Below are 57,671 nucleotides of genomic sequence, written 5' to 3' on the forward strand. Positions count from 1 at the left end.
ACCATATTTATTAGGCTCTGTAATGAGAACGCCATTCACGTCTTCTTTATTAATCAGCACATGATTATGACCTGCAAAAATAGCGGCTAACTCTGGAATCTCATTGGCCATTTCCTTGACACCTGTTCCTGGAACACCATTTTCATTTTCCAAGCCCATATGCATAAGTCCAATCATCACATCTACTTGACCCTCTAATTCTTTGACCGCTTTTTTCGTTTCTTCTATGGGATTTTTAACAACTAATCCGTCTAAATGATTCGTACCCTTTTCATACTCTGTAATAAGCGGTGTTACCATCCCAATAACGCCAATTTTAACACCCTCACGTTCAATAATTGTGGACGCAGGTAAATAACGCTCTCCATTTTCTTTATAGACATTACCAGCAAGTCTTGCTCCATTAAATTGACTCGAAACCTTGTCCAATACATCCAAACCGAAATTAAACTCATGATTGCCATATGTCCAAGCCTCATAGCCCATTTCATTTACAGCAGCTAGCATTGGAGATTTTGGTTGATCATTGAACAACTCAGCCGAATTATCCTGTATTAAATCACCATTCTCCAATAAAATTGTATTCGGATTGTCTTTACGAATATCCTTAATAATTGTATACAATTGTGTTAAGCTTCCTGTTAAATTTGGCCCATCCGTCGCATAATCCCAAGGCATAGAGCGCCCATGAATATCTGATGTAGCAAGAAGTGTAATCTGAATATCCTGTTCCTTCTCTTGTGCATTGACAGTTGTTTGGCTAAAGAAAATACCTGTTACCAGAACCAATACCGCTATACTAAGTATGGATATACCTTTTTTCAATCTGTTCATTTCCTCAACGCCTCCCTCTTATTCTGAATGTTAAGATTTGCTTCACTAGTGTAGCACTTAAAATACCTTATCTCCAGGTAATATATAGCATAAAAGTAATAGAGTTGTTGATTTTTTAATAAATTTTTTGGTGATTATCCTTTTACTAAATACATTTTTAGTAAAATAAAAGAGGGATATTGAATAAGAGTTTAACTCCCATTCACTATCCCCTGTTTTCTTTGTTAAAGACTATTATTTTCTGCTTTCCATCGCTTCTCCTTTAAACAAATAACGCCAATTAAGCCTATTGCGGAAAAGAGAGTTGGTATGATTAAACCATAGAAATATCCATCCCCTAAACGTCCAGTTATATCCAAAACATAACCAAAAATCATCGGTAGCAATGCGGCACTTAAAAAGCCCCCTGTATTCGCAAAGCCCGAAACAATGCCAGATTCTGTTAGGGGAAAAGACTGACGAACAGCTGCAAAGGTTAAAGCACTTGCCCCATAGCCAAAGCCGATGATAAAGAAAAGTACGACAAGTAAGAAAAACGGCGGCTGTCCTTTAAAGAACAGAAAGGATAACCAGCTCAATAAAGCAGTAATATGAACGGCTATATATGGCTTTTTAATCGTAGCTAGCCAGCCTGCAACCCAGCTCATGAATGGGGCGCCAATCAATGCCCCAATCAGACCAATCATAATTAGCTGACTTGCATCTGAACGTGTCATCTCATACATATTGATTCCATATGGCACTGCCCACGAGCTGATAAAGCCAACATATCCCCCAACAACCCCAAAATGGCAAAAAAATAAAGCCCATGCCTGCCGATTTGAACAGATTCTTTGTAATAAAACAGCCGTTTTCTCTCGTTGTATCTCCTTCGTTACCGCTACCTGCTCCTCTGGTAAGATACGCTTTGGACTTTTCACAAGCACAACGTACAGCAGCACACCACATAAACATAATAGGATTCCTGCTGCAAAAAATGTTATTCGCCAGCCAAATAAAAGGATCATTGTAGCAAAAGGCACTGTTGCTAATAAAAAGCCTAAGCTTCCTGTCATACCTGCAAAGCCAATTAACCGAACAAACTCCTTTTTCTGAAACCATTGCGCCAAAATAAGCACCATATTCACCCATATCGTCGCATCGCCTATCCCAATCAGCAGCCTCGAAAAAAATAGCACAAATTCATGTGTACCAAGACTGTAAAAAACCGTCCCTAAGCCCGTAAGAGCAGCACCAACGATGAGAAAAAAATTCGGACCAAAGCGATCTGCTAAAATCCCCATTGGAATTTGCAAGCTCGTATACACCAAAAATTGTACACTCGTCAATAGCCCAATTGTCGATGCTGTCACACCGAAATCCTTCATCAACTGATCTGTAATTAACCCTGGAGCAGTTCGTTGACTTGCCATAATCAAATACGTAAACAATACAGAAGCAAACACAATCCATCTGTACTTATCATGCTGTCTATCCAATAATCATTACTCCCATTAGCTTTTATATTATTTATATGAATGGTATGCCATGATAAAAACCTGTTTTTGAACTTCTCTCTGTCAAGTAGGCAATGGAAATAATAAAAATTGTATTAAGCGACTTGAGTCCTGAATTCTAAAGGACCTAAGCCGCTTAATCGTCTCTGATAACAATAGTGATTATAAAAATGAACATAGTCAATTATTAGTTTTAACTCTTCATATGAATCGTACTTCTACAAATAATATTTTAAGGATGTATACATTATTGCATCACTTTATGTAAAAAATGCACAATGATCTTTTCGCATCTACCAATATATCGCTTTTATAAAATGCGCTACATTCATATCCTATTAAAATGGTACTTCTTGCTTTGCTGCTAATACATAATTAAATAGAGCGAGTTGTAGATCGTTTTCTTGCTCTTGCTTAAGGTGATATTCTTCTTGGCCTTCTTCATTCTTAATTACATAAATATAGGAAGTAAATTCATTTATCATGAGATAGTGAAATCCTGCATATGCACATTTTTCAGCATACTGTAGCATCGTTTTAAAGTCTACTAGTTGTTTATGACCTTTGTAATAGAGCGACTTAACAATTGTACGATCATATGCAGATAATGTCACAGCACGGCAAAGCTCTTTTTTATTTTTTACATCCACTGGTATTTTATATTTTTCACCAATGACTGCACATAGTATAAAAAATTCGCTGTTTTGCTGAAAGAGTCTGCATTTAGCTATTTGGTGATACAGAGGAAAATGCTCGCTCGATACATACACGCGCAATTGACCTAATTCATCCATGCAAAACAGCCCCTTCCTGCACTTTCATAATTCTCGTCTCCCCTGCACCTATTGATTCCAGTCGATAGTAAGTGCCAATTATTCCTGTTTCTTCAAATTGCACTTTTTCATTATGGCCAAATTCTCGATCAGTAACAAGTAACACCCATTGGCTACTTATTTTCGGTAAATACTCCAGCAAATTTTGTTGATGTTGAGATGAGATTCTTCCGAAGGGGGTATCCATGAATAATGGCATCTCCATCATGTTACTACCTGAAGCTACTTGCGCTAATGCGGTAATAAAACTTAGCGAAAGGACCTGTCTCTGCCCTTGAGAAATATTTGCTAAGAAGGGTTGCTCGTAGGCGTTTAATACCTCTAACGAGTAATCCTTTTCTACTTTTACACGCTTTATCATATCTTGACCTGCTTTATCAAGTAAATACATTAAGTTCTGTTGGGTAGCCAATTGAAGGTCTTCAATTAAATCTGCCTCAAACTGACGAATAATATGTTCCATTGATTTTGTCGCCTGCTCCAATATGCTATGTTTTTTAATAAGTACTTGATGAATGCCACTTTTTTTCTCCAGTTCTTTTCTACTACTGTTAAGCTTGATTTTTTTCATGCTTACAGTCTCCTGTGTTTGTTGATTTTCTTTCATTTGTAATTTAATAGTGGTAATTTCCTCTTGATGCTGTGTTCGTTCTGCATTTAACTGCTTGATTTCATCTGTATTAACAGTTCCGATTTTTTTGTTAAGTTGCTCTAGCTCCCATTGCAGCCTTTCCTTTTGATTCATCAAGCGCTCGATGCCATCTTTCGTCTTTATAATAAAATCTTGTCGTTCCTCTAAATACGATATGATGATTTGAATACCCTGGTATAACTGATGAATATCTTTTTTTGCTTCAAAAGATCGAAGTTGCTGCTCTAATTTTTTTAATTCTTGATGGCGACGATCTCCCTCTTCCATCTGACTACCACATATACAAAACATATTATCGATTAATTCTGCAACAAATTCCGCATTTATCCCCATAAAATTCTTATCCAATAATTCTGTTGATATCATTGTCATTTGCTGCAATAATAAATCTTCACTCATAAGTAGTGGTAGATATTTATTTACTTTTCTTGCTTCTTGAAATTCAGCATCAATATGTGTTGTCAATTCTTCTAAGCTTGTTTCGATACTTCGCCGTTCGTCAATATCCTTTTTCATTGTTTCAAACTGCTCTAACTGCTTTTCAATTTCATAAACTGCATGTTCATTTCTTTTTTGATTCGATAACAATTGATTGTACGCTAATTGTAGTTGTCCTTCCTCCGTATCCAGCTGCTCTAATTCTTTTAGCACAATTCTTAGTTCCCCTGTTGAATGTTTTTGAAGATCCTTTTTCACTTGATGCAATAATTTTTTCAAAACATCTTTTGACTTTAATATTTGATCAATTTTCAGCAAATTTTTGATCCCTGTCGCTACCTCTTCTTTTTGCTGTGGTGAAACTCTTGTTAATCTTTCAATTCGCTCTCCATCGAAAAAGAAATAATGTTTTACACGTGGATCAATGATCATCATAATTTCTAATTCAATCTCATTTTCAGTGTGCCATTCATGATGAGTTGTTTCATTCACCAATTGAACAGCATGAAGTTCCTCACGTATTTTCCCATCCAACTCTTTTATTGAAAAATATGTGCGTGTAATTTTATAATCTTGATCTTGGTGGGTAAACCATAGTGTTACACTACTGTTAATTCCCTGATTAATAAGCGCTTGCTCTTCAATCGCTTTAATATTAGCCAGCACAATATCTGATGAATGTTCATCTTGCTCCAAACGAGTATCACCAAACAAAGCGAACATCATCGCTCGGTAAATAGCTGTTTTCCCACGCCCATTTTCACCTTGAATAACTGTTACAACCTCATGCTCTTTGGAGTGTGCAAACTCAATTTGTTCTGTGTCATAAAACTGACGAAAATTCGTCATTTGCAAACATTTAACAATCACCTTTTATCCCCCTATCTGACTGAGTTTATTGTCAAGAACTCGTTCAATTTTTTTAGCATGTGCCTCTACTGATAGGGTTTTCTTTTTGTCTACTTGTTTGACTGTTTCCAATATCAGATCATTGACTAACGGATCTTCTTCCTCCAATAAAGAGGATAGCTTGGCAATTAGTAAATTATCTCCCATCTATACTTCCTCCAATAATTTTGTATGAATCATTTCATCTCCTATAATTTCAAAGCGTGCCTGACCTTTCTCTATGGCTTGCTCAATCGAGTTTAACAGCATACCTGATTTAGAGTATCTAATTTTCATTAAATACTCTCTCAATTGTTGAACCTTCACTGCCCCTTTAAAAGAATTGATTAAAATATATTCAATCAAATCTACCTCCGATTGAATATTGCCCTCCTTCAATGTAAATATTTCTTTATAGGAGCCAAAAATATGAAAGGCCTCTGCCTTTTTCAATACATCACCCAATAGTTCCTTACTCCAGCTTATATGATTATCTAATACCGGTAATTTATCCACCTTATACAATTCTGGTAATAAGATATAGGAGCGTTCTTTTTCTACTATCATTTCATTCATTAATTGAGACATCGTACAAACAATTTCATTTACACCATCCTCTGTTAATCCAACAATATCTCGATGGATGTATTCCCCATATTGACCTTTCGCATAGTAAAGAATATCGTTTGAGCGCACTAAAGCAATATCCAACATTCGAGTATTTTGCTGCACACCAAATACATCCTCTAACCACTCTTCTACCTCTTCACGTGCAACAATATCTTCCTGCTCTTTTAAATAGCTGCTGACAAACTGTTCAGCCGTTAATTCGTCGGGATGGACTCCCTCATCATTTATGTAGGGGAATTTTGAAAATTGCAATTGCTCGATTCCAATTCGCCTCAATACATAGTAAAATACTTGTCTTGTTTCAATTCCAACACTTCGTATTAATAATTTAAATTTTTCATAAGCACTATGAATTGTTATGATCTTTTGTTCGGACATTTGTGATTTCAAATAAGCTATAGGTTTTTCTAGCTGTTCTTTTGTTATATGCTCATAATTAGAAATAATCGTATAATATCCATATTTAAACTGTATAATATTTGAATTGGAACTTAAATTGTAATCGAGAGTGAATTTTCTCCAGCCTCTCCCACGAATAAATAGATCTTCTAATTCTTCATAGGAAACAGCACGGCCTTTTTCTTCGATAAATTGAATAATCCACTCTGCATTTGATTGTCTTTCATCGCCCTCTTTTAATACATTCGGGAACTTAGGCAATATAATACCTTCATTTGCATAGAGACGTAAAAGAGTATACAATGCATATTCATTAGGAACATTCTGTGCTTGAGCTTCTTTCTTGACTGACTCATATAATTTCAATATATGAATAAAGTCTTCATTTTCTAATAATTTGCTTGCTAGCTCATTCACCAATCTCAACCATGCCAGATCAACTGTGACAAATTTATGATGAATATAAACGCCTCTACCCCATAGTAATAATTTGTCTTGAATGCCCTCTCGTAAACAAACAGAGTTAAAGGAACGCTCTCCATGAAAGCTACCAGGCATTAAATCATTCGCTCGTTCGATGAGCATTCCCTCTTCTTTATAAATTTCAACTCCTTCAGGGAATTGTAAAAATACCATCTCCACTATATCGATTTTCTTCAAGCCGCTTAATACCGCTTGATCTTCTGAAAGCCAAGTGACAAATGTATTAGCTATCATCCAAACTGCTTCATACGGCAGTGATTCTTCTTCTGCATGCTCCATACAATACGCTGTTAAAGCATCATGAGATATAAGCTGTAAAGCAAAATGTTCTTTGATATCCTGTTTAAATTGCGCTAAATATTCATCAAATTGATCCTGGGTCCATGTAGTAAGAAGTAGGTGATTAAATCGCCTTTCTTCCCTTATGCCTACTTGGCCTAAAGCTTGTAAAATAACAAAATCAGTCTCCTCTGTCATTTGGTGAAACCAAACATTCATTATAAAAGTTTTTTTCGCTATTTTCTCTTGAATAAAATGACGTATCCAATCAAGTGAACTGACAACTATTTCATCACCTTTTAGCAATATTTGTCTTACTCTTTCCCTTGTGATACCAGCAGATTGCCCCAATTCTTCCAATGTTAAATGTTTCCCTGAAGCAAATGTTTGATATTTTTTTTGCATAAAAGCCTGATATCGATTAGATAAACGATTTTGTTCAGCATCTAAATACCATTTTTTGAAAAGATTAATTTCGTGATGAAACCTTTCATGATCTGGTAGTTGTTTAATTTCAAGTAATGCTCTTTGCTTATCTATATATGTTTGCAACGCGTGGAAAAATTTACTTACCTTCAATCTCCCTATTTTTTTAATTGAGAGTAATTCGCTAAAATCGTTTGGTAAATCAGCAATTCTATTTATATTTCCTTCACGCTGCAGTTGTTCTATTGTTCCTTGATATTCTGGAAAATCGGCTACTGTTAGAGGATATGAGAAAAATACTTCTTCTATTTCAAAAGATTCTTGTTCAAAACGAACTACCTTCTCTGGTCCTTCTTTTACTTCTTCCACATCATCTTGTACTATACTGTCCGCATAACGACCTAGTTGATCCCAAAATTTCCTGACTGCTTTTGGACCAACACCATCTAATTTCATATGAATACCATCAAGTGGCTCTATAAAATCAGCCAATGTTTGAATACCATTTTGAGCTAACTCCTCAATCAATTTATTACAACCATTAATACCAATACTGTTTAATAAAAGATCCTTGTACTTTTCATGAATAAATAGCTGCTCCTTAAAATATTGCAGTCTATAAACTCTTTTTTCAGTATGTTGTGATTCATCAGTGCTTTGTAATATTAGTTCCTCTGACCATTCTTTTTGTAAGCCTTGTAAAAATTGGTCCAAGTCATCTTTTAGATGAAGTCTTAATGATGACAGCATAAAGTTTTGTAAATCTTTCAATTCTTTTACACCATATTGTTTTAATTGATTGGCAGGTATACTCGTTGTTACGTTGCTGATTGAAATATGTTGTGCTTGTGGATTTATGTTTAATATTCCATCATTTTCTTCATTAATCTTTGGTTGAAATTGTTGTAATGCCCCTGTAAAACGAAAGCCCAGCCAATACAAATCTGGCATTAATAAATAAAAATCTTCTTTGGATTGTTTATAGTATTCTCTTAAAAGCTCTACTGTTATTTCATTGAATTCTGTCACTTGCATAGCAGCTGATAGCTTTCCAAAATGAGGTGATACCCATTCCCTAAATAATTGAGATTTAAGATGCACTGGCATTTTTATTTGCTCTTTTACACTCCAAAAATCATCTGGTATTATATCTAGTGTAGCCATTGGTTGAGAGATATTATCATCAGATTGAGTAAGAATCGCTTCTACCTCATCTTGTGTTTGAGCCTCATCGATCTCCTGTATTGGTGTTTGTAAATTTCCTTGTCCCTCTACCGTCGCCTCGGCACTACCAATGAACGATTTGTTTAATAGAAACCAAGCTGGTTTATTTTTTGTCACACGTCCACCTTTTTTAGAAAAACGGAAATAAATCTTGTGTTTTTTCAATTCTAATAAAAATTTGTTAATCTCCCAGCCGCCAATAACCCATAATGCACCACCTTTATCTCGTTTATCAATATAAGATAAGTTATGCTCCTCTAAATACTGAATTAACGGATACTCTGTTTTGGTCACACTTACGCCTACTGTCGTTTTTTTAGATGGCTCCATTTGTTTGGCTTTTTCTTGTTTTAAATAGGCTAACTCTCTTTGTACTTCTGCCCACATCTCATCTACTTGTTGTAATTTATTTTCGATTATTGGCTTGACCATTTCTTCTATTTTCTCTGAATTTAGTGCATCATTTCCTTTGCTTTTTTCAGGTTCTTTATAGAGTGGTGCTTCAAAATCATGATTCACAAAAATTTGCATGTACCAAACACTAATATCATAAATAAATCGATGTGCTTGTAATACATCCTGTATATGCACTTCCTTGAATTCATGAGCTGCTTTATTACCCTTTTTTCGTATCCATTCCAACTTTACATAGATTGCTTCTTCGATAGCATTGGTGCGATATAATTTATGTATTCTCTCAGAATGTTTTAATGGATAAATAGTCTCTATTCCTTCCATATCACTAATCATTTTCACTAATTGCTCTGTATATAGACGCGCCTGCATTAGGCTTGCCTGTGGCTGATCATATAGTGTGTCTTCAATTTGCTTAGCTAGTTCCAGCATTTTAGGTGTTATATTTTTGACAAAATCCAATAAAAAATTATGCCCCATTTTTAATTATCCCCCACCATCTAATGATTTCATTTTCGCATGTCTTCTTTTCCAATTACTTTATTAAATTATATCTTTTCTTTTTAGGAAAATAAAAGAAAAATTAGCAGAAGAATGGACCAAAAAGAGCTAGCTATTATTAAATGGTTATGGACTAACCTAATTTCATAAGACAACATAAAACACCTCTGAAATGGGTATGTATAAACATGTACATATTCAATCATTCTGGAGGTGTTTTTCTATGACAAGGAGTAGTTATTCTTCTGATGTAAAGTGGGCCGTTGTGAAAGAAAAATTAGCAGGTAAATTAACGACGAAAGAGATTATGGAGAAATACGGGATTAAAAATAAATCGCAAGTGGAAACATGGATGCGTTGGTACAAAAATAAGGAGCTTTATCGCTTTGATCAACCAGTAGGCAAGCAGTATACGTATGGGCATGGACCCGAAGGAAAAAGTGAACAAGAAATGAAGGATCGTAAAATGATGCATCTTGAAATGGAGAATGAGATTTTAAAAAAGTTTATGGAAATCGCAAAGGAGTTGAACGGAAAGTAATCTTACAAACCGTGGCGAAGTTACGTAAGAAATATACAGTCACACTCATTTTAGAGGTGTTAGATATCCCACGTGCAACATATTATCGTTGGACGAAAGAAGGCGTTGATGAACATTCTCCCATTGAAACGGCCATTATTACGCTTTGTGAGAAAACGAAGTATCGTTATGGACACCGTAAAATTAAGCATTTATTACACAAAGAATATGGCTATCAGTTGAACCGTAATACCGTTCAAAAATGGATGCAAAAGCACAACCTCCAATGTCGGGTGAAAAAGAAACGTCGATTTAAAGCGGATCAGGGACCCGAAATAATCGCCCCTAACTTATTAGCTCGCTCTTTTACAGCTACGGCGCCCAATGAAAAGTGGGTAACAGATATTACGTACATTCAGTATGGATCAACAACCATGTATTTAGCGACGGTTTTGGACCTATATAATAACGAGATTGTTGCATACAAACTTTATGACCATCAACAGACACCTCTTGGTAATGGATGTATTAAAGGCGGCTTTAGAAGCTAGAAATGATCCCAAAGGAGTGATTGTGCATTCGGACCAAGGGAGTGTTTATACATCTTACGCATATCAAAATTTATTGGAGGAGATGAAGTGTCGCCCTAGCATGTCACGTCGAGGAAACTGTTGGGATAATGCGGTGATTGAATCGTTCCATTCCAATATAAAAACAGAGGAATTTCAACGAGTGAAACATCATTCGTTAACAAATGAGGAAACTAGATTACGTGTAATTAAATATATGAAAGAATATAATGAGGAGCGAATACAAGAAAAATTAGGCTATTTAACTCCCCTTGAATTTGGAAAGCAAGCAGCCTAATTAGGTGTTTTATGTGTGTCTCAAATGACTAGGTCAGTTCATACCAAATCTTTTATTTGTTTTTCCAATGAAGATGTCTTCCGATGACAACATATGAACGGAGTATGAGCAAAAAAAGATATTAGGGCGGTACAAGAGATGTCAAAATCAATTAATGAGGAATGGATATCTAATGACAAGTTTTCTGTCACCGAATCTGCAATTTGAAAATAATCAATTCTACCGTCAATATCAAAGAAAAACATAGGGAGATTTTTGTCTTCCTATGTTTTCATTCAAATTATTGTTCTGTTTGTTCTTGCTTCTTTTTCAAATACTCCACACGTATTTTCTCAAGTTGCTGCTTTTTATCAAATTTGGCTGGCTTGTGTTTTTCTTGATACTTTGCCACAGCCACCTTACCTTTAGTATCCAATTGATATTTCCCCACTTTGGTTCACCTACTTTTCCTGCCTTTAAAGAAATCTATTCAACAAATATAGTATACCTTATTTTGTTGATGTAAACCTTTTTCCTATATTGGTGTACTGCTTAACCTTAATTTCAGTAAAAGTTTAGTAAATAATTCATAGCCAAATGTATTTAAAGTATCTGTATCCGCACTCATTTTAGATGCTGGTACCTTTATCCTTATTTAGCGCTACAATATTGCTCATCTTTATGTATGGAGACGGCGGGAGTCGAACCCGCGTCCAAAGACTCCAATACTTCAGCTTCTACGCGTGTAGTTTGCCTATTTACGATTCACGTAACATTATGCCGACAAACAGGCGTCCTGTACGCTAACCTGAAAATCTCTTGCCGATGACTCAGGTGGCACCATCGACCGTATCCCACTAAAGTTGGGCCCCACGTTCTCTACATGGGCGATAGAGAGGCAGAGCGCTTAAGAGCTTACGCTGCGAAAGCTAAGTTTTGTTGTTTGCCAGTTATTATATAACTGTCGTTGATGACGGAGCCGAGCCCTCCGACGCGCGACTAAAGCTTGAACCATCCCTGTCGAATCCGTAACGTCCCCTTGAACATGAACTAAAGCAGATTAGCCTCGTTCAAACAAAGAGCTAGAATTGCTTCTAGTACGGTGGGAGCTTAAAAGTACGCTTCCATGAAATCTGGCAATCAGTAATACCTATTATAAAACAAAACGGATGATAGTTCAAGTTTCCTGCCAACTTAGAAAAAATTGGCTTGAATATTACAAACTATCTACCAGTGTGTTTTTTCTATTCTTCACTTTTGCTGTTCTATCCACTACCCTGGCTTTGCTTCTCTATACTCAAAGCAAAAATTCCACTACCAAAACGGCAGCTTCCTATATCATCATTTAGTTTTTCCTATCCATCACTTTCTCCATTCTATCCACTCCCCTTGTTCTGCTTCCCTATACTCAAAGCAAAGAGCCTACTACCCAAAAACGGCAGCTTCCTATATCATCAATAGTTTTCCTATCCATCACTCTCGCTGTTCTATCCGTCACTTTATCCATTCCATCCGCCTGACCCGGCACACCACACGCCTTCATCCGCTTCCCACCAAAAGCAAAAAGCTCACCGTGATCCAGCAGTGAGCTTTCTTTCAATCTATTAAAATTGATTTTTTGCTTTGAAGGCACGTTCCATTTCGCGTTTTGCTTCTTTTTTACGCATGTCATCGCGTTTATCATAGTCTTTTTTCCCTTTACCTACGCCGATTAGGAGCTTGGCGTAGCCGTCCTTGATGTACATTTTTAATGGGACGATTGTGTAGCCGTCACGTTTTACGGCTCCGACTAGCTCGCCGATTTGCTTCTTGTGGAGCAGCAGCTTGCGCGCGCGTAGTGGATCGTGGTTGAAGCGATTGCCTTGATCGAATGGGCTAACGTGCATATTGCTAATCCATGCTTCGCCATTACGGATGCGGACAAAGGAGTCTTTCAGCTGGACCTTGCCTGCACGGATGGATTTGATTTCTGTGCCTGTTAGTACCATGCCTGCTTCAATTGTCTCTTCGATGAAGTAGTCATGGCCTGCTTTTTTGTTTTGTGCTAATACTTTACCCGTACCTTTTGCCATATCTTTCACCCTCTACTTAAAAGGTCGAAAGCACCCGTTGACGGGCTGCTTTCGCTTATGCTTATTTACGCTTTGTTTTTTTCTTTTTGCCTTTTTTTGCAATGCCCTCATAGAACTTTTGCTTTTGTTTTACGCGTTTTTTAGGACCTGGGCTTGAGTCGTCTTTGCGACGTCCACGTGGGTCGCGATCATTTTCACCGCGCTTGGAGCCACGACTACCTCTGTCTTCCTCTTGACGACTGCCTCTACGTCCGCCTCTTTCCTCATCACTGCGTGTGCTTCGGCGACTGCGGCCACCTTTGTTATCGCTGTAATTTTTACGTGCATGAATAACAGTAGGTGTTGCTTTGCGTGTTCGTCCATATGAAGTTACCATTCCCACGATTTCAAAGTCAATGGATGACTCCTCAATAATGACATTAGCCACGCGGACTTTCACTTCATCACCAATACGGAATTGACGATTCGTGCGCTCTCCGATCATAATCATTTGACGATCATCAAAACGGTAGTAATCATCTGTCATATTGCTAATATGGACAAGTCCTTCGATTGTGTTTGGTAGCTCCACGAAAATACCAAAGTTTGTAATGGATGAAACAATTCCTTCGAATTCTTCGCCAATTTTGTCCGACATATATTGTGCTTTTTTCAGTGCGTCTGTATCACGTTCAGCATCCACAGCACGACGTTCACGCTCGGATGTGTGGTCAGCAATTTCATCCATCGCCATACTCCACTGTGCAATTGTTTCTCTCGACGTATCCTTGTTGATTAAATACGTGCGAATTAAACGATGGACGATTAAGTCTGGATAACGACGAATTGGTGATGTGAAGTGTGTATAGAAATCCGTTGATAAACCAAAGTGTCCAAGACTTTCTGGATAATATTTTGCCTGTTGCATTGAGCGTAGTAGCATTGTTGAAATAACAGGCTCCTCTGGCATACCTTCAATCGCCTTTAATACATCCTGTAATGCCTTAGGATGAATGGTATTGCCTGTACCTTTAATTAAAATACCGAAATTCGTGACAAATTCAAAGAAGCGTTGTAGCTTTTCAGGCTTTGGATCTTCGTGAATACGATAGATGAACGGTACATTCATCCAGTGGAAGTGCTCTGCCACGGTTTCATTGGCAGCGAGCATAAAGTCTTCAATTAGCTTCTCAGCTACTGTACGTTCACGTAATTCAATATCTACTGGCCAGCCCTCTTCATTGACAATGACTTTGGATTCTTTAAAATCAAAATCAATTGCCCCTCGCATTTCACGTTTATGACGTAAAATATTGGACAGCTCTTTCATATTGTTAAACATAGGAACAAGTGACTCATAGCGTTCAAGTAATGCCTCATCCTGCTCCTCTAAAATTTTATAAACATCCTTATAGGTCATGCGCTCAGTCGTTTTAATGACACTTTGGAAAATTTCATGGGCAACCACATTTCCATTCGCATCAATAATCATTTCACAGGATAGTGTTAAACGATCAACCTGTGGATTTAATGAGCAAATACCATTCGATAAACGATGTGGAATCATTGGAATGACACGGTCTGTTAAATAAACACTTGTAGCACGGTCATAAGCTTCAATGTCAATGACAGAGCCCTGCGTTACATAATAACTAACATCTGCAATATGTACGCCAAGCTTATAAGTACCATCTCCATTTTTCGTTACGGTTACCGCATCATCCAAGTCCTTTGCATCTGCACCATCAATCGTTACAATTGTTTCATGTCGTAAATCACGGCGACCCACTAAATCGGCCTCGGTAATTTCATCTGGCACGCGCTGGGCAGCAGCAATGACCTCGTCTGGAAATTCAGGTGGAATGTCATGCTTATATAAGATTGATAAAATATCTACCCCAGGGTCATTTTTATGCCCTAAAATTTTTGTAATATAGCCTGTTGCCGATTTTAAATCCTCCGGCCATGTTGCAATCTCCACAACAACTTTGTGTCCGTCGACTGCGCCCAATGTATCACCCTTTGCAATAAAGATATCCATTGGTAGCTTTTTATCGTCTAAGACAACAAAGCCAAAGCCACGATTTGCCTGGAATGTACCGACAAAGCTTGTTTGACCACGCTCGACGACTTTCGTCACGGTTCCTTCTCGGCGATCACCAAATGATTCCTTTAGGACACGAATTAAAACTGTATCACCATTAATGGCACCATTTGTTTCATGCGGTGGAATAAATACATCATCCATGCCCTCGATATCGGGTGTGACAAAACCAAAGCCCTTCGCATGACCAATAAATTTGCCTCTTAGTAAATTCATACGCTCTGGTAGACCATAGCGATTGGAGCGAGAACGTACAACTAAGCCCTGCCCTTCCATGCGGACAAGCGTTTTTACAAGCTCCTTAAATTCTTCAGCGTCCTCAAATCCAAACTCTTCCTCAATTTCACCAACGGTTAATGGCTGGTAATCCTCTTGACTCAAAAAGTCGAGTATTCGACTTTGTAATGTATCTTTCATATATTTCCCTCCTTCATTTAAAAATCCTCTATATTATTGTGCCCAATTTAGGCTTTCTAAAAAGTGATAAATATCTTCATGTAATTGATCTTTTTCTTGATCTAATGTAATAACATGCTTGGAGTTTTCATACCACTTGATATGCTTTTCCAGTGACTCAGTTTGATTATATATAATATTTGCAGATTCTGGATCTATCACCTCATCATTTGTTGCTTGTACAACAAAAATAGGCGCATAAATCATATCAATTTCTTGACGTGTACGTGCAATAAATTCACGTAGCTCCTGCAATGATGGCATACTTTGTTCCATGATTAGCAAAATTTCTTCGTCAATTTGCGAATCCAACTTACCTTGGAATTTTTTATAGTCCTTGGCATATTTTAAAACGCCCTCGAACATTATGTCTGTTGTCCGCATTGTCATAGGAGCGCACATTGTGACAATCCCCTTTATTGGATGAGTCAATGCCACATTTAATGCCATCACACCGCCTAATGACAAACCAGCAACGGCAATTTCCTCATAGCCAGCATCCCGTAACTGTTGGTAGGCGGTTACAACATCCTGCCACCAATCTGCTGGTCCTGTTGTGATCAGTTCTTCGGGTTCCACACCGTGACCTTTATAGTGAGGTGCTAATGTAGTATACCCTTTTTTCTCTAAAAATCTACCAAGCATACGCACGTCTGCAGAACTACCTGTAAAGCCATGTAATAATAAAACGGCACGTGGCCCTGATTGAAAGAAAAATGGCTGTGATAGTGATTTTTTCATTGCAAATACTCCTTTATTCTCAAACATTCAACCTCTCTCTAGTATAGCCATTTTAACCATACTTGAGCAAATGGCACTTGGCTTTTCTTTTATAACAGAGAGAAAATTTTCCATTTGCGAATGATAAAAGAAAACGCCCAACCGATTTGGTTAGGCGATCTATTTTCAACTATTAGATTTTTGTAATAGCGATTGCTAAAATAAAGAATATGATAGCTAACACAATTGTTGCACGATGAAGGACTAAGTCCATACCACGTGCCTTTTGTTTTCCAAATAGTTGCTCAGCTCCACCCGAGATGGCACCTGATAAGCCTGCACTTTTACTTGATTGAAGTAAGACAACAACAATCAATGCTAATGATATGATTACTAATGAAACTAACAATACTGTATGCATACACTGCACCTCCCGAACTTTGAAACATCACAACAGACTATATTATAACAAAAAAAAATTGGCATGACAAACATAGCCTGAGGATTAGGAGAAAATTACCTACTTTACACACGACTATTTGTCGATTTCTGCTACTAATTGTGGATATAAACCATTCTATAATTGGATTATAATAGAAATACTGATAGTTATTTGGGGGATTTAAGCGATGAATAAAAAAATAATTGCTGTGCTTTTCCTATGCTGTATGGTTACGTCTCTGATAGGATGCTCAAAAGCACTCAATATACTCCTTGAGGAAGAAGATACTACCACAGCAACATTTACGGATGATACAGAAAATGAGGAGATAAAAAGGCCTGAGAGCAAAGCATTATCTACCGTTTTTTCACCCTCCGAGCTATTTTCCACCACATTATTTAAAGACGACCCAGCCTTACTACAGTTTACGAAGAAGGTAGAAAAGCAGGTGGCAAAATTTGAGCAACACTTTGAAGTTCCTTATACAGGAAAGCTTAGCTTTGACGATTTTGAAGTACAGCTCAATGACTTAAATAGTCTACTTACCTTTGTCAATCCTTATACGGCTGGCTATTTCCTTAACTATGAATGGACAGCTTGGGAAACCAATGATGGCTATTTAGTAGAGCTGTCCATTGATTATTTAACAGATGCTAAGAAGGAGCAACAAGTGGACCAATATGTGGAAGCTTTTGCTGAGCAGCATATAGCGACTGGCATGGCTGATTTTGATCGCGTTAAAGTCATTAATGATTATATTGTTCGGCTAGCTACCTATACAGAAGAAGGATCGACAGAGGGACAAACGGCTTTTGAATTGATAAATGAACAAACAGCGGTATGTCAGGCTTATGCATTGCTTGCTTATCGTCTATTACTAGCGGCTGATCTCAAAGCGAAATATATTTATGGCTATAGTGAGGATCAGCTACATGCTTGGAATTTAGTGAGTGTTGATGACAATTGGTATCATCTCGATACAACTTGGAATGATGTCGCCCCTGAGGAGCCCTATACCATTTCCTATGAATATTTTTTAGTGAATGATGAAAAACTCAGCCAAGATCATCTATGGGCGACTGAAAATTATTTTGCAGCTACTAGCAATGACTATGATTTTATGCATGATATTTGGTATGCAGATACAATTGAGGATGTTATCTATTACAATAGTATTGAAGATAGTATGATTTATAGTTACGATCTTATAAAAAAGCAGCGTACACAAATTTCCGAAACAGCCTGTTATTATTTAGCTGCTACTAATAATGCGATTTATTGTAGTGATTATGATAATGCAGGTTATTTAACAAAAATTAATGTTGAAGATGGCTCAGAGGAAATATTATACGAAGATGAGGTACTTAACTTATACATTCATGAGGGTATTTTATATTATGAAACACTAGACGGTTTAGAGCATCAGCAAAAGTTATAATATATCCAGAGAATCTGCGTGATTTCCTCCCAGATTCTATACCCCTTTTTATTTACAATATTACCATCCTTTATTAACAATGGTTTAACGGTAGCTTCACAATCCTCCTTTACACTTACAGATGAATTCACTTTAAGCCCAGTGGTGAAATGTCAACCATAAAAAACATCAAAATTGGAAATTCCTAAGTGCGAAAGCTTATTCATCGCCACTTTAAGGCGCACTCAAATAAACCTCACGTTTTCCAACTTAAAAAGTTAAAAAATGGAAGTTGCAAATTAACTAAAGAAAAGCGAGAAAGTGTTCGTTATTCTCTCCTTTCTTCTTTGGGCGTGTACAGCTGTTTCGTGCGTAGTAGCGAATGCACGAGCCGTACAAGTTTTCTAGCGGTTAAGACGAGAGCGCGTTTGTGTTGATGCTTGGTTACTTCTTGATATTTCTTTTGATAAAAGGCTTTATATTCGGTGTCATGTTTTCGTATGGCGTCTGAAGCTTGTACAAGATAATAGCGTAAATACTTATTGCCGGTTCGCATCCGACTGGTGTTTTCAGACTCATATTCACCTGATTGATGCTGTGTCCATACGAAACCTGCGTATTTCGCTAAAGCGTGGTGATCATCAAAACGATGGATATCGCCAATCTCTGCGATTAAGCCCGCTGCGTACACGGGACCGATGCCTTTTACTGATGTTAATGTTTGCGGAATACCTTTCATCATGCGTTCGATTTCTTTATCTAAACGCTTTACTTGGGTTTCCATGTGCTGAATCGTGCTCAGAATGACTGATAAAGAAAGATTGACGGGATCCGCCATCACTTTATCTAAACGATAGGAATTGCGAGCGAGCTGCTTGAGATATTTCGCCATCTCCTCTGGCGCCACAAAACGATTTTTGCCTTTCTCTTGTAGGAACTCTACGAGCTCCTCTAAAGGCATATCGGCAATGATACCTGGATCTAGTTCTTCTATCACCGCGACACTTGTCGCACCGAATGTATCGGAGAACGGATTATCTTGGCGTAAGCCACTAAATTTTAAGTACAGTTGATTTAACATGTATGTTTTATTACGGGCAATTTCATGGACTAAATGGAAGCGCGTGCGTGTTAATCGACGAAGTGCATCGTAAATTAAGGTTTCTTGCATTTCATGTGGCAATCGTCCAAAGCGTAGATGATCCGCAATAACCCAGGCGTCTATTTTGTCGTTTTTCGGTAACATATCATAGCCCTTCTTAAAACGGGAAACTTTACGTGCGTTGAGCATATAAATCGCTGTTTGAAGATGTGGTACTACTTTCTTACATTGTGCTTTTAAGTAATGGGCAAGGTGCCAACTATATTGATCCGTGGCTTCCATCCCAATTTTTAATTGATCTGTTTGATTTTTTTCCGCTGTTCGTATAATTTTTTGAATCAAGGTGTCCGCACCTTCTACATCATTTCGAACAGAAAAATCAGCGAGTGTGTGACCCTCTCCATGCATGAAATGGACATGATGGGAGCGCAAACTCACGTCAATACCGACTAGCATTTGTGACATGCCAATCACCTCCTAAAGGGGGAATTAATCAAGATACACGCAGACCTGGGTGCCCAGTCGAATCATCGATGTCTGCCTCGTGATGAGCAATCGCATGGAGAAGACCATAATTGAGCGCTACACTCTCTTCAATCATTGCGTCGCAGCCAGTGGTTAGACCTTCCATAATGAACGATGGGTAGCAGGCTTATGAAGCAGTACACATGCGTGTCCGCAAGGAGGAAAAGCTATTTCCTGCGAATACCTTGTCCGTTCCATTGTCTCATGGGCACAGTCTGAGTGAAATAAAAGTTGTCATAAAAAAGGACGAAGTACTGAAATGGAGCCTCCTCCATCCTTCGCCCTTGTGCTATAAAATTGGGTTAAAAAAGTGTATGACAAATAAACAGGCAAGCACCTGTGAGCAATACTTTAAGAAAAGATGATAAATAATGAAAATAGTGATTTCCTTTTGGCTCCCTCGGTCAAACCAGGGGCAAACAGGTAAAACATAAAACAGGAGTGAGGGAGCCAATTGGCGACCACTTCCTATAGGAAATCCAACAGATCCTCCAGCTGTCCGGATCAACTGGAAATTCTATCGGAAAGAGCTCTTACTACTAATATACGAGGAGGATAATTATGAACTACACAAAAAAATGGACTTCATTGTTTTTAGCAAGTGCAGTGACTTTATCTGCAGTTAGTATCCCACAACAAGAGGTGCAAGCTGCTGAAGGGGAAAAGCCAACAAATGTTATTATGCTTGTAATGGATGGCAGCAGTAATAATGCTGTAACCCTTTCTCGTTGGTATAAAGGCGAAGACTTAGCAATGGACGAAATTTTATCAGGTGCTGTGCGTACATACTCAGCAGAATCAGCAATTACAGACTCTGCGCCTGCCGCTACAGCATTAGCAACTGGTCATAAATCAAATGATAAATATATAGGTGTATTACCCTCTGTAGTGAATTCACCTGGATTGACGCAAATTGCACAAGAGGATGCTTTTAGACCTGTTGCAAATGTTTTAGAGGGAGCAAAGCAGCAAGGAAAAGCAACAGGCTTAATTGCTACCTCTGAAATTCAACATGCAACACCAGCAGGTTTTTCAGCACATGCTACAAATAGAAGTCAATATGACGATATTGCTGAGCAACAAGTTTATCAAAATATCGATGTTGTTTTAGGTGGTGGCTTAGATTCATTAATACCTGGTGAGCTAAGTGATGAAACATCTGCCTTCAAATTAGGCTCAGTGAAAAATGCTCGTAAAGATGGTGAAAATTTGCTAAATGTTTTACAACAAAAGAACTATCATTTTGTCCAAACACGCGATGAATTATTAAATACAAACGCCTCTAAAATTTGGGGTAGCTTTGCACCAAGTGATCTAGCTTACGACTTTGACCGTACAACCACAAGGCCTTCTGAGCCCACATTAGCTGAAATGACAAATAAAGCAATTAATACACTGAAAAAGGATGAAGATGGCTTCTTCCTATTTGTTGAAGGCAGTAAGGTAGACTGGGCGGCACATGCCAGCGATACGATTGGTATGATTAGTGATATTTTATCGTTTGATGATGCTGTCAAGGAGGCAGTTGATTTTGCGAAGGAAGATGGCAACACCCTTGTTATTGCTGTAACAGACCATGGCAATAGCGGCATTACAATGGGGAATGCTAACACCACAAGCACTTACTCGAGCATCCCAGTTTCTTCCTATATTGATCCATTGAAAAAGGCATCTATGACAATTGAAGGTGCACTAAGCCAATTAAAAGAGGATCGTTCTAATTTAGTAGAAGTTGCAACACTTTATGGATTAGATGCATTAACGGAGGACGAGCTAGCTACATTGCAATCCGCTGAAAACCTAGGCAATGCAATGGTTAAAATGCTTGCAAATCGTGCTAATATTGGCTTTACAACAGGTGGACATACAGGTGATGATGTGTTCTTATATTCATTCGGACCTACTAAAGTAACAGGACTGGTAGAGAATACGGATTTAGCCCATGCTATGGCGCAATTTATGGGCTTTGACTTAAATACATTAACAAATGATTTATATGTACCAGCAACAAAGGCTTTAACAGAAAAAGGCTTTATAACAAAAATTGATTTAGCTGATAAGGAAAATCCAGTATTTGTGGCACAAAAAGCAGATATTACAGTCAAAATTCCTGTTAACAAAAATACAATGAGCTATGAGCAAGCTTCTACAAATACAGCAAAAACGCATATATTTGACACTATCAATGTCTATAATGGCACTGAATTTTATGTATCAAAAAAACTTTTACAAGCAATTAACTAAAACTATAGGCGTATCTGAAAGTCGCATTTCAGATACGCCTTTTTTGATCACTTGTCCCTTACTTTTGAGCGGAGTTCTTCTTTTTTTGATCACTTACTGTTCGTTTTGAGCGAAATTTCTCTTTTTTGATCACTTGCTCCTCGTTTTTGAGCGAAGTTTCTCTTTTTTGATCATTTGAATCCTTACCTTTGACCGAAGCCCACCCTTTTTTGATCTAGCGCAATATTCCTTTCACATAAAGTTCCACTTGTCCACTTATTTCACTTAATGTTTCGATGGCCTCGCTAAATTGTTGAACAAGCTCAGCCTGCTCATTGGAGGCTGATTCAATTTGCTCCATGCTTTCCATAAGTGCATGCACATTACTTGTAATGGTTTTAAGAGAGGCTTCGATTTGCTCTGTCGCTGTGGCTGTTTCATTTGAAAGCTTACGAACTTCCTGTGCGACAATATTAAATCCTGCACCATATTGCCCCGCACGTGCTGCTTCTATTGAGGCATTTAAGCCAAGTAAATTCGTTTGTCTCGAAATGGATTTAATAAAATCTGTAATCTCATTAGAGCGTGAAGAGTTTTCCAAGGCATGGCGAGATTTTTCAGTAATGGTTTCGCTTGTTGCGGATAATTCTTCTGAATGTGCCGCGATGGTATGTACTTTTAATTGCAGCCCTCGAATCGTAGTTTGGAGGTTGTCCATAAAGTTTTCTACTTTTTCCTGCGCATCGTTTGGAAAGAGCAAGCTTAAGACAGCAACAACTTTACCTTTTTCACGAATAGGATAAAGCTCTGTATGCATTGGAACACCAAAATACTCTTTTGGAATATCCCGTTTTAAAATTTCACCTTTCGTAACACTGCGAAAATCAGGTGTATCCTCAATAATCGTGCCGACCTGTAAATTCGTTTTCACTTTTGTTCCCTCTAACACAAAGAGAACCTTTCTTTCCTCCGCGCTATTGATGGTTAACGCTATTTCTTTGTTAAAAATCTCATGAAAAATCGGTAAAGTTTCCTTTAATGATTGAATAATGTCCATAGCCAATCTCCTTCCACTTTTTCTTCATTATACGCGAATAAATAAAGGGGACGTTACTATTTTCCAAATAAAAAATTGCCCCAAAGGCTTTGAGGCAATTTTCATCAATTATTTATTATCGAAGGTTATAGAACGATTGTAAACCCAGGTATTCTGCTGTTACACCAAGCTGATCTTCAATGCGAAGAAGTTGGTTGTATTTAGCTACGCGGTCTGTACGTGATGGCGCACCTGTTTTAATTTGTCCAGCATTTGTTGCAACTGCAATATCAGCAATTGTTGCATCCTCTGATTCACCAGAGCGGTGAGAGATAACTGCTGTATAGCCAGCACGTTTCGCCATTTCAATTGCTTCAAATGTTTCTGTTAATGTACCGATTTGGTTTACTTTGATTAGGATAGAGTTTCCTACACCTTGCTCAATACCTGCTGCTAATTTTTTTGTATTTGTTACAAATAGATCGTCCCCTACTAATTGTACGTGGCTACCGATACGCTCTGTTAGTAACTTGTGTCCAGCCCAGTCGTTTTCATCTAAGCCGTCCTCAATTGAAATGATTGGGTATTTATTTGTTAACTCTTCGTACCAATCAACCATTTCTTCAGAAGTTTTCACAACACCTTCACCATCTAAGTGGTATTTGCCATCTTCTTTATTGAAAAGTTCAGAGGATGCAACGTCCATTGCAAGCTTAACTTCTTCACCTGGTTTGTAGCCCGCTTTTTCAATCGCTTCTAGGATGACTGTAATCGCTTCTTCGTTAGAGCCAAGGTTTGGTGCGAAACCACCTTCATCACCAACTGCTGTATTATAGCCTTTTTCTTTTAAAACAGCTTTTAAGTTATGGAAAATTTCAGCACCGATGCGTAATGCATGACGGAAAGATTCAGCTCCAACAGGCATAACCATGAATTCTTGAATGTCTACATTGTTATCTGCATGAGCCCCACCATTTAAAATGTTCATCATTGGTACTGGTAATTGCTTAGAGTTAAACCCACCAAGATATTGATAAAGAGGTACATCTAAATAATCTGCTGCAGCATGTGCAACTGCCATGGATACACCTAGAATTGCGTTAGCACCTAGCTTGCCTTTATTTTCTGTGCCATCTAGCTCGATTAAAGCTTTATCAATGACAACCTGATCAAGGACTGAATAGTTACCTTCTAATTCTTGTGCAATCGTTGTGTTGACATTTTCAACTGCTTTTAATACACCTTTGCCTAGGTAACGGGCTTTGTCACCATCGCGTAATTCTACTGCCTCGTATTCACCTGTTGATGCACCTGATGGTACGATGGCACGGCCAAAAGCACCTGATTCTGTAAATACCTCAACCTCTACTGTTGGATTCCCACGTGAGTCTAAAACTTCGCGCGCATAAACTTGTGTAATAAATGGCATAATTAATTCTCCTCTTTTTCAATTAATGATTGTCCTGTCATTTCAGTAGGCTGTGACACCTCTAATAATTCTAACATGGTTGGCGCTAAATCGGCTAAAATACCACCATTTCTTAACATTATATTTGATTTTGTCACAATTACTGGAACAGGATTTGTTGTATGAGCTGTCATTGGCTCACCTGCTAAAGTTAACACTTCATCAGAGTTGCCATGGTCAGCTGTAATAATAGCTGCGCCACCTTTTGCAAGGAGTGCGTCTACTACTTTCCCTAAGCATTCATCTACTGTTTCAATGGCTTTAATGGTTGGCTCCAGCATTCCACTATGACCAACCATATCAGGGTTGGCAAAGTTAAGAATAATGCCATCAAATTTTTCAGCCGCAATTTCTGCAAGTAAGGCTTCTGTCACCTCATAGGCAGACATTTCAGGTTTTAAATCGTATGTCGCCACCTTTGGAGAAGCAATTAAAATACGTTCTTCACCAGGGAATTTTTCCTCACGTCCACCACTCATAAAGAATGTAACATGTGGATATTTTTCAGTTTCCGCAATCCGCAACTGTGTTTTCCCATTCGTCGCTAATACTTCACCAATTGTATTTTTCAAGTTGTCATTTTCATAAGCAACCTGTGCATTGACTTCATCACTATAATGTGTGAAGGATACAAATTTTAAATTCTTTGGATGCTTTGCAGATATTGCAAAACCATCGAATGCTTCATTTGTAAACACTTTTGATAGCTGAATCGCACGATCAGGACGGAAGTTAAAGAAAATCACTGCATCATGATCGCCAATTGTTGCTACTGGCTCACCATGCTCTTCAATGCTAAATGGGATGACAAATTCATCAGTTACTTCACGCTCATAGGATTCAGCTACACCACTTTTTGCACTGTCTGCTGTTTGTCCAACACCATCAACCAGTACATTATATGTGAGGGCTACACGATCCCAACGCTTATCACGATCCATTGCATAATAACGCCCATGGATAGACGCAAATTGACCAACGCCAATGTCAGCCATTTGTTTTTCGGTTTCCTCTATATAGCCGATAGCTGTTGTTGGTCCAACATCTCTGCCATCTAAGAAGCCATGTACAAAAACATCCTCTATACCCTGTTGCTTAGCAAGCCTTAACAATGCAAACATATGCTCATAATGACTATGAACACCACCGTCTGACAATAAGCCCAAAACATGTAGCTTTGACTGATGGGCTTTAACATGTGCTACTGCATCTAAAAAGGCTTGATTCGTAAAGAAATCTCCATCGCGAATGGATTTATTTAAGCGTGTTAAGCTTTGGTAAACAATACGTCCAGCACCGATGTTTAAGTGCCCCACCTCGGAATTTCCCATCTGTCCTTCAGGTAATCCAACGGCTTCTCCCGCTGCTGTTAATGTCGCATGAGGGAATTGGCTCCAATATCGATCGAAATTTGGCTTATTCGCCTGTGCTACTGCATTCCCGAATGTTTCATCTCGAAATGCAAAGCCGTCTAAAATAATTAATGCTACTGGCTTTTTAGGCATTTGCTGCCGCCTCCAATAATGTTAAATAAGATTCTGGCTGTAAGCTTGCTCCACCAACTAAAGCACCATCAATATGCTCTTTCGATAAAAGCTCCTGAATGTTATCAGGCTTCACACTACCGCCATATTGAATGCGCACAGCATTCGCAGTTTCAGCATTATATAGCTCCTCGATTACTGCTCGAATCGCTCCACATACTTGGTTTGCATCGTCTGCTGTAGCAGTTTTACCAGTACCAATCGCCCAAATCGGTTCATATGCAATGACCATATGCTCTACTTGCTGTGCTTCAAACCTAGCAAGTGCTGCTTTAATTTGACCAGCAACTTTTTGCTCTGTTGTGCCAGCTTCACGTTCCTCTAGCGTTTCACCACAGCAAATAATTGGTACAATATTATGTGCAAGTGCTGCTGCTACCTTTTTATTAATCGCTTCATCTGTTTCATTGTAGTATTCGCGACGTTCTGAGTGTCCTAAAATGACATAGTCAACCTCTACACTTGCTAGCTGGGCTGGGCTAATTTCACCAGTAAAGGCACCTTCATTTTCATAGTGCATTGTTTGTGCACCGATTGCTAGCTCTGACTCACTAGCAACTTGCACAAGTGTAGGTAGGTAAAGAGCTGGTGCGCAAACAACAGCATCTACTTTATCATTCGAAGGAAGCTTATCCTGTACTGCATCTACAAATTGAATAGCTTCTTCAAATGTTTTAAACATTTTCCAGTTACCTGCAATAATTGGTTTACGCATTGTTTTGCCTCCGAATTTTTTATTTGGCTTATTTATCGTTTAGTGCAATAATCCCTGGAAGCTCTTTACCTTCCATTAATTCTAGGGAAGCCCCGCCACCTGTAGAAATATGATCCATTTGATCGGCTACTGCAAATTTTTCAACAGCAGCGGCTGAATCGCCACCCCCAATTACTGTGTAGCCTGCTGTTGCTGCCATTGCATCAGCAACTGTTTTTGTGCCGTTTGCAAACTTATCTATTTCAAAGACACCCATTGGTCCATTCCAAATAATTAGCTTAGAGTTTTGAATAACATCTGCAAAGTGAGCAGCAGTTTTAGGTCCAATATCAAGTCCCATCCAATCAGCTGGAATAGCGTCTATATCGACAACTTGCGTTTCGGCATCTTGTGAAAATTCATTTGCTACAACCGCATCGATTGGCATATGTAGTTGTACGCCTTTTGCTTGTGCTTTATCAATAAAGGATTTTGCTAACTCAATTTTATCTTCCTCTAACAAAGATTTACCAATATCATAACCTTGTGCCTTGATGAATGTATACGATAAGCCACCACCAATAATTAAGTGATCTACTTTTTCTAAGAGGTTCTCAATAACACCGATTTTATCCTTTACTTTGGCTCCTCCAATAATTGCTGTAAATGGACGCTCAGGGTTTGACAATGCTTTGCCAAGTACATCTAACTCCTTTTGCATAAGGAAGCCTGAGACTGCTGGAATATGCTTAGCAATTCCTTCAGTAGAAGCATGTGCACGGTGAGCTGCACCGAAAGCATCGTTGACATAGATATCAGCTAGTTGTGCAAATTGCTGTGCTAATGCTGGATCATTTTTTTCCTCACCTGCATGGAAGCGCACGTTTTCAAGTAACACAATGTCACCATTTTGCATATTGGCAATCGCTTGCTCTACCTCTTGTCCAATTGATTCATCCAGCTTTGTCACAGGCTTACCGATTAACTCAGCTAAGCGGATACCAACGGCTGTTAAGCGCATACCCTCTTTTACTTCACCCTTTGGACGACCTAAGTGTGAGGCTAAAATCACTTTAGCACCTTGCTCTACTAAATACTCAATTGTAGGGATTGCTGCACGAATACGTGTTTCATCCGTAATAGTGCCGTCTGCCATCGGTACATTAAAATCTACACGCACAAAAACGCGTTGACCTTTTACATCAATATCTGTCATTGTCTTCTTATTTAACATGAAGAAACTCCCTTCAAAGCTTGTTAGTGTTTTATCAAGGTATTTTTTGGTACATTGTCAAAAAGTAACGTCAATCTCCAGCTTTTGATCATGAACCCTTATACTTGCTTTTATAGTAGCAAAAGTTACGATTGATGTCTTGTAATTACTAAAAAGGGAGTAAGGGTAAATTCCCTTACTCCCTTTACCCTTGTATATTATATCGATTAGATATTATAAAGGCTATACTTTTTGTACATAAAAGTAGTATTATGTCACACTTATTGCGAAAAGTGTTGAAATGTGATGCTTATTTATTGTTTAAGCCTTGATCTGCAATGTATAAAGCTAAGTCCATTAAGCGAGTAGAGTAACCAATTTCATTATCATACCAAGCAAGAACTTTTACCATTTTATTTTCTAACACCATTGTAGAAAGACCATCTACAGTTGATGAGTGATGGTTACCATTGTAATCAATTGATACTAATGGTAGCTCATTGTAACCAAGAATACCTTTAAGTTCATTTTCAGAAGCTTCTTTTAAGGCTGCGTTAATGGATTCTTTTGTTACTTCTTCTTTTAGCTCTACCACTAAGTCTACACATGAAACGTTAGGTGTTGGGACACGCATAGAGAAGCCGTCTAACTTCCCTTTTAATTGTGGTAATACCTTTGAGACAGCTACAGCTGCACCTGTTGTTGTTGGAATCATAGATACTGCTCCAGCACGCGCACGACGTGGGTCTGAGTGCGGGAAGTCTAGGATTCGTTGGTCATTTGTATAAGAGTGAATTGTTGTCATCATACCGCGCTCAATGCCAAATTTTTCATCTAATATTTTTGCTACTGGTGCAAGACAGTTTGTTGTACAAGAAGCATTTGAAATTACATTATCCGTTGCTGAGTTGTAGTCTGTATGGTTTACACCCATTACAAATGTTGGCATCGCGCCTTTCGCTGGTGCAGAAAGAATTGCTTTTTTCGCACCTGCCTCTACATGTTTGCCTACCTCTTCCATTGAGCGGAAGCGGCCAGTACATTCAAGCACTACATCTACATCTAGTTCGCCCCAAGGCAATTGTGCTGGGTCTTTTTCAGCGTATACTTTTACGCGTTTGCCATTTACTACGAAAGAATCTTCATCTGCATTGACTTCAGCATCATAGATACCGTGTACTGAATCATATTTCAATAAATGTGCAAGTTGACCAGCATCCGTTAAATCGTTGACAGCTACTACTTCAATTTCATTATGCTCCATTGCCTCACGAAATACTAAACGTCCAATACGTCCAAATCCATTAATCGCTAATTTTAATGCCATTGTTAATTCCTCCAATAATGTGTAGTATATGTCTCAAGTAAGAGAGACATCAAAGTTAATTTATGCTCATTCAAAAAATGCTATGGCACTTCTGAAAATGAGTGACTGGTTTTATCTGGTTATTCAAAATAACTATTTTCACTAGCTGGTAAACGAGCAGCAATAGCTTTTGCAGCCGCTTCATCTGTGATAAATATTGTTTGCTTTGGTGCTACCTTAAAATAAGAAAGCATGGCATTGACTTTTTGTCTTCCTGCTGCTACTGCAATCACTTGTTGACTGTTTTTCACCTGTTCAAGCTGAATGCCAATCGTACGTATCCGATGTACCATCTCTCCCTCAGTATTAAAGTAATAACCAAACGCTTCACTGACAGCGCCCTTCTCCTCTAAAATTCGTAAATCCTCAGGAGAAGAATTACGGCGAATCGCCATTTCCTCTGCAGAGCCAATTCCATGAATGACACAATCTGCATGATCATAAAACGTCATCATTTCTGTTACCATCGGCTCTGTTAACAATGCTTGATAAGCCTGCTCACTTAAATACTCAGGTAAAAATAATGTACGGTACTGCGCCTCCATCTGCATGGCAAATGTTGCAACAAGTGTGTTTGCTTGCATTTGCATATCATGTCCAATGCCCCCGCGTGCAGCAACAAATGTGATATCTTTTGTTGTTTCTAATGGGTGAAGAAATTGCGCAAGAGATGCTACTGATTTCCCACCTGTGACGGCTACTACCTGTCCTTCAAAAGCTGTTGACATAAATTGTAACGCCGCTTCTTTGCCAAGCAAGGACAATATCGTATCGTCCTCGTTGTAATCACCTGGCACAACAACTACACGTTGTATACCAAAATGCGTTTCGAGCTGTTTCGCTAGCTGGGTTAGACCCGACCATTCATAAACAAGTGCTCTTAATTTTTCAATTACTACTTCACCATCATCTGTACATACCATACCCGATTTTTGTGAATCTAATAACCCTTGTTCACGTAAAATATCCGTTTCTTTACGTATTTCTCGCTCCGTCATTTTTAAGGTGTCTGCGAGAGTACGTCGTCCGATAGGCTGCATAAGTTGAACGGTTTGTAAAATTCGATATCTCAATTGCAGAAGCGGATACATTTCAGGAAGTAGCCTTTGCTGTGCCTCAGGAACAGTTAACATATTTATCTACTCCCTTTTTATCATAATGGGATATTTTTAGTCCCACTATTTTAAATTGTGTCCCACTTACACTTTAATTATAATATGCTTTATTTGAAAGAGCAAGTAGATTCAAAATTATTGTATAAAAAAAAAGCCTTGCAGCGTTGAAAACACTACGAGGCTTTGATTTGCTTATTTTGTAAAGGATAAAATTGCGTTTTTCTTAAATCCTTCTAACGCTTTTGTTGCTTCACCTTTATTTGTAAATTCAAAAATACGAACATCCTTCTTCTCAAATACTGTAATAACCCACATTGTAAAATCTCCCTTCAATATTGTTTTTTTGTAATATAACAACTTCCAAAATCTATAATAATTTTCACCGACTGTTTTATAACAACTTCTTGCTTGATACCTATTCTACGCCGATTTTATGGAAAAGGAAGCCCAATGTGAAGGTCTTCACAAACTGTTCAAATTCAAAACGCTTTCATTGAACAATTTGTGAATTGTGTGGATTATAGCGAATAAAAGCTCTGATATATGGGCTATGCCTCATTCAAATACTCCATCAATGTGGCATAATCCAGCTTACCGTACTGAATGACTTGATCACCCAATTCAACTACAGGAATCATCAGCATATATTTTTCATGAATACGATCATCCAATTCAATATCAATAACCTCAATGTCGAAGGGTATATCCTCCTGTACAAGTTTTAATGTATGTAAGCCCTCGACACATAATGGACAATTTACCCGACTAAAAAACTTTACCAGCATTGTGCACCTCCTTCTCTTATTATATAGGAAGAGCCGTATCCTTTACTTATTCAGAGCTTTTGATGGTACAGCCGTAGTCTGTGTTTTTGTAACGGTCGTATTTTTGCCAATAATCACCGATGTCACCACAATAATAGCTACAGCGATTGTAAACCAAGTAATGGATTCACCTAAAAAGAGTGTGGCAAAAAGAATCATTAAAAAAGGCTGTAAATATTGAATTTGACTTATTCTTGCAATGCCGCCAAGTGCCATACCACTATACCAGGCTACATAGGCTAAAAATTGACTAACAACAGCTAAATATAACAAGCTTATCCACGCTGTTATAGGAGCATAAAGCATCTCCATTGAGAAATGCAGGAAAACTGGAATAATAAAGAATGGTGCAGCGATGAGAATAGCCCAGGCAATCACTTGCCAGCTTCCTAATTCCTTCGCTAGTTGACCACCCTCTGCATAGCTAAGACCTAATATGACCACTGCTGCTAATAATGCTAAATCGGCTAAATGTAATTGCCCTAGTCCAAGATAAACCGCATAAACAATAACTGCTATCGCACCCGTAACACTAGAAAGCCAAAATTTCAAGGAAGGCCGCTCTCCTGCTCTCATGATGGCAAAGCCTGCTGTTGCTAGAGGTAAAAGCGCTAATTCTACAGCACCATGGGAAACCGGTAAGCTAACCATCGCCCAAGAAGTCAATAAAGGAAAGCCTAATACTGCCCCAAACGATACAAGCAATAAGCTTTTAAATTGACGAACAGTGGGTAATTTTTCTTTTCTCATAAATAACACAATCGCTACAATGATTGCTGCCAGCACGACCCTCCCTAAGCCTACAATGGTTGCGCCAAAATAGGGTACAGCTACACTCGTTGCGGGCAATGTTAAACTAAAGCAAATAACCCCTAATAATCCTAACAGTAATCCTACTTTTTCTGTTTTTCGTTCCTGCATTATTCCCGACCTCCTATTTTCCATGCCATCTGTCCCTAGTATACTCAATAGTAAAAGGAGCCATATCAAAAATAAATAGAATTTTCTATCATCTGTCCTGGTACAGTTAAAGGAGAGAGCCATAATGCAGACCAAATATTTAGAAATTATTAAGGATATTAAGACCCAGCTTGCGAAGGGCATATTGACTACAGGTAGCAAGCTGCCATCGGTAAGACAATTAGCTCAGCAATTTTCATGTAGTAAAAATACAGTGATACGAGCCTATAATGAGCTAGAAAAAGAGCACCTTATTTTTTCTATCCCCAAAAGTGGCTATTACGTTGTCAATAAAGCTACCCAGCCTAGCACACAGCCACAGATCATTGATTTTTTATCTGCTGGGCCAGATAAACGCATTATGCCGTATATAGAATTTCAGCATTGTATAAACCAAGCCATTGACACTTACAAGGAGGAATTGTTTAGTTATAATGATCAGCAGGGACTTTCTTCTCTACGTGTTCAATTAGCAAAGTATTTGCAAGGCTTGCAGGTCTTTACCAATCCTGAGCGGCTCTTTATTGTGTCAGGCTCTCAGCAAGCACTGCATTTATTAGCGTCCATGCCCTTTCCAAACGGCAAACACAATATATTAGTTGAGCAGCCCACCTATTTTGGCTTTATCGAGTCTGTCCGTCTTCAGCAAGCTACTACGTTTGGCATTGATCTAACAATGGAGGGTATTGATTTAGAGCAGCTGGAGTATATTTTTCGCAACAATGATATAAAATTTTTCTATATTGTACCGAGATTTCATAATCCACTTGGCCATAGCTATACAAATGATGAGAAAAAACGCATTGTAGAGCTTGCCGAAAAGTATAATGTTTATATTGTGGAGGATGATTTTTTAGGGGATTTAGATCCAAACACGAAGTCAGATCCATTATTTGCTTATAATCCTTCTGGCAGAGTGATTTATATTAAAAGCTTTTCAAAGGTATTTTTACCTGGCTTACGAGTAGGCGTAGTGGTACTTCCAGCTTTAATGATTAATGATTTTTCCCGCTATAAATTTAGTGCTGATTTCAATAGCTCTGTGCTTTCACAGGGTGCGTTAGATATTTATTTAAAAAGTGGTATGTTTAACAGCCATATTAAAGCGATAAAAGAGCTCTATAGCAGAAAAATGAACGCTTTACAGATAGCCTGCGAAGCATTGCTACCTAGCCATACTTTTTTCACGAAGCCGACTTCTGGATTTTATCTTTCTATTATCCTGCCAGCGCATATAAGTGCCAAGCAGCTTGTTCATTTATTACACGAAAAAAATATATGGATGGATGATGCCGCCAGAATGTTTTTGCCAGCCTATCAACAGGATCATCTTATTCGCTTAAGTATCTCCCAGGTTGATGAACATCTTATTGAAGAGGGAATGAAAGAATTAGTCTACTGTCTTTCATTATTAGAACGCCATAAAAATAGCTATAAAAATGTCCATCATCTATTATAAAAGGCATTGCGTGTAGATGACCTACACAGCAATGCCTTGTTGTTTAGATTATTTTAAATGTGTATCAAGGAATTTTATCATAGCATTATAAAATTCGATTCTGTTTTCTTCATTTGCAAAGCCGTGCCCTTCATTATCCTTTAACATATACTCTACATCTACACCTCTAGCACGTAAGGCTTCCACAATTTGGTCGGATTCCGCTTTATTAACACGTGGATCATTTGCACCTTGAGCAACAAATAATGGTGTTTTAATTTGATCTGCATGGAAGACAGGTGATACAGCTGTTAATAATTCTTTATCTTCCTCTGGATGACCTACTCGTTCATAAAACATATTGCGCATCGTTTCCCAGTATGGCGGAATCGTATCAAGTAATGTAAAGATATTCGATACACCTACGTAATCCACTGCTGCGGCATATAAATCAGGTGTATACGTAATACCAGCTAATGTCGCATAGCCACCAAATGATGCACCATAAATACCGATACGCTCAGGGTCTGCAATGCCTTGGTCAATCGCCCATTCCACGCCATCTGTAATATCATCTTGAATTTTTAGACCCCATTGCTTATTACCAGCCTGTAGGAATTCCTTACCATAGCCAGTGGAAGAACGGAAATTCACTTGTAATACAGCATAGCCACGATTTGCTAAAAGCTGAACTTCTGGGTTAAAGCCCCACATATCACGAGCCCATGGTCCACCATGTGGATTGACAATAAGCGGCAGATTTTTTGCCTCTTTATTTTTCGGTAATGTCAAATAGCCATTTATTATTAAACCATCTCGACTCTTATAAGAAATTGGATGCATCTCAGCTAGCTCTTCAGGATTTAACCAAGGGCTTAACGTGGCTAGCTCTGTCAGTTCATCTGTTGTTGAGTCATAGTAGTAATACTTCCCATAGACTGTGTCACTTGAAATGCTGACAATAAATTTTGTCATCTCTTTATTGTAATCATTAATGCCTAATTCACTTTCATGAACACCAAGCTTGTCTTGAATTTTACGGAAGAGCTGTTCAAAGTTTTCGTCAAAGAATTGATAATGCGGTTTATCAGTAATATATGCACCATATAATACCTTATCTTGTTCAGCGCTATATAACACGCCTGCAACATCGACTTCCTCATTGGACATAATCACTTGCTCATTACCTTCTAAGTCATACTTCACAACTTCTACTTTATCTCTGCCTTTGTTAGATGTAGCATAAATATATTGATTATCTTTTGAGAAAGCTAAGGGCATCACGTCATCGCCTGCTTCGATTTCAATAAATGGTTTAAATTCGTCTTGCTCAGAATCGCGGTAAAGAATAGTTCCTTCTACACCGTCAGAAGCTACAGCAACGCGCACTTCTCCATTGCGATCGGCTAACCAGTCTGCAATATTTCCTGGGTTTTTAGTAACATGTGTTGTTTCACCCGTCTTAACATTTAGCTTATACACATCAAAAACGGTTGCATCCTCTTTATTCATCATAATTAGAATTTCATCTTTAACACCTTGAAGACCACTTAATATCCCTACTGTTACATTTGGATAAGGTGTTAAATCTTGTTCCTTAGCACCATTAAATGTCGTTGAATAAATATGGTAGTTTTCATCGCCCCCATTATCCTTTAAATAAAGTAATGTATCGTCCTTCCAGAAGAATCCTGCAATATCACGGTCTGTTGAATTGGAAACACGAACTGGCTCACTATCATCATTCATCTTTTTTACGAATACATTGAAGCGATTTTCCCATGCAGAGGAAAATGTAATATAATTGCCATCAGGTGAAAGCTCATAACCAAAATTCCCAGGGTTTTTCATAAAATCCTCCACAGAGATTTCTGGAACACCTTCGTTATTTGTAGCATTTTTAATATTTTTAGCATTGCTTAAAATTTTATTTGCATCCTGTGTTGAAATATATTCATTATTAATGGAAACACCATTCCATAAGCCAAGTTTACTTGCTTTTTCCCAATAGGCTGCAAGTGAGGCTTCTTGGTCTTCTTTATTTAAAGCTCTTACTAAAATACGGGCTGCTTCATCACGTTTAATCGCTACAGTTAAATCTGTAAGCTCCTCAGTTTTTACCCATTTATCTATAATTTGCTGACGCATTGAATCTGATCCATGCTGGAATGTTAAAGTTGTTACAGCTAAATTTAAAAATTCCTGCGCTGATAACTGTTCCTCTTGTGCAATAACTACACCATGTGTTTCATTAGCGGCATGTACCTCTTGTATGGTTGCAGGAAGTACAGCAGATGTTGTTAAAATCATCGCCAATGATGCTGATAAAAATCTTTTTTTCAAAATGATTCCTCCTTATATCAGTTTACGTTATATCGAATTTCGATATACATAAATTATAACAACTCTCAAACTGTTGTCAATAATTGATAGTATCTTATGACAATTTCCTTTTCCTCCATAAAAACAAATCCAATGAATTAACATTTATGATGTATGAAATGGACTTAAGCTGACATACTAAATACTGCAACAAAATAACATTGAGGAGGCGTTTCTTTTGTCACAATCGTTTTATAACGAATCATCCAATCAAAACAATTTTAATCAACAGCAAAGCCTAAATCATGGTGGTCACGAAATGATGGATATGCACGAAACAATTGGTGAGATTACGGCTGGTATGAACCAAGCCATTATTTTACGTCCGCATATAAAGGACCCTGAATTATTAAGCATTTTAGATCGCCAATACAATTTTACATTAGGCATGTATAACACAATTGTTGAATCTTTTAAAACAGGTCATGACCCAGCTGTTCCTACAGGGCGCTACCAAATGGAGACAGGAAATAATTTTAAATATGGCATGACGCCTGGTCAACCGAAAAAGCCAATGCAAAATGCGAATGAAATCAATGATGAAATGATTTCTGGCTTCTTGTTGGGCGCGCAAAAAGGAGCGGCAAAATGTATGACTACGGCTGCTTTGGAAACAACAAACCCTGTTGTACGCCGTGTTGTGGCTGATAGCATTCCTAACTGTATCGAAATGGGCTATGAACTATCGATTTATCAAAATAAACATGGTTATTATCAGGTTCCTCAATATTCTCAACAGGATATGCAAATCATGCTCAATGCACACGAAACAACATCCAATCCACTTCATTAAAAAACAGTCCATGGCGACCTCTCATCGCCATGGACTGTTTTTATGAAAATATTTTCATTCAACTTTGCGAATTTATGGCAAAAAAAAGAATCCCCTCAGATAGGATTCTTTTTTTGACTATCACTAGTCTTCACGTACAGTATGTTCACTAAAAAATAATTTGGAGTTGTTGCTTTCTTGAAGGTTTGAAAGGAAGAAATAGGGGAATAATGCCAACTAGAGCAATATTCCCGATATTTTTCCTCTCTATCTCCACTAAGCAGGCTGCTAAACTACTTATTAGGAGATTGAGCTATAACAGTCTATCAATAATCAGTAAAATGGCGCCCTCGGAGGGAATCGAACCCCCAGTGCAAGAACCGGAATCTTACGTGTTATCCATTACACCACGAGGGCAATTAAACACAAAAAAAAGTACTCACTCTAGGCTTGCGAAAAGCATGATGTAGATAACCCTCATTTTTGAAGCATACCTGCAAAATAGTGTAACGTACTTTAAACTTATGACCTTAATCATTATACAAACGTCTCGCCTATAATTCAACCATAGAATGCAAAAACAATTTTATTTTTTTTCTTGAATTAATTTCACTTTAGCAGGGTTAATATTTGACCTTCCCTGACTATAATGTGTATGATAAGGATACAGCTGAAATAACAATGGCATTTTTCAGCAAGGGTATTCGAATTTAGTTTTTTAAGGAGGATTTAACATGAATTTAATTCCTACAGTTATTGAACAAACAAGCCGTGGTGAACGTGCATATGACATTTATTCACGACTACTTAAAGACCGCATTATCCTTTTAGGAAGTGCTATTGACGACAATGTTGCAAACTCGATTGTTGCACAACTTCTTTTCCTACAAGCAGAAGATCCAGATAAAGATATCTCTCTTTATATTAATTCTCCAGGTGGGTCCATTACGGCTGGTATGGCTATCTATGACACAATGCAACTAATTAAACCACAGGTACAAACAATTTGTATTGGTATGGCTGCATCAATGGGTGCTTTCCTACTTGCGGCTGGTGAGCCTGGTAAACGCTTTGCATTGCCAAATGCTGAAGTGATGATTCACCAACCACTAGGCGGTGCACAAGGGCAAGCAACAGAGATTGAAATTGCTGCAAAACGTATTCTATTCTTACGTGAAAAGTTAAATGGCATTCTATCTGAACGTACTGGGCAACCACTTGAGATCATTGCACGCGACACAGACCGCGATAACTTTATGACGGCTGAACGTGCAAAAGAATACGGTTTAATCGACCATATTATGCATAGTAACAATAAATAAGCAGAAAAGGCATCGCAGAACAGCTCTGTGATGCCTTTTATGTTCAATTAACAATGATTAAACTTCATTTTCAATAATCTTGGCTAATGCTGTAACCGCTTGCTCAGCATCGTTACCCTCACTGCTCAATGTTATTTCTGTCCCTTTGGCAATGGCTAAACTCATAATACCCATAATAGATTTCGCATTTACCTTCTTTCCACCTTTTTCTAAGAAAATATCAGCACTAAAGCGGTTTGCTTCCTGTACAAATAGCGCTGCCTGCCTTGCTTGCAGTCCTAATTTTAATTTGACTTGGACTTTTCTTTCAACCATTCTCAAAACTCCCTTTCACTACCGCTCATCTATTAGTTTTATCTTACCTTACTTCCTAACAAAAGAACAATAAGCGATTACGCATGACATTCATACCTAAAAAGTATAAAAGCCTAACCACCTATTTTTTCACCGCGTCGTAAAGCATCCGCAATCTCATCAATTTTTCTTAAGCGATGATTAACACCTGATTTACTAACGGTCCCACTTGATACCATTTCACCAAGCTCTTTTAATGTAACATCTTGATATTCTACACGAAGACGTGCTATTTCTCGTAGCTTTTCTGGTAGCTGATCGAGGCCAATTGCATTTTCAATAAATCGAATATTCTCTACTTGACGCAAGGCTGCACCAATGGTTTTGTTCAAATTGGCTGTTTCGCAGTTCACAATACGATTCACACTATTCCGCATATCTCGCAATATACGAACATCCTCAAATTTCATCATGGCTTGATGTGCACCCACAATATTCAGAAAATCTGAAATTTTTTCTGCTTCTTTTAAATAAGTAACAAAGCCTTTTTTGCGTTCAATGGTTTTGGCATTCAGATCAAATTCATTCATCAAATCCATTAATGCCTCGCCATGTTCTTTATATAAAGAATAGATTTCTAAATGATAAGCCGAGGTTTCTGGATTATTAACAGAGCCCCCTGCTAAAAATGCGCCTCTTAAATAAGCTCTTTTTTGCCCACTTTTTTTAATAAGCTTTTTGGAGATAGTGTGATTAAATTGAAAGTCGTCTGAGATGATTGCTAAATCAATTAACAGTTCACGTGCACCTTCTCTTACACGGCAAATATATACATTATTTTTTTTCAGTCGCATTTTCTTACGAACCAGTAACTCTACATTGTACGGATATAGCTTTTTCATAATCGTATATAGTCTTCTCGCAATTGCAGCGTTTTCAGTTTGCACGTCTAAGCTTAGTTGTTTATTCGCAAAAGATAATGAACCATTCATACGAATTAGAGCAGATACCTCTGCTTTCATACAATGATTGTCCGCTTCCACTTGAGTTAATTCCTTTTTTGTTTCAGAAGCAAAAGACATTTCACACCCCTCCTTTCAATCCTAATTTCTATGTATATGTTCTTCTTACCATATACAATATATACAGTATAATTCTAGCACTGGTCTTTTACTTTATGTTTGTAAATATCTGCATAATCCACCAGCCATTCTGCAACATTCGTAGCATTATGTCGAACTGTACCATCTGATCGTATTGTGGCAATATCACGTTTAATAACCTCTAATCCCATACTTTCAAGCTTCGCAACATCAAATGTCACGGGCTCGGCTCTTTCCTCTTTATACAATTCTTTTACAGGATAAGGGAGTTCTTCATTATTTACTAAAATGGAATCAATAAAGGCATCACCGACATGCTTGTAAATCGCCTTCACATGATCACCTGCTGTATAAGAAATCGTTTCACCTTTTTGTGTCATTAAATTGCAAACATATATTTTTCTGCCTTTTGCTTTGACAATCGCTTGCCCAATCTCCTTTACAAGTAGATTTGGAATAATACTTGTGTATAGACTGCCAGGGCCAATTAAAATATAATCTGCACGTTGAATTGCTCGAATTGCCTCTGGTAGCGGTTGCACATTTTCAGGTACTAAAAAAACACGATCAATGCGTTTTGTTGCTGTTGGAATTTTAGATTCCCCTTCAATAATGGAGCCATCCTCGAGCACTGCATGTAAATTTATTTTTTTATTTGCAGCTGGTATAACGCGGCCATGAACTTTTAACACCTTCCCCATCTCGCTGATCGCATGGTTAAAATCTCCTGTAATATCCGTCAATGCTGTTAACATTAGATTTCCTAATGAATGACCACGTAAATCCTCCGATGCTGAAAAACGATATTGAAACATTTGCTCTACAAGTGGTTCAACATCTGATAATGCGGCAATCACATTGCGAACATCACCAGGTGGTGGAATGTCGTAGTCATCCCGTAAGCGTCCTGAAGACCCTCCATTATCTGCAACCGTCACAATAGCAGTAATATCAAATGGGTGGTGCTTTAGACCGCGAAGCAGTGTAGAAAGGCCTGTGCCGCCCCCTATCACTACAAGCCTTGTCTGCCTTTTTCCCATGCACTCAATCCTTTCTACGATGAATATCACGATGTGTGATAACCGTATTTTCTTTGTTAGCTAAATATGCCCCGAAGAATTCTGCTAATGTCACTGAGCGATGCTGTCCCCCGGTACAACCAAAAGCAATAACAAGCTGAGATTTTCCTTCTTGCCGATACAGTGGAATAATAAAATCGAATAAGTCGGTTAATTTTTGTATCAGTGTTTGTGTATCATCTAATGCCAATACATAAGAGGATACCTCTGTTTGGAGGCCCGTTTTGGAACGCAATTCTTCCACATAATAAGGGTTTTTAAGAAAACGAACATCAAATACTAAATCAGCATCAATCGGCATACCATGCTTAAATCCAAAGGACATTACATTAACAGAAAAAATAGTATCTGCCTCACTAGCAAATTCTTTAACAATTTTTTCACGTAATTCCTTTGGTTTCATTTTGGATGTATTATAAACAGAATTCGCACGGCCCTTTATTTCAGCTAGAAGGGCACGCTCTTGCTGAATGCCATCTAATGGTAAACCATCGACCGCTAATGGATGGGCACGTCTTGTCTCTTTATAGCGTCTAACTAAGGTTGCGTCATCTGCATCTAAAAATAAAATGCGAGCCATAATATCGCCTTCTTTTAGTATATGGTCTAATGCACCAATAAGAGAATCAAAAAAATCCCCTCCGCGCATATCCATTACAGCCGCAATACGTGTGCTATTTTTTCCCGAATCCCTTAGCAAGGTCAAAAAAGTTGTGAGTAACGCTGGTGGTAAATTATCAATACAGTAATACCCTAAATCCTCAAAGCTTTGAATCGCTACAGTTTTCCCAGCTCCAGACATCCCTGTAATAATAACCAATTCATGTGTACTTTGTTGGCCTTCAACCACCACTGCTATGCAACTCCTTTATTGTTCTTTTGTTATTTGTATTTTCTGATGAAGCAATTCAAAATTTGTTGTATAGTCAAACGTTCCATACTGAATACCCGATTCTGAAACGGCAAATTGTAAATTCGTTCGATCTCCTTCTGCCATGGGTAAATGCGCTAAATCCTCTACGGGGTGCCATGCAAGCTTACCTTCTCGTGTTTCTACAGGGGGTATTCCTTCCACATCTTTCGCAATAAATGTGTAAAGCATCCATTCGTCCACTACATCATTATTTTCTTTAATCACCATCGTATAAACACCCTTTAAATGTACATTTAATGGTGTGACATCGGTCTCCTCTTGAAACTCCCGGACAGCTGCCTCATAGATGGATTCACCGCTCTCCATTTTTCCGCCTGGTGCGACATACCAGCCTCGTCTTGGTTTCTGAAGTAATAATACTTTACCGTCTTTTACGGCAATTAAGTTTGCAATTCTTTGCATAGGCACACCTCTAATCACTTTTGCATTCTACTCTTCATTATAACAAGACCACACAAGATTTGTCCTCATTTACAACTTTTCGTAGATAGACCTGATGATCGCTTGCCGTGATCAAAAAAATGAAGTGATTTTAGTAGCTAGCAATTTATGCACAGTTAACAAAAAAAGTAGGCTGCTCTCACCTACTTAAGGCGGAAACAACCTACTAAAACAAAATAAAAGGGGGATTGCTAATTACAATTCTTATGATACACCTTTTATATGTCATTCAAGTTACAGTAATATTAAAACCATATTAAAACTGATGCTGTTCTCTCAAGAGCAGCCCCTTTAAGCATTAATTTTCTCAAATAGCGCTTCAATATAATGTTGTGCAGCCTGTGCAGCAATACTGCCATCCCCTGTTGCTGTTACAATTTGACGCAAGGTCTTTTCACGCACATCTCCAGCAGCAAAGATACCTGGAATTTCTGTTTCCATATTATCATTAGTTACAATATAACCCGTTTCATTTAAAATCCCTAAAGACTCAAATGGTTTTGTTAATGGCAACATACCAATATAGACAAAGACACCATCTGTAGCAAATTCGGATTCACTGCCATCGATTGTCGATTGCAATGTGACACTGCCAACTTTTCCCTCAGCTTCATTAATTTCTTTGACTGTTGCATTCCAAATAAAATCAATTTTCTCATTTGCAAAGGCACGATCTTGTAGAATTTTTTGTGCACGTAATTTATCGCGACGGTGAACAATTGTGACTTTATCAGCAAAGCGTGTTAAGTAAACGCCTTCTTCTACAGCGGAATCACCGCCACCTACAACAACAAGATTTTTTTGTTTAAAGAACGCACCATCACATACGGCACAATAGCTAACACCACGACCGCCAAGCTCTTTTTCACCCGGCACACCCATTTTTTTATACTCTGCACCCGTTGTAATAATAATGGCACGTGTTTTATATTCTTTTGCACCTGATTTGATTGTTTTATATTCTTCGCCGTCGATGATTTCCGTTACATCACCATAGGCATATTCTGCCCCAAATTTCTTTGCATGCTCAAACATTTTTGTCGAAAGCTCAGGACCTAAAATTGTATCGAAACCTGGATAATTTTCAACTTCTTCTGTATTGGCCATTTGCCCACCAGGAATCCCTCGTTCAATCATTAATGTTGACAAATTCGCACGTGATGTATAGACAGCGGCCGTCATCCCCGCAGGTCCTGCCCCAATAATAATAACATCATAAATTTTTTCTTCTGACATCAATACTTCCCCCTAAACAAAATACTTTTGGATCTTCATGCAGTTATTAAACGTTTGTAGGTTCATCGTATGTGAAAGTCTAAAGTTATTCAACTAAGTTGCTCACACCTGCTCATCCTGACCGTTTGGTAAGAACATTAAAATTTCATCAATATACTTTGTTAACGTGGATACTGCTATTCCATATTGCTGCGCGATTTCCTTCTTTGTCACCTTTAGCATCTGTGATGATTTGAATAAGTAATCATTTGCTCCTGCAATAGCTGCGGGATTTGTAAAACGATAATTTTGTTCTAAAGCTTGCTCACATAGCACAAACCACATTTGAAACATTGGTACAATCAGTGATGATAGCTTGCCATACTGCGCCAATAAAATTTCTGGCACATGAACAGCACGTAAAAAGCTTGCTTCTATTTTGTTTTTCATATCAAATTCATGACCAAGTGCATAGGCTAAAAATAGCTTTTCAAATGCACCTAATTGCTCTGTATTTATCCATTTAGGATGTGCAATAATCTCTTGCTTATGTGCGGTATCCTTTAGTAAAAACAAGCCAAAAATACGTTCACTTGTATAGTTACTTTCTAACATTTCAACAATAAAATCGCGGTTATGCTCCAATGCATCCAATGCAAATTCGTTTTCCTGTTGACGCCAAGGTTCAAATCCCTCTTTCTCTGGGTCTAGCTCCAGAAGTTGCCCCCACGCACTTTTGGAAATTTCCTTATGCCCTGAGAAATAAGCTGCATGTGATAGCCAGAAATAAAATCCCGCATCCCCTACATAGCCTCGCTTTTGCATGCTACGCAACCATTTAAAAGCTAGTTCATATTGTCCAATTAATGCTAATGTAGCACCTAGTTTATAACGATGCTCCCATGTATAGGGCTGAATTTTAACAAGAATATTTAAAAGCTCCTGTAGATCCTCTTCATTTTTTTCATAATAGGCAATGACTGTTAAATTACAAAGTGCATGTAAGTTTCCCTTATTTTCACGTAGTACTGTATGTAAGAGGACCTTTGCTTGCTCTTCCTCTCCCACATAAAAGTATGCGAGCGCTAGGTTATTATACGCTGACCAAAACGCTGGTCGATCCTCAATTAACTCTTCTAAAATCTGAATAGCTTCCGGGAAATCTCCCTTTTCCATACAACGACGAGCCTGCTCCTGTCGATATAAATCCTCACCAGATCCTTCAAGCTCCTCAAAATCATCCTGCTCAAAAGCGACAAACTCTAATATTTCTGCTGCCTCATCTGCGTAAGCACCCTCTGGCTCTAACTGTAAATAGCGTTCTGCAAAATTTTTAGCATCCTGCATAATCCCTACACAGCCCGATACTTCTGCCATATAAAAAATGATTTCTGGATTCTCTGGATCGAGCTGATAGGCACGACGAAGCAGATCATACGCTTCTTCAAAACGTTGACCTTCTAATTCGATTATGGCTAGCTGTAAAATAATCATTGGATCATCAGGGCTTAAATCTATCGCACGTTGTAAATATTTATATGCCTTATTCATTTGTCCACTATTCATTGCCTGAATTGACTTCTTATAATAATAGTCGCCTGTTGGAATAAACGACACTATATTCGATTGCTTCTCATTTTGACGTTTCTTTTCCAATATATTTCCTCCGAAACAAGAAATAAGGAACGCGTTTCACGTTCCTTTACACAGTATTTCTTATTATACCATACAATTATAATATGCTGCTATTTCTCTTCGTGACGTTTTTCCAACACATACAGGACATCGTAAATACTTACTTTTTGCTCTTGTAATAATACGAGAAGGTGATAAATTAAATCGGCTGCCTCCCATTTAACTTCTTCTGCATCACGATTTTTAGCACCGATGACAACCTCTGTTGCTTCCTCACCAACTTTTTTACAGATTTTATCGATACCTTTATCAAATAAATATGTAGTATAAGCTCCTTCAGGCATTTCCTGCTCGCGCTTCTCAATAACCTCCACAAGCTTCGCGATCATTTCTACAGAGCCAACCTTATCATTTTGCTGCACAATCTCTGTAAAGCAAGATGTTGTCCCATTATGGCAAGCTGGACCAGCAGGTAACACTTCCACCACTAACGCATCCTTATCACAGTCGGCTTTAATCGACACAACTTTCTGTGTATGACCGCTTGTTGCTCCCTTATGCCAAAGCTCTTGTCGGGAACGAGAAAAAAACCAAGTTTCTCCTGATTCAATTGTTTTAGCAAGCGACTCCTTATTCATATAAGCCACTGTCAGTACTTCTTTTGTATTAGCATCCTGCACGACTGCTGTCACAAGCCCTTTTTCGTCAAATTGAATCGTTTCTATCATCTTACTGCCACTCCTTTTTCACGCAAGTATTGTTTTACTTGCGCTACGCTCGTTTCTTTGTAATGGAAAATAGACGCTGCAAGTGCTGCATCTGCATCCACATCCTCTGCTAATACTTCGTAAAAATGCTCGGCATGTCCAGCTCCTCCACTAGCAATAACTGGTACTGTGACAGCCTCTCTTACCGCCTTCGTCAATGCCAAATCAAAGCCAGATTTTTCGCCATCCTGATTCATACTTGTTAATAAAATTTCACCAGCTCCCAGGCGTACAGCTTCCTTTGCCCACTCAATAGCTGACCAAGTTGTTTTATTACGCCCACCATGTGTATAAACCATCCATGTGCCATCCTCTTCGCTATAGCGGGCATCAATTGCTACAACAATGCATTGTGCACCAAAAAAGTCAGACCCCTCTCGAATAAGAGCTGGTCGCTCTAAGGCAGAGGTATTGACTGAAACTTTATCCGCTCCTGCACGTAAAATACGTTTCATATCCTCCAATGTGCGAATACCGCCACCCACCGTAAAGGGAATAGCAAGCGTAGCCGCTGTTTGACGCACAACATCAATCATTGTTTCTCGACCTTCATGAGAGGCAGATATATCTAAAAATACAAGCTCATCTGCCCCTTGCTCATCATAGAACTTCGCAAGCTCTACGGGATCACCTGCATCACGTATAGAGACAAATTGTATTCCTTTCACAACGCGTCCTTCCTTCACATCGAGACATGGAATAATACGTTTTGTTAGCATGCCCTCACACCTTTCAGCCATTGTTCTAATAAATAAACACCTAACTCACCCGATTTTTCAGGATGAAATTGCATACCTGTCACAGCACCATTCGCAACAATACCTGGCACTTTCATATCATAATAGTCAGCATAGGCAACAAGCTCTGCCTCCTCAATATCTGTTGCATAAAAGGAATGAACAAAATAGACATGCTTAGCTGGGGCTTCCTGCTGTAGCCATGCAGGACGGTTCGAAATTACCAGCTCATTCCAGCCCATATGTGGCACGCGATAGGTTTGTCCTTTCTCGTTCATACCACTAAACTGTTGTATACGCCCCTTAAAAAAGCCTAATCCCTTTGTTGGCGTTACTTCATCACTTTCCTCAAACAATAATTGCATCCCTAGGCAAATCCCCAGTAAAGGTCGATTTTCACGCTGTGCTTTTTGTAAATACTGATCTAATTTTGTTTCTGCTAAACGCTTTCGAGCATCGGGAAATGCACCTACCCCCGGCAATAAAAGAGCATCTGTTGTATCCAGCACGCTTTCATCAGCTGTGATAATAACCTCACAGCCTAGACGCTTTAATGCCTGCTCTACACTAAATAAATTGCCCATACCATAATCAATCACACCTATTTTCATGTTAGCAGCCCCTTCGTTGACGGTACTCCTTTAACACGAGGATCAATTGCCACCGCATCATCAATGGCACGCGCCAACGCTTTAAAAATAGCTTCAATAATATGGTGTGTATTATGTCCATAAGGTACAATCACATGAACATTCATACGTGCCTCTAGGGCAAATTTCCATAAAAACTCATGCACTAATTCCGTATCAAAAGTGCCTACCTTTTCCTTTAGCTCTGGTACACGATATTCTAAATGTGGACGATTTGAGCAATCTACAACCACCTGAGCCAGTGCATCATCCATCGGCACAAATGCTGTTCCATAGCGTTTAATGCCCTTTTTATCGCCGAGTGCTTCACGAATCGCCTGCCCTAGCACAATCCCAATATCCTCTGTTGTATGATGGTCGTCAATATAAGTATCGCCATTCGCCTGTATTGTGCCATTAAATAGACCATGCTTGATAAATAAATCAAGCATATGATCCATAAAACCTACTCCTGTTTGAATCTCAGCCTTGCCTTCACCATCTAAATCAATTGCCACTGAAATTTGTGTTTCATTCGTTGTACGCTCTATTTTTGCATATCGTTTTTTTTCTGTCATTGTGCTACTCCTTTTCCCATCCACGTGATTCAACTGCACGTGCATGACCTTCCAAGCCTTCCATCCTTGCTAGACGTGCTATTTTTGGTGCATTGTTTGCCCAAGTTTCTTCACTGTAATAAACAATACTTGATTTTTTTACAAAATCATCGACATTTAAACCACTGGCAAAGCGAGCTGTGCTATTCGTTGGTAATACATGATTTGTGCCTGCAAAATAATCACCAACAGGCTCAGAGCTATAGCGGCCAATAAAAATACCACCAGCATGTCGAATTTGTTGTGCCACCTGCTCCGCATTTTCCGTAATAATTTCTAAATGCTCTGGCGCTAGTGAATTAATAGCTGCAACGGCTTCTGTTAATGTTTCAGCTATATAAATGGCTCCAAAATTTTCGATAGAAGCCTGAGCTACCTCTCGTCGTGGTAAAGTCATCAATTGTTGCTCCACCTGCTCTGCTACCTTAGTAGCCAATTGCTCAGAGGTCGTCACAAGTACAGCACAGGACAATGGATCATGCTCAGCTTGTGATAAAAGGTCTGCTGCAATTTCATCAGGATATGCTGTATCATCAGCCAAAATAGCAATTTCACTTGGACCCGCAATCATATCAATAGCAACCTCACCAAAAACCTCACGTTTTGCCAATGCTACAAAAATATTGCCCGGACCTGTAATTTTATCAACAGGTGCGATTGTTTCTGTACCATAGGCAAGAGCAGCAATTGCTTGTGCGCCACCAACCTTATAAATTTCATCAATGCCTAAGATATGTGCCGCTGCTAGAACACCTGCTGGTAACTTCCCATCGCGACCTGCTGGGGATGCTATAACGATTCGTGATACACCTGCAACCTGCGCTGGAATGACATTCATTAACACAGATGAAGGGTAGGCGGCTGTTCCACCTGGCACATATAAACCTACCGCATCGAGCGCTGTTATGCGTTGCCCAAGCCACGAGCCATCTCCCAGTTCTACACGATAGCCTGAACGTTGCTGCTGCTCATGATAAAGGCGAATATTATTTGCTGCCTCTGTTAAATCTTGATAGAGCTGGTCATCGAAAGCATTAATCGCCTCCTGAATTTCCTCCTGTGTCACGCGTAAATGCTTTGGAGCATAACCATCCCATTTTTCAGTGTAGGCACGCAACGCTGCATCCCCTTGTGACTTCACATCGGCTAATACTTGCCGTACTACCGCTAATTGGTCTTCATTGCCTCCCTCAAGCGATCGTTTTAACGATATGCCTTGTGCTAGCTTTGTTATTTTCATATAGATAAACCCCTTTAGTCACTTGATCTACTAGATATGATTACTTTTCTTCATTAACACATTTCTTTAGTCGCTTCACAAGATCAATAATACGGTCACCCTTCATACGATAACTAACTGGATTGGCGATTAATCGTGAAGATACCGCTGCAATAAATTCATATTCTACTAAACCATTTTCCTTTAATGTTCGTCCTGTAGATACAATATCAACGATTCGATCTGCCAAGCCAATCATCGGCGCTAACTCAATTGACCCGTTTAGCTCAATAATTTCAACCTGCTCGCCAATACCCTTATAGTATTTCATCGCTATATTTGGATATTTTGTCGCAATTCTCGGGGCAATTTCATTCATCACTGTATTTGGTAGCCCTGCTGAGGCGATATAGCATGTACTAATTTTTAAATCCAGTAATTCATGCACCTCTCGCTGTTGCTCTAGCAAAACATCTTTGCCAGCAATACCGATATCGGCAACACCATGTTCTACATAGACAGGCACATCCATTGGCTTTGCTAAAATAAAACGAATTTTTTCCTTCGGTATTTCAATCATTAATTTACGTGACATTTCTACTTCTTCTGGTAAATTAAAGCCTGCCTCTAATAGCATCTGGTAGGCTTCTTCAAAAATTCGCCCTTTAGGCATCGCAATCGTTAACTCATTCACTGCCAACTTCCTCCTGTCCAACAACAACTACTTCTGTAAAGTTTGTTAAAAAGGCTGCCTCATTAACCAAGCTACTCCGCAACTGTAAAGTAGTGAGCTTTCCTACTGCTCGTAGTGCCTTAGCCTTTGCTAAAGCCGCTTCAAATTGTACTTCCTCAAAGAGCACAACTGTTGCTTCTGGACGCTTGTCAGACTGGTCATTGAGCGTTTCTAATAAACGATCCACTCGAATACTAAATCCTGTAGCACCTACTTTTGAGCCAAATACCTCTAGTAAGCCATCATAACGACCCCCGTTACCTAATGGGAAACCACTGCCTGAGGCAAAAATTTCAAATAGCATACCTGTGTAATAGCTCATATGACTTGAAAGTGTAAAATCAAAGGCTACATAATCAGCTAAGTCCGCCACTTCAAGTAGTTGAGCAAGCTGCTGCATATATTCTAATGCGTCATTTTTACGCACATATTTTTCGATATCTCGGATTTCCTTTACATGCATAGCTTCTTCAATAAATTGTAGCAGGGCGTCAGATTTTGCTTTTGGTAAATCGAATGACTCAATAGCTTCTTCAAACCCTACATAATTTCGTTGAACAAGCAATGTTCTTAATATGTTTTGTTGCTCCACACTTTCTGTGTAATCCTGTAAAATGCAATTAAGAATGCCTGCATGACCAATTGTTACTTTAAATTTTTCCAAGTGGAAATGCTTTAATAGCTCCATTGCTGTCACAATCACTTCTGCATCGGCAAAGACAGATTGATCTCCAATTAGCTCAATCCCCATTTGCTCAAATTCTGCTGGACGCCCACCTTCTGTTTCTTGCGCTCGAAAAACACTGGCAAAATAAGCAAGTCGTAGTGGTATTCTTTCTTTTAATAATTTGGATGTCGCTACACGAGCAATTGGCGTTGTCATATCAGGACGTAGCACTAGTGTATTTCCCTGACTGTCCACCAGCTTAAATAAATGAGCATCAGCAATCGCTGAAGCCTTCCCGACTGTATCGAAATACTCAACAGCAGGTGTTTTAATAAATTCATAACCCCTTCTATATAAAAAATCTCTGCCTGTCTGTCTGACTGCTTCAACTTTTTCATATATTTGCGGAAATGTATCGCGCATTCCAAGTGGTTTTTCAAACATTTTTATCGACGACATATGGACACTTCCTCACACTTCACTTTAGTTCACTAGAGTATTAGAGAATCAGATTATGAAAGAATTCTAACGCATTTCGTTTCAACCGTCAACGTTATCTCTCATAAATAATTAAAATCTTAAAATACTTATTATTCCGTTAATTATACACGCTATAGAATGAAAAATTATAGCAAAGAATACCATAATTTCTTTTAAAATAGAGCAAAATTCTTTATTGAGAATGAGAATATGTCTATTTTATGACAAAGAAATCCGCACCCTTTATTCTAAATTTTCAAAAAATGAGAATGATTATCTCTTATAGTGTTCCTGGCACAAATACTAATAATTCAATGAGCTATTCTCAATAAAGTTAATTATTAACTATATTGATATAATTAATAAACCTCTTTTAATTAAAACGATTCTCAATCTCATTATCACCCTAAACACTTTACTATCAATATCTATATTGATTATTACTCTCATTTCATTTTTTCTTTTACATTTCTAAAAGCTTAATATAGAATAACATTAATCATAAAAAATATACACATTACACATTGGAGGGATATATTATGGCATGTCCATTCGTACAACTTAGTGAGCAAATGATCGTTAGTATTTGTAAAGGAGAGTTTTATCCAGGTGACAAAATAACACTTCATACTGCAGAAGATATTGATGGCACGGCGATTAAATCTACTTTTGTTGAATCAACTTGCTTAGGTGATCATGATAATTGTGAATTTAAACCTGAATATGATGCAGTCCATGCATAAAATCATTTCTCAACATCGATTATAAGATGAATCTTCAATACAGTAGGGATTTTCGCACATCTCCCACTGATTGGACGTTTCACTCACCTTTGTTTTTACAGGATAAATAGTAAAAGCTACCTCAATCCTAGAGATTTACTCTATGTTGAGGTAGCTTTTTATTAGTTTTTAGGGGTGCACCATTTGACAACTTCATTGCGCTTACGCTCTGCCATTTGTTCAGCAGTGTAAATAATTCGCATTGGATTTCCGCCTGCTAAGCAGCCAGCAGGCACATCCTTATGTACAAGAGTGGCAGCTGAAACAATGGCTCCATCGCCAATTGTCACTCCTGGTAAAATCGTTGAATTCGCACCAATCATTACTTTATTACCAATATGAACATCACCTAAGCGATATTCCTCTATTAAATATTCATGGGCTAAAATAGTCGTATTGAAGCCAATTACCGTATTTTTGCCAATAAAAATACGCTCTGGAAACATCGTATCTGGCATAACCATTAGAGCTAATGAAGTTTGCTCACCTATTGTCATTTTTAAAAACGTACGATAAAGCCAGTTTTTCACACGTAAAAATGGTGTGAAGCGGCCAACTTGAATGATAATGAAACACTTCATCACCTTCCAAAAGGACACCGTGTCGTAAATATGCCAAAGCGAATTGGCTCCTTCGACACGATAGCGTTCTGTTTTACGTGCCATCTAACCTTACCCCTCTTTCACAATATCTAATAAGTCTGACATATGCTGTAGCATATATTCAGGTTTAAATTGCTGTAAGTAAGCCTCTCCTTTAATTGCCCAAGCGACACCAGCTGCTCTTACACCAGCACGATGCCCAGCTTCAATATCGTGCGAATTATCACCAATCATAATGGCATCTTCCTTGTTGATACCTAAGCGTTCTAACGCAAGCAGTACAGGCTCTGGATCGGGCTTCACATTGTTCACATCATCTGTACCAATACGCACATCAAATAGATGCGTTGCTCCAAGAATAGCAAGTCCACGATCGATGGTCTCATTACGTTTCGTCGACACAATAGCCAATCGCATACCTTGAGCTTTTAATCGCTCTAGTGTTGACACAACGTCAGGATATTGGCTAACTAGTTCATCATGATGCTCAATATTCCAAGCTCGATACTTTGCTATCAAAGCTTCTTCTTCCCCTGGTGCAATGTCATTAAATGTCTGTTTCAATGATGGACCAATGAATTTCAAGCAATCTTTTGGCGAATATTGCCCGGGAAATCGTTCATCTAATACATGCATAAATGTTTGAATGATTAAATCATTGGTATTCAATAAAGTCCCATCAAAATCAAATAATAGTGCTTTTACAGCCATTTTTTACAACCCCTTATTTATTATCTAAGTATTTCATGGCTGGTTTCACCTTTATTCTACGATAAATAATGGCACCTAGACCAACTACAATACCAATAATGGATACAACCTGAGCTGAGCGTAAATCTCCAACTAGATATAAACTATCTGTACGCAACCCTTCTATATAAAAGCGGCCAATTGAATACCAAATTAAATAGCCGAAGAATATTTCCCCACGATGTAAATTTACCTTACGTAATACTAATAAGATGATCAGCCCAATTAGGTTCCATACAGATTCATATAAAAATGTAGGATGCACATAAGTGCCTAATTCCTCTATATACATTTGATTGATAATCCAATCAGGTAACATAAGATTTTCTAAAAATTCTTTAGATACAGCCCCTCCATAAGCCTCTTGGTTCATAAAGTTGCCCCATCGTCCTATAATTTGTCCGATTAAAATACTTGGAGCTGCAATATCTGCTACCCGTAAAAAGCTCACATTTTTTATGCGAGTAAATATGTAGGCTGTGACAAATGCCCCGATCAGTGCGCCATGAATCGCAATACCGCCATTCCATATCTCAATGATTTTCCCAGGATTTTCACTATAATAATCCCAACGCATTGATACATAGTAAATACGCGCACAAATGATGGAGATAGGTACTGCCCATAATAATAAATCGGCAAGGAAATCTTCTGGTAACCCTCGCTTAACAGCCTCTCTTTGTCCAACAACATACGCTAAAATAATCCCCGAGACAATAAGCAATCCATACCAGCGTACTGGAATAGGCCCTAAATGAAAGGCAACGGGGTTAATCTGTAATAGTAATAAATCCATCGTCTACTCCTTCCCATTATATCTTGACAATACAAGGCTTTAATCGTCTAACACATCATTCGATGAAATAACTTCATCTAAACGCCTTGAAAATTCCTCTGCCGCATTTACGCCCATTTTCTTTAAACGATAATTCATCGCAGCCACTTCAATAATAACGGAGACATTGCGTCCTGGTCTTACCGGAATTGTCAATTTCGTTAATTCAGTATCAATAATTTTCATCTTCTCTTCTTCTAAGCCTAAGCGATCATATACTTTTTCTGGATCCCAAATTTCCAGCTCAATTATGAGTGTGATTCGTTTATAGGGACGCACGGCACTTGCACCAAATAATGTCATAATATCAATAATGCCAATGCCTCGTATTTCGAGTAAGTGCTCTAATAAGGGCGGGGGGCTGCCGATTAATAAATTTTCAGATTCCTGGCGAATTTCCACACAATCATCCGCTACTAAACGATGCCCCTTTTTCACAAGCTCAAGCGCTGTTTCACTTTTCCCCACACCGCTTTTGCCAATTATAAGTACACCAATCCCATAAACATCGACAAGCACACCATGTGCTGCTGTCATTGGAGCTAAGCGTCCCTCTAAATAGTTTGTCAATCTACTCGAAAATTTGGTTGTTGTCATATGTGTTTTAAAGACGGGAACATGCTCTTCGTTGGAGGCCTGAATAAGCTCCTCAGGTACTTCTAAATCCCTTGAAATAATAATTGCTGGCGTATCCTGTGAACAAAGTAAACGCATACGCTCAAGCTTACTATTGGCTGGTAACATTTCAAAAAAGGACAGCTCCGTTTTACCCAATAATTGTACACGATTTGCTGGATAATGTGTAAAATACCCTGCCATTTCAAGTCCTGGCCTTGAAATATCGCTTGTCACAATCGTTCTTCCTATTCCTTCCTCACCAGCTATTAACTCTAACTTAAATTTCTCCATAACATCTCTTGTTAATACTACGCCCAATAAAAAAGCCTCCAATCAATGGATAAGGTTCTCTCTATTTTAGCATGACTATGTACAAAAGAAATATATTTACGCTTAAGCGTTTACGAGCATAAAAAAACTAGCGGCTCTCCAGCCCGCTAGTTTTTTATGCTCTTATTTTTGAGTTGCTAACCATTGAGCAACAGCCTCTGCATCTTCACCTTTTACCAGACCACCAGGCATTCCAGGTCTACCATTATTGATAACATCTAAAATTTCTGATTCTGATAAACGAGAACCTACATCATTTAATGCTGGTCCACTTGCACCTTGTAGCTCGCCACCATGACAGGAAACACATGATTTCATCGCAATTGCTTCACCATCTGGAGTCGTACTACCTTCATTATCACTTGCATTTTTATCTCCGCCACCACATGCAGCTAAAAAGATTGCTGATCCGAACACTAATGTTAACATTGCTTTTTTCATTAGTACCCCTCCTCATCATCAATAAATACCTTACGCCGCCATTATACCAAAATTATGCACGTTTGAAACCTTCTCCTAACACTTCATATGCATCAGAAACGATAACAAACGCTGATGGATCAACGCTTTTAATGAGTTGTTTCAGCTTTGTGAATTCGGTTTGATAGACGACAACCATTAACACGGGTCGTTCCTCTCCTGTATAGCCGCCAATTGCAGGTAATTTAGTTACGCCACGATCAATTTCAGCATAAATGGCTTCACGTATCTCATCTTGTTTCACTGTAATAATATAAACCATTTTGGACTGGCTAAAGCCAAGCTGAATAATATCAATCGTTTTTGTTGTAACATAAAGTCCAATAAGCGCATACAAACCTTTTTCTAAATCAAAAACAATTGCTGCACTAATCGCAATGATGCCATCTATAAGCAGTACACTTGTCCCAAGCGATAATCCAGTAAACTTCGTAATGATTTGCGCCAGTAAATCAGTGCCACCAGTAGAAGCATTCCCTTTAAAAACAAGACCTATTCCTAAGCCAACTACAATTCCGCCAAAAAGAGCTCCCAACAATGGATTATTCGTCCAAGGCTCCCAGCTATTTGTTAGTAACACAACAGACGGTAAGGTAATCGTTCCAATAAATGACTTAATTCCGAATTTTTTGCCCAAAAATATGATCCCTGCAATAAATAACGGAATATTAAATGCATATTGAATAATTCCCGGATTCCAGCCAAATAAACCATGTAATATTGTACTAATACCACTTACGCCACCTGAAGCGACTTGATTTGGTAATAAAAACACATTAAAGCCAATAGCAATCACTGCCGCTCCTATCATCACATATACATATTCTATAATGCTTTCCTTCATATCATGCTTCATTTCTCCACGCCCACTTCAACTATCAGAATTTTTTTAAGACGAAATGATTATAGCAAATACTTATTGTATTGAGAACTTCATCTCGATGAAGAGAATCTGCTATTACGAGCAACACAAAATAAGCTATCTTCGTAACAGCAAGACAACTTATTAAGGAGGTTATAGAAAACTTGGGACTCGCTACTTAAAAGGATTTTTCTGCCCACTCCATTGCTTCGTAATATACTTGCTCCATATCCTCTAATTGTAAATTAACTTGTGGAGCTAATGCTTCTAAACGGGCCCAATCTAATTTCCCTAAAGCACTACTAAACGCTAAATAGGGAGACATTTCTGTTTCATATCCTAAAAGTGTCCTCGTAATATTCTCTGAAAAAGGAAGCTGCTGTAAAATAGCATCCATTGGTCTTTGTAATAATGTATCGATCAGTGAAAACATCCCCACTAAAAAGTATTCCGAAAAATTCCTTTTATAGGACAGCTTTGCTAATTTTTCGCAGACTTTTGCTCGGAATAATGAGGTACATATGATTTCCCTAAAAATATCAGAATCGGTATTCCTATCAATTTCACGCATCGCCAATAAATAAATCCATTTACGTAAATTCGGTATTCCCAGTAAGACAATCGCTTGTTTAATGGAGCGTACCTTTGATTTAGAGCGCTGAGATGAATAATTAATCATTTGTAATAATTTATACGTCAATGAAATGTCTCGTTCAATATTTTCCGCCAGTAATTGAATATTTGGCTCTTCTTCCTTTAATAACGAGATAATATGAATATACTGAAGGGTATTCGCTGGAATATCTGTTGCTTGTATAATTTGAGGCTGCTCAAAAAAGTAGCCTTGAAATAATACATAGCCAGAAGACTTGGCCACTTCAAATTGATGGTGTGTCTCCACTTTTTCTGCTAATAATCGAATATGTGGAAAATTTTCTTTGATCTTATTTTCAATTTCCATTCTTTTCACGATGGATGATGCTAGAAAATCGACTTTAATATAATCGATTTGTTGAAATAATTCATCATAGATTTCCACCTGTTCCTTCATCATAAAATCATCTAATGCAATGTGAAAGCCATATTTTTTTAGCTCGATAACACGCTCTACCAATTCTGGCGTAAGTGGTACATCCTCCAAGATTTCAATCACAACCTGAGAAGGTTTTAAAAATTCATGAATGGAGCTCATTAATAGGTTTTCAGTAAAATTAACAAAACCAGGTTTGCCTTTTGTTACTTCTTCAAAACCAATTGAAAGAAATGAGTTCACCAATACATCAATCGTTGCTGCATCTGAATCGACCAATGGAAAGGCATTTTTTGTATTATTACCACGGTACAATAATTCATACGCAACGATCTGTTCATGCAGATTGAAAATAGGCTGCCTGCCAATAAATACTTCCATTTCGTTGCCCCCATTTCTCCATATTCTAGTAATTAATAGTATATCATTTTTTATGACCTGCTGCTTATTGTTCACTACAATTTTCTATCATCATACAAAAGCCATTTCCTTATATGGAGGGCTTTTTAAGTTAGTTTTAATCTGGACATTTTCTATTATTTAGCATATAGTACATTACAACAGTAATGTACTATATTACATAATACAGAGGGGAGGTTTTTTGATTGCATATTCAGCTAAATAATTCAATACCCATATACCTCCAAATTGCTGAGTGGCTTCAACACGAAATCATTGCTGATCGCTTACAGGCAGATGAGAAAGTTTATTCACAATATCAGCTTGCTGAGTTGTTCAATATTAATCCAGCAACAGCTGGTAAAGGATTAACACTTTTACTTGAAGAGCAGCTAC

General features: G+C 38.3%; 52 protein-coding genes, 1 tRNA gene, 1 other RNA gene and 2 pseudogenes (2 of these 56 running past the window's edge). 8 read left to right on the top strand and 48 right to left on the bottom strand.

All coding sequences use genetic code 11. The features are described from left to right. From ADM90_RS11000 to ADM90_RS11025, 7 genes and pseudogenes are all read right to left on the bottom strand, one after another. Window positions 1–834: the 5' end (the start) of a 5'-nucleotidase C-terminal domain-containing protein gene (locus tag ADM90_RS11000; protein ID WP_053995067.1), read on the bottom strand. 1,368 nt of this gene lie to the left of the window's left edge; the window shows 834 of its 2,202 coding nt (coding positions 1–834); the start codon lies at window positions 832–834; its stop codon lies off the left edge, out of view. 224 nt (window positions 835–1,058) lie between these two features. Next, entirely contained in the window at window positions 1,059–2,312 is a 1,254-nt protein-coding gene (locus tag ADM90_RS11005; protein ID WP_053995068.1) for an MFS transporter, read from the bottom strand. Between the two features lie 113 nt (window positions 2,313–2,425). Then, a pseudogene (locus ADM90_RS25545) lies at window positions 2,426–2,533 on the bottom strand (IS3 family transposase); the annotation flags it as partial. Between the two features lie 135 nt (window positions 2,534–2,668). Further along, on the bottom strand, window positions 2,669–3,124 hold the full coding sequence (locus tag ADM90_RS11010) for a hypothetical protein (RefSeq protein ID WP_053995069.1): 456 nt from the start codon (window positions 3,122–3,124) through the stop codon (window positions 2,669–2,671). Next, window positions 3,117–5,123 carry an AAA family ATPase gene (locus tag ADM90_RS11015; RefSeq protein WP_053995070.1) on the bottom strand — a complete coding sequence of 669 codons (2,007 nt, stop codon included), beginning with the start codon at window positions 5,121–5,123 and terminating at the stop codon, window positions 3,117–3,119. Before ADM90_RS11015 ends, ADM90_RS11010 begins: the two co-directional genes overlap by 8 nt. Window positions 5,124–5,126: 3 nt before the next feature. Further along, window positions 5,127–5,309 (bottom strand): hypothetical protein, encoded by a 183-nt coding sequence (locus ADM90_RS11020; protein WP_053995071.1) that lies wholly within the window; start codon window positions 5,307–5,309, stop codon window positions 5,127–5,129. Then, on the bottom strand, window positions 5,310–9,476 hold the full coding sequence (locus ADM90_RS11025; RefSeq protein ID WP_053995072.1) for a DUF4145 domain-containing protein: 4,167 nt from the start codon (window positions 9,474–9,476) through the stop codon (window positions 5,310–5,312). It abuts the gene before it with no gap. Window positions 9,477–9,720: 244 nt separating this feature from the next. On the opposite strand from ADM90_RS11025, the pseudogene ADM90_RS25550 reads away from it, so the two are divergent. Beyond that, window positions 9,721–10,884, top strand: a pseudogene (locus tag ADM90_RS25550) (IS3 family transposase). Between the two features lie 280 nt (window positions 10,885–11,164). Here ADM90_RS25550 and ADM90_RS24695 read toward each other — a convergent pair. From ADM90_RS24695 to secG, 7 genes are all read right to left on the bottom strand, one after another. Then, window positions 11,165–11,314 carry a hypothetical protein gene (locus ADM90_RS24695; RefSeq protein ID WP_053995074.1) on the bottom strand — a complete coding sequence of 50 codons (150 nt, stop codon included), beginning with the start codon at window positions 11,312–11,314 and terminating at the stop codon, window positions 11,165–11,167. A gap of 232 nt (window positions 11,315–11,546) precedes the next feature. Then, window positions 11,547–11,902: a transfer-messenger RNA gene (ssrA, locus tag ADM90_RS23815) on the bottom strand. Window positions 11,903–12,271: 369 nt separating this feature from the next. Next, the gene (locus tag ADM90_RS25335; RefSeq protein WP_268766626.1) at window positions 12,272–12,406 is read right to left on the bottom strand and encodes a hypothetical protein; all 135 of its coding nucleotides are present in this window, start codon (window positions 12,404–12,406) and stop codon (window positions 12,272–12,274) included. A gap of 61 nt (window positions 12,407–12,467) precedes the next feature. Continuing rightward, the gene (gene smpB, locus ADM90_RS11045; RefSeq protein WP_053995075.1) at window positions 12,468–12,935 is read right to left on the bottom strand and encodes an SsrA-binding protein SmpB; all 468 of its coding nucleotides are present in this window, start codon (window positions 12,933–12,935) and stop codon (window positions 12,468–12,470) included. A gap of 61 nt (window positions 12,936–12,996) precedes the next feature. Beyond that, the gene (rnr, locus tag ADM90_RS11050) at window positions 12,997–15,435 is read right to left on the bottom strand and encodes a ribonuclease R (RefSeq protein WP_053995076.1); all 2,439 of its coding nucleotides are present in this window, start codon (window positions 15,433–15,435) and stop codon (window positions 12,997–12,999) included. 33 nt (window positions 15,436–15,468) lie between these two features. Beyond that, window positions 15,469–16,215, bottom strand: a complete 747-nt coding sequence (locus tag ADM90_RS11055; protein WP_053995077.1) for an alpha/beta hydrolase — start codon at window positions 16,213–16,215, stop codon at window positions 15,469–15,471. Window positions 16,216–16,387: 172 nt separating this feature from the next. Next, window positions 16,388–16,615 (bottom strand): preprotein translocase subunit SecG, encoded by a 228-nt coding sequence (secG, locus tag ADM90_RS11060; RefSeq protein WP_053995078.1) that lies wholly within the window; start codon window positions 16,613–16,615, stop codon window positions 16,388–16,390. Window positions 16,616–16,823: 208 nt separating this feature from the next. On the opposite strand from secG, the gene ADM90_RS11065 reads away from it, so the two are divergent. After that, window positions 16,824–18,074 (top strand): DUF5050 domain-containing protein, encoded by a 1,251-nt coding sequence (locus ADM90_RS11065; protein WP_053995079.1) that lies wholly within the window; start codon window positions 16,824–16,826, stop codon window positions 18,072–18,074. 307 nt (window positions 18,075–18,381) lie between these two features. Here ADM90_RS11065 and ADM90_RS11070 read toward each other — a convergent pair whose 3' ends face one another. Continuing rightward, entirely contained in the window at window positions 18,382–19,620 is a 1,239-nt protein-coding gene (locus ADM90_RS11070) for an IS110 family RNA-guided transposase (RefSeq protein ID WP_053995080.1), read from the bottom strand. Window positions 19,621–20,241: 621 nt separating this feature from the next. Here ADM90_RS11070 and ADM90_RS11075 point away from each other — a divergent pair. Then, the gene (locus ADM90_RS11075; protein WP_053995081.1) at window positions 20,242–21,924 is read left to right on the top strand and encodes an alkaline phosphatase; all 1,683 of its coding nucleotides are present in this window, start codon (window positions 20,242–20,244) and stop codon (window positions 21,922–21,924) included. Window positions 21,925–22,138: 214 nt separating this feature from the next. Here ADM90_RS11075 and ADM90_RS11080 read toward each other — a convergent pair whose 3' ends face one another. From ADM90_RS11080 to ADM90_RS11120, 10 genes are all read right to left on the bottom strand, one after another. After that, complete coding sequence (locus ADM90_RS11080; protein WP_053995082.1) at window positions 22,139–22,960, bottom strand: methyl-accepting chemotaxis protein; 822 nt, start codon at window positions 22,958–22,960, stop codon at window positions 22,139–22,141. A 115-nt stretch (window positions 22,961–23,075) separates the two neighbouring features. Then, window positions 23,076–24,368 (bottom strand): phosphopyruvate hydratase, encoded by a 1,293-nt coding sequence (eno, locus tag ADM90_RS11085; protein WP_053995083.1) that lies wholly within the window; start codon window positions 24,366–24,368, stop codon window positions 23,076–23,078. 2 nt (window positions 24,369–24,370) lie between these two features. Then, window positions 24,371–25,912, bottom strand: coding sequence for a 2,3-bisphosphoglycerate-independent phosphoglycerate mutase (gene gpmI, locus ADM90_RS11090; protein ID WP_053995084.1), 1,542 nt, complete (start codon window positions 25,910–25,912; stop codon window positions 24,371–24,373). After that, the gene (tpiA, locus tag ADM90_RS11095) at window positions 25,905–26,666 is read right to left on the bottom strand and encodes a triose-phosphate isomerase (protein WP_053995085.1); all 762 of its coding nucleotides are present in this window, start codon (window positions 26,664–26,666) and stop codon (window positions 25,905–25,907) included. The genes gpmI and tpiA overlap by 8 nt, the downstream gene beginning before the upstream one ends. A gap of 28 nt (window positions 26,667–26,694) precedes the next feature. Next, a complete protein-coding gene (locus ADM90_RS11100) occupies window positions 26,695–27,879 on the bottom strand; it encodes a phosphoglycerate kinase (RefSeq protein ID WP_053995086.1) in 1,185 nt (394 codons plus the stop codon). 289 nt (window positions 27,880–28,168) lie between these two features. Beyond that, a complete protein-coding gene (gap, locus tag ADM90_RS11105; RefSeq protein WP_053995087.1) occupies window positions 28,169–29,185 on the bottom strand; it encodes a type I glyceraldehyde-3-phosphate dehydrogenase in 1,017 nt (338 codons plus the stop codon). 119 nt (window positions 29,186–29,304) lie between these two features. Further along, window positions 29,305–30,357 (bottom strand): sugar-binding transcriptional regulator, encoded by a 1,053-nt coding sequence (locus tag ADM90_RS11110; RefSeq protein ID WP_053995088.1) that lies wholly within the window; start codon window positions 30,355–30,357, stop codon window positions 29,305–29,307. 174 nt (window positions 30,358–30,531) lie between these two features. Continuing rightward, window positions 30,532–30,654, bottom strand: a complete 123-nt coding sequence (locus ADM90_RS25340) for a hypothetical protein (RefSeq protein ID WP_268766627.1) — start codon at window positions 30,652–30,654, stop codon at window positions 30,532–30,534. Window positions 30,655–30,887: 233 nt separating this feature from the next. Then, on the bottom strand, window positions 30,888–31,124 hold the full coding sequence (locus ADM90_RS11115) for a glutaredoxin family protein (RefSeq protein ID WP_053995089.1): 237 nt from the start codon (window positions 31,122–31,124) through the stop codon (window positions 30,888–30,890). Window positions 31,125–31,166: 42 nt separating this feature from the next. Further along, on the bottom strand, window positions 31,167–32,084 hold the full coding sequence (locus ADM90_RS11120; protein ID WP_053995090.1) for a DMT family transporter: 918 nt from the start codon (window positions 32,082–32,084) through the stop codon (window positions 31,167–31,169). Window positions 32,085–32,208: 124 nt separating this feature from the next. Here ADM90_RS11120 and ADM90_RS11125 point away from each other — a divergent pair, with 124 nt between their 5' ends. After that, window positions 32,209–33,582: an aminotransferase-like domain-containing protein gene (locus ADM90_RS11125; protein WP_053995091.1), complete on the top strand. Its 1,374-nt coding sequence runs from the start codon at window positions 32,209–32,211 to the stop codon at window positions 33,580–33,582. Window positions 33,583–33,630: 48 nt separating this feature from the next. On the opposite strand, the gene ADM90_RS11130 is transcribed toward ADM90_RS11125, so the two are convergent. Then, entirely contained in the window at window positions 33,631–35,904 is a 2,274-nt protein-coding gene (locus ADM90_RS11130) for a S9 family peptidase (RefSeq protein WP_053995092.1), read from the bottom strand. A 217-nt stretch (window positions 35,905–36,121) separates the two neighbouring features. On the opposite strand from ADM90_RS11130, the gene ADM90_RS11135 reads away from it, so the two are divergent. After that, the gene (locus tag ADM90_RS11135; protein ID WP_053995093.1) at window positions 36,122–36,736 is read left to right on the top strand and encodes a spore coat protein; all 615 of its coding nucleotides are present in this window, start codon (window positions 36,122–36,124) and stop codon (window positions 36,734–36,736) included. A gap of 321 nt (window positions 36,737–37,057) precedes the next feature. Here the strand turns inward: ADM90_RS11135 and ADM90_RS11140 are convergent. Further along, window positions 37,058–37,132 (bottom strand) — tRNA-Arg (locus ADM90_RS11140). A gap of 317 nt (window positions 37,133–37,449) precedes the next feature. Here ADM90_RS11140 and clpP point away from each other — a divergent pair. Next, the gene (gene clpP / locus ADM90_RS11145) at window positions 37,450–38,037 is read left to right on the top strand and encodes an ATP-dependent Clp endopeptidase proteolytic subunit ClpP (protein WP_053995094.1); all 588 of its coding nucleotides are present in this window, start codon (window positions 37,450–37,452) and stop codon (window positions 38,035–38,037) included. A 57-nt stretch (window positions 38,038–38,094) separates the two neighbouring features. On the opposite strand, the gene ADM90_RS11150 is transcribed toward clpP, so the two are convergent. The 14 genes from ADM90_RS11150 to ADM90_RS11215 form a co-directional block, all read right to left on the bottom strand. Further along, complete coding sequence (locus ADM90_RS11150) at window positions 38,095–38,352, bottom strand: HPr family phosphocarrier protein (protein WP_053995095.1); 258 nt, start codon at window positions 38,350–38,352, stop codon at window positions 38,095–38,097. 113 nt (window positions 38,353–38,465) lie between these two features. After that, on the bottom strand, window positions 38,466–39,413 hold the full coding sequence (gene whiA / locus ADM90_RS11155; RefSeq protein ID WP_053995096.1) for a DNA-binding protein WhiA: 948 nt from the start codon (window positions 39,411–39,413) through the stop codon (window positions 38,466–38,468). Window positions 39,414–39,487: 74 nt separating this feature from the next. Then, on the bottom strand, window positions 39,488–40,474 hold the full coding sequence (locus tag ADM90_RS11160) for a gluconeogenesis factor YvcK family protein (protein ID WP_053995097.1): 987 nt from the start codon (window positions 40,472–40,474) through the stop codon (window positions 39,488–39,490). A gap of 4 nt (window positions 40,475–40,478) precedes the next feature. Continuing rightward, window positions 40,479–41,366, bottom strand: a complete 888-nt coding sequence (rapZ, locus tag ADM90_RS11165; protein WP_083448525.1) for an RNase adapter RapZ — start codon at window positions 41,364–41,366, stop codon at window positions 40,479–40,481. A gap of 15 nt (window positions 41,367–41,381) precedes the next feature. Next, a complete protein-coding gene (locus ADM90_RS11170) occupies window positions 41,382–41,849 on the bottom strand; it encodes an NUDIX domain-containing protein (RefSeq protein WP_053995098.1) in 468 nt (155 codons plus the stop codon). Window positions 41,850–42,179: 330 nt separating this feature from the next. Further along, on the bottom strand, window positions 42,180–43,124 hold the full coding sequence (gene trxB, locus ADM90_RS11175) for a thioredoxin-disulfide reductase (RefSeq protein ID WP_053995099.1): 945 nt from the start codon (window positions 43,122–43,124) through the stop codon (window positions 42,180–42,182). A gap of 102 nt (window positions 43,125–43,226) precedes the next feature. After that, complete coding sequence (locus ADM90_RS11180) at window positions 43,227–44,759, bottom strand: tetratricopeptide repeat protein (protein WP_053995100.1); 1,533 nt, start codon at window positions 44,757–44,759, stop codon at window positions 43,227–43,229. An 89-nt stretch (window positions 44,760–44,848) separates the two neighbouring features. Further along, window positions 44,849–45,466, bottom strand: coding sequence for a bifunctional phosphoribosyl-AMP cyclohydrolase/phosphoribosyl-ATP diphosphatase HisIE (gene hisIE, locus ADM90_RS11185; protein WP_053995101.1), 618 nt, complete (start codon window positions 45,464–45,466; stop codon window positions 44,849–44,851). Then, complete coding sequence (gene hisF / locus ADM90_RS11190; RefSeq protein WP_053995102.1) at window positions 45,463–46,224, bottom strand: imidazole glycerol phosphate synthase subunit HisF; 762 nt, start codon at window positions 46,222–46,224, stop codon at window positions 45,463–45,465. Before hisF ends, hisIE begins: the two co-directional genes overlap by 4 nt. Beyond that, the gene (gene hisH, locus ADM90_RS11195; RefSeq protein WP_053995103.1) at window positions 46,218–46,853 is read right to left on the bottom strand and encodes an imidazole glycerol phosphate synthase subunit HisH; all 636 of its coding nucleotides are present in this window, start codon (window positions 46,851–46,853) and stop codon (window positions 46,218–46,220) included. The genes hisF and hisH overlap by 7 nt, the downstream gene beginning before the upstream one ends. Then, window positions 46,850–47,449 carry an imidazoleglycerol-phosphate dehydratase HisB gene (gene hisB, locus ADM90_RS11200; RefSeq protein ID WP_053995104.1) on the bottom strand — a complete coding sequence of 200 codons (600 nt, stop codon included), beginning with the start codon at window positions 47,447–47,449 and terminating at the stop codon, window positions 46,850–46,852. The genes hisH and hisB overlap by 4 nt, the downstream gene beginning before the upstream one ends. A gap of 4 nt (window positions 47,450–47,453) precedes the next feature. Further along, entirely contained in the window at window positions 47,454–48,728 is a 1,275-nt protein-coding gene (hisD, locus tag ADM90_RS11205; protein ID WP_053995105.1) for a histidinol dehydrogenase, read from the bottom strand. Between the two features lie 40 nt (window positions 48,729–48,768). After that, entirely contained in the window at window positions 48,769–49,401 is a 633-nt protein-coding gene (gene hisG, locus ADM90_RS11210) for an ATP phosphoribosyltransferase (RefSeq protein WP_053995106.1), read from the bottom strand. Further along, on the bottom strand, window positions 49,394–50,566 hold the full coding sequence (locus ADM90_RS11215; RefSeq protein WP_053995107.1) for an ATP phosphoribosyltransferase regulatory subunit: 1,173 nt from the start codon (window positions 50,564–50,566) through the stop codon (window positions 49,394–49,396). The genes hisG and ADM90_RS11215 overlap by 8 nt, the downstream gene beginning before the upstream one ends. A 560-nt stretch (window positions 50,567–51,126) precedes the next feature. Here ADM90_RS11215 and ADM90_RS11220 point away from each other — a divergent pair. Beyond that, a complete protein-coding gene (locus ADM90_RS11220) occupies window positions 51,127–51,330 on the top strand; it encodes a hypothetical protein (RefSeq protein WP_053995108.1) in 204 nt (67 codons plus the stop codon). Between the two features lie 161 nt (window positions 51,331–51,491). On the opposite strand, the gene ADM90_RS11225 is transcribed toward ADM90_RS11220, so the two are convergent. The 7 genes from ADM90_RS11225 to ADM90_RS11255 all read right to left on the bottom strand — a co-directional run bounded on the left by ADM90_RS11225 (window position 51,492) and on the right by ADM90_RS11255 (window position 57,257). Further along, complete coding sequence (locus tag ADM90_RS11225) at window positions 51,492–52,034, bottom strand: acyltransferase (protein ID WP_053995109.1); 543 nt, start codon at window positions 52,032–52,034, stop codon at window positions 51,492–51,494. A 6-nt stretch (window positions 52,035–52,040) separates the two neighbouring features. Further along, on the bottom strand, window positions 52,041–52,682 hold the full coding sequence (ppaX, locus tag ADM90_RS11230) for a pyrophosphatase PpaX (protein WP_053995110.1): 642 nt from the start codon (window positions 52,680–52,682) through the stop codon (window positions 52,041–52,043). Between the two features lie 13 nt (window positions 52,683–52,695). Further along, entirely contained in the window at window positions 52,696–53,517 is an 822-nt protein-coding gene (gene lgt, locus ADM90_RS11235) for a prolipoprotein diacylglyceryl transferase (protein WP_053995111.1), read from the bottom strand. A gap of 39 nt (window positions 53,518–53,556) precedes the next feature. Then, a complete protein-coding gene (hprK, locus tag ADM90_RS11240) occupies window positions 53,557–54,492 on the bottom strand; it encodes an HPr(Ser) kinase/phosphatase (protein WP_053995112.1) in 936 nt (311 codons plus the stop codon). A 135-nt stretch (window positions 54,493–54,627) separates the two neighbouring features. Then, complete coding sequence (cccB, locus tag ADM90_RS11245) at window positions 54,628–54,945, bottom strand: cytochrome c551 (protein WP_053995113.1); 318 nt, start codon at window positions 54,943–54,945, stop codon at window positions 54,628–54,630. Between the two features lie 52 nt (window positions 54,946–54,997). After that, a complete protein-coding gene (locus ADM90_RS11250) occupies window positions 54,998–55,840 on the bottom strand; it encodes a YitT family protein (RefSeq protein ID WP_053995114.1) in 843 nt (280 codons plus the stop codon). Between the two features lie 184 nt (window positions 55,841–56,024). Next, window positions 56,025–57,257, bottom strand: a complete 1,233-nt coding sequence (locus tag ADM90_RS11255; protein WP_053995115.1) for an EAL and HDOD domain-containing protein — start codon at window positions 57,255–57,257, stop codon at window positions 56,025–56,027. A 224-nt stretch (window positions 57,258–57,481) separates the two neighbouring features. Here ADM90_RS11255 and ADM90_RS11260 point away from each other — a divergent pair, with 224 nt between their 5' ends. Next, window positions 57,482–57,671, top strand: the 5' portion of a protein-coding gene (locus ADM90_RS11260; RefSeq protein ID WP_053995116.1) for a GntR family transcriptional regulator. Its footprint extends 185 nt past the window's final position; the window shows 190 of its 375 coding nt (coding positions 1–190); its start codon is at window positions 57,482–57,484; the stop codon falls past the right edge of the window.

Origin of the sequence: Lysinibacillus macroides, assembly GCF_001281525.1 — a bacterium.
GTDB classification, from domain to species: domain Bacteria; phylum Bacillota; class Bacilli; order Bacillales_A; family Planococcaceae; genus Lysinibacillus; species Lysinibacillus macroides.

Bases quoted from the DNA above. Each gene is read 5' to 3' on its own strand.
- gpmI (WP_053995084.1), bottom strand. From the start codon at position 25,912: ATGCCTAAAAAGCCAGTAGCATTAATTATTTTAGACGGCTTTGCATTT.
- ADM90_RS11170 (WP_053995098.1), bottom strand. From the start codon at position 41,849: ATGCAAAGAATTGCAAACTTAATTGCCGTAAAAGACGGTAAAGTATTA.
- ADM90_RS11025 (WP_053995072.1), bottom strand. From the start codon at position 9,476: ATGGGGCATAATTTTTTATTGGATTTTGTCAAAAATATAACACCTAAA.
- trxB (WP_053995099.1), bottom strand. From the start codon at position 43,124: ATGTCAGAAGAAAAAATTTATGATGTTATTATTATTGGGGCAGGACCT.
- ADM90_RS11120 (WP_053995090.1), bottom strand. From the start codon at position 32,084: ATGCAGGAACGAAAAACAGAAAAAGTAGGATTACTGTTAGGATTATTA.
- tpiA (WP_053995085.1), bottom strand. From the start codon at position 26,666: ATGCGTAAACCAATTATTGCAGGTAACTGGAAAATGTTTAAAACATTT.
- hisD (WP_053995105.1), bottom strand. From the start codon at position 48,728: ATGAAAATAACAAAGCTAGCACAAGGCATATCGTTAAAACGATCGCTT.
- ADM90_RS11160 (WP_053995097.1), bottom strand. From the start codon at position 40,474: ATGGGAAAAAGGCAGACAAGGCTTGTAGTGATAGGGGGCGGCACAGGC.
- rnr (WP_053995076.1), bottom strand. From the start codon at position 15,435: ATGAAAGATACATTACAAAGTCGAATACTCGACTTTTTGAGTCAAGAG.
- smpB (WP_053995075.1), bottom strand. From the start codon at position 12,935: ATGGCAAAAGGTACGGGTAAAGTATTAGCACAAAACAAAAAAGCAGGC.
- eno (WP_053995083.1), bottom strand. From the start codon at position 24,368: ATGCCATTTATTACACAAGTTTATGCGCGCGAAGTTTTAGACTCACGT.
- ppaX (WP_053995110.1), bottom strand. From the start codon at position 52,682: ATGGCTGTAAAAGCACTATTATTTGATTTTGATGGGACTTTATTGAAT.
- ADM90_RS11220 (WP_053995108.1), top strand. From the start codon at position 51,127: ATGGCATGTCCATTCGTACAACTTAGTGAGCAAATGATCGTTAGTATT.
- ADM90_RS11020 (WP_053995071.1), bottom strand. From the start codon at position 5,309: ATGGGAGATAATTTACTAATTGCCAAGCTATCCTCTTTATTGGAGGAA.
- ADM90_RS11055 (WP_053995077.1), bottom strand. From the start codon at position 16,215: ATGAAAAAATCACTATCACAGCCATTTTTCTTTCAATCAGGGCCACGT.
- hisH (WP_053995103.1), bottom strand. From the start codon at position 46,853: ATGAAAATAGGTGTGATTGATTATGGTATGGGCAATTTATTTAGTGTA.
- ADM90_RS11115 (WP_053995089.1), bottom strand. From the start codon at position 31,124: ATGCTGGTAAAGTTTTTTAGTCGGGTAAATTGTCCATTATGTGTCGAG.
- ADM90_RS11215 (WP_053995107.1), bottom strand. From the start codon at position 50,566: ATGTCGTCGATAAAAATGTTTGAAAAACCACTTGGAATGCGCGATACA.
- ADM90_RS25335 (WP_268766626.1), bottom strand. From the start codon at position 12,406: ATGAAGGCGTGTGGTGTGCCGGGTCAGGCGGATGGAATGGATAAAGTG.
- hisF (WP_053995102.1), bottom strand. From the start codon at position 46,224: ATGCTAACAAAACGTATTATTCCATGTCTCGATGTGAAGGAAGGACGC.
- clpP (WP_053995094.1), top strand. From the start codon at position 37,450: ATGAATTTAATTCCTACAGTTATTGAACAAACAAGCCGTGGTGAACGT.
- ADM90_RS11110 (WP_053995088.1), bottom strand. From the start codon at position 30,357: ATGTTAACTGTTCCTGAGGCACAGCAAAGGCTACTTCCTGAAATGTAT.
- ADM90_RS11070 (WP_053995080.1), bottom strand. From the start codon at position 19,620: ATGTCACAAATGCTAGTCGGTATTGACGTGAGTTTGCGCTCCCATCAT.
- cccB (WP_053995113.1), bottom strand. From the start codon at position 54,945: ATGAAAAAAGCAATGTTAACATTAGTGTTCGGATCAGCAATCTTTTTA.
- secG (WP_053995078.1), bottom strand. From the start codon at position 16,615: ATGCATACAGTATTGTTAGTTTCATTAGTAATCATATCATTAGCATTG.
- ADM90_RS11125 (WP_053995091.1), top strand. From the start codon at position 32,209: ATGCAGACCAAATATTTAGAAATTATTAAGGATATTAAGACCCAGCTT.
- whiA (WP_053995096.1), bottom strand. From the start codon at position 39,413: ATGTCTTTTGCTTCTGAAACAAAAAAGGAATTAACTCAAGTGGAAGCG.
- ADM90_RS11075 (WP_053995081.1), top strand. From the start codon at position 20,242: ATGAACTACACAAAAAAATGGACTTCATTGTTTTTAGCAAGTGCAGTG.
- ADM90_RS11225 (WP_053995109.1), bottom strand. From the start codon at position 52,034: ATGGCACGTAAAACAGAACGCTATCGTGTCGAAGGAGCCAATTCGCTT.
- ADM90_RS11080 (WP_053995082.1), bottom strand. From the start codon at position 22,960: ATGGACATTATTCAATCATTAAAGGAAACTTTACCGATTTTTCATGAG.
- hisB (WP_053995104.1), bottom strand. From the start codon at position 47,449: ATGACAGAAAAAAAACGATATGCAAAAATAGAGCGTACAACGAATGAA.
- ADM90_RS11150 (WP_053995095.1), bottom strand. From the start codon at position 38,352: ATGGTTGAAAGAAAAGTCCAAGTCAAATTAAAATTAGGACTGCAAGCA.
- ADM90_RS11250 (WP_053995114.1), bottom strand. From the start codon at position 55,840: ATGAAGCATGATATGAAGGAAAGCATTATAGAATATGTATATGTGATG.
- ADM90_RS11100 (WP_053995086.1), bottom strand. From the start codon at position 27,879: ATGTTAAATAAGAAGACAATGACAGATATTGATGTAAAAGGTCAACGC.
- hisIE (WP_053995101.1), bottom strand. From the start codon at position 45,466: ATGATAGAAACGATTCAATTTGACGAAAAAGGGCTTGTGACAGCAGTC.
- ADM90_RS11255 (WP_053995115.1), bottom strand. From the start codon at position 57,257: ATGGAAGTATTTATTGGCAGGCAGCCTATTTTCAATCTGCATGAACAG.
- gap (WP_053995087.1), bottom strand. From the start codon at position 29,185: ATGGCATTAAAATTAGCGATTAATGGATTTGGACGTATTGGACGTTTA.
- lgt (WP_053995111.1), bottom strand. From the start codon at position 53,517: ATGGATTTATTACTATTACAGATTAACCCCGTTGCCTTTCATTTAGGG.
- ADM90_RS25340 (WP_268766627.1), bottom strand. From the start codon at position 30,654: ATGTGGGTTATTACAGTATTTGAGAAGAAGGATGTTCGTATTTTTGAA.
- ADM90_RS11010 (WP_053995069.1), bottom strand. From the start codon at position 3,124: ATGGATGAATTAGGTCAATTGCGCGTGTATGTATCGAGCGAGCATTTT.
- ADM90_RS11065 (WP_053995079.1), top strand. From the start codon at position 16,824: ATGAATAAAAAAATAATTGCTGTGCTTTTCCTATGCTGTATGGTTACG.